General features: G+C 34.4%; 42 protein-coding genes (2 of these 42 cut by a window edge). 13 read left to right on the forward strand and 29 right to left on the reverse strand.

The window, feature by feature from the left end:
• From rpoB to BSF42_RS19805, 4 genes are all read left to right on the forward strand, one after another.
• On the forward strand, positions 1-3,645 hold the 3' portion of the coding sequence (gene rpoB / locus BSF42_RS19790; RefSeq protein WP_095954825.1) for a DNA-directed RNA polymerase subunit beta. Its footprint begins 168 nt before the window's first position; only the last 3,645 of its 3,813 coding nucleotides appear in the window; its start codon lies beyond the left edge, outside the window; its stop codon occupies positions 3,643-3,645.
• Between the two features lie 314 nt (positions 3,646-3,959).
• Complete coding sequence (rpoC, locus tag BSF42_RS19795; RefSeq protein WP_095954867.1) at positions 3,960-8,270, forward strand: DNA-directed RNA polymerase subunit beta'; 4,311 nt, start codon at positions 3,960-3,962, stop codon at positions 8,268-8,270.
• 10 nt (positions 8,271-8,280) lie between these two features.
• Positions 8,281-8,592 (forward strand): DUF3467 domain-containing protein, encoded by a 312-nt coding sequence (locus tag BSF42_RS19800; RefSeq protein ID WP_012024017.1) that lies wholly within the window; start codon positions 8,281-8,283, stop codon positions 8,590-8,592.
• 343 nt (positions 8,593-8,935) lie between these two features.
• Entirely contained in the window at positions 8,936-9,670 is a 735-nt protein-coding gene (locus tag BSF42_RS19805) for a hypothetical protein (RefSeq protein ID WP_095954826.1), read from the forward strand.
• Between the two features lie 84 nt (positions 9,671-9,754).
• On the opposite strand, the gene BSF42_RS19810 is transcribed toward BSF42_RS19805, so the two are convergent.
• Positions 9,755-11,347, reverse strand: coding sequence for a peptide chain release factor 3 (locus BSF42_RS19810; RefSeq protein ID WP_095954827.1), 1,593 nt, complete (start codon positions 11,345-11,347; stop codon positions 9,755-9,757).
• A 361-nt stretch (positions 11,348-11,708) separates the two neighbouring features.
• Here BSF42_RS19810 and BSF42_RS19815 point away from each other — a divergent pair, with 361 nt between their 5' ends.
• From BSF42_RS19815 to BSF42_RS19835, 5 genes are all read left to right on the forward strand, one after another.
• Positions 11,709-13,142, forward strand: coding sequence for a peptidylprolyl isomerase (locus tag BSF42_RS19815; protein WP_095954828.1), 1,434 nt, complete (start codon positions 11,709-11,711; stop codon positions 13,140-13,142).
• A gap of 78 nt (positions 13,143-13,220) precedes the next feature.
• Positions 13,221-14,174: a MoxR family ATPase gene (locus BSF42_RS19820; protein ID WP_095954829.1), complete on the forward strand. Its 954-nt coding sequence runs from the start codon at positions 13,221-13,223 to the stop codon at positions 14,172-14,174.
• Between the two features lie 401 nt (positions 14,175-14,575).
• Complete coding sequence (locus tag BSF42_RS19825) at positions 14,576-17,347, forward strand: bifunctional aconitate hydratase 2/2-methylisocitrate dehydratase (protein WP_095954830.1); 2,772 nt, start codon at positions 14,576-14,578, stop codon at positions 17,345-17,347.
• Between the two features lie 129 nt (positions 17,348-17,476).
• On the forward strand, positions 17,477-19,741 hold the full coding sequence (locus BSF42_RS19830; protein ID WP_095954831.1) for an aconitate hydratase: 2,265 nt from the start codon (positions 17,477-17,479) through the stop codon (positions 19,739-19,741).
• Between the two features lie 358 nt (positions 19,742-20,099).
• A complete protein-coding gene (locus BSF42_RS19835) occupies positions 20,100-21,263 on the forward strand; it encodes a peptidoglycan endopeptidase (RefSeq protein ID WP_095954832.1) in 1,164 nt (387 codons plus the stop codon).
• A 2-nt stretch (positions 21,264-21,265) separates the two neighbouring features.
• Here the strand turns inward: BSF42_RS19835 and BSF42_RS19840 are convergent, their stop codons facing one another.
• The 6 genes from BSF42_RS19840 to BSF42_RS22865 all read right to left on the reverse strand — a co-directional run bounded on the left by BSF42_RS19840 (position 21,266) and on the right by BSF42_RS22865 (position 25,067).
• Entirely contained in the window at positions 21,266-21,652 is a 387-nt protein-coding gene (locus tag BSF42_RS19840; RefSeq protein ID WP_095954833.1) for a response regulator, read from the reverse strand.
• The gene (locus tag BSF42_RS19845; RefSeq protein ID WP_095954834.1) at positions 21,642-23,066 is read right to left on the reverse strand and encodes a HAMP domain-containing sensor histidine kinase; all 1,425 of its coding nucleotides are present in this window, start codon (positions 23,064-23,066) and stop codon (positions 21,642-21,644) included. The genes BSF42_RS19840 and BSF42_RS19845 overlap by 11 nt, the downstream gene beginning before the upstream one ends.
• A 278-nt stretch (positions 23,067-23,344) precedes the next feature.
• A complete protein-coding gene (locus BSF42_RS19850; RefSeq protein ID WP_095954835.1) occupies positions 23,345-24,103 on the reverse strand; it encodes a methyltransferase domain-containing protein in 759 nt (252 codons plus the stop codon).
• Positions 24,104-24,137: 34 nt separating this feature from the next.
• Positions 24,138-24,482: a hypothetical protein gene (locus tag BSF42_RS19855; RefSeq protein ID WP_095954836.1), complete on the reverse strand. Its 345-nt coding sequence runs from the start codon at positions 24,480-24,482 to the stop codon at positions 24,138-24,140.
• Positions 24,483-24,535: 53 nt separating this feature from the next.
• Positions 24,536-24,874 carry a hypothetical protein gene (locus BSF42_RS19860; protein ID WP_095954837.1) on the reverse strand — a complete coding sequence of 113 codons (339 nt, stop codon included), beginning with the start codon at positions 24,872-24,874 and terminating at the stop codon, positions 24,536-24,538.
• A gap of 109 nt (positions 24,875-24,983) precedes the next feature.
• Positions 24,984-25,067, reverse strand: a complete 84-nt coding sequence (locus BSF42_RS22865) for a DUF5958 family protein (RefSeq protein WP_371616333.1) — start codon at positions 25,065-25,067, stop codon at positions 24,984-24,986.
• 236 nt (positions 25,068-25,303) lie between these two features.
• Here BSF42_RS22865 and BSF42_RS19865 point away from each other — a divergent pair, with 236 nt between their 5' ends.
• Entirely contained in the window at positions 25,304-26,725 is a 1,422-nt protein-coding gene (locus tag BSF42_RS19865; RefSeq protein ID WP_095954838.1) for an APC family permease, read from the forward strand.
• Between the two features lie 165 nt (positions 26,726-26,890).
• Here the strand turns inward: BSF42_RS19865 and BSF42_RS19870 are convergent, their stop codons facing one another.
• From BSF42_RS19870 to dinB, 8 genes are all read right to left on the reverse strand, one after another.
• Positions 26,891-27,634 (reverse strand): hypothetical protein, encoded by a 744-nt coding sequence (locus BSF42_RS19870; protein ID WP_095954839.1) that lies wholly within the window; start codon positions 27,632-27,634, stop codon positions 26,891-26,893.
• 344 nt (positions 27,635-27,978) lie between these two features.
• A complete protein-coding gene (locus BSF42_RS19875; RefSeq protein ID WP_095954840.1) occupies positions 27,979-28,272 on the reverse strand; it encodes an MFS transporter in 294 nt (97 codons plus the stop codon).
• A 152-nt stretch (positions 28,273-28,424) separates the two neighbouring features.
• Positions 28,425-28,886 carry a DUF1810 domain-containing protein gene (locus BSF42_RS19880; protein ID WP_095954841.1) on the reverse strand — a complete coding sequence of 154 codons (462 nt, stop codon included), beginning with the start codon at positions 28,884-28,886 and terminating at the stop codon, positions 28,425-28,427.
• A 156-nt stretch (positions 28,887-29,042) separates the two neighbouring features.
• On the reverse strand, positions 29,043-29,669 hold the full coding sequence (locus BSF42_RS19885; protein WP_095954868.1) for an alpha-ketoglutarate-dependent dioxygenase AlkB: 627 nt from the start codon (positions 29,667-29,669) through the stop codon (positions 29,043-29,045).
• Positions 29,670-29,677: 8 nt separating this feature from the next.
• Positions 29,678-30,454 carry an exodeoxyribonuclease III gene (gene xth / locus BSF42_RS19890; RefSeq protein WP_095954842.1) on the reverse strand — a complete coding sequence of 259 codons (777 nt, stop codon included), beginning with the start codon at positions 30,452-30,454 and terminating at the stop codon, positions 29,678-29,680.
• Positions 30,455-30,524: 70 nt separating this feature from the next.
• Positions 30,525-31,904 (reverse strand): exonuclease domain-containing protein, encoded by a 1,380-nt coding sequence (locus tag BSF42_RS19895; protein WP_095954869.1) that lies wholly within the window; start codon positions 31,902-31,904, stop codon positions 30,525-30,527.
• A gap of 50 nt (positions 31,905-31,954) precedes the next feature.
• Positions 31,955-35,014: a DNA polymerase III subunit alpha gene (locus tag BSF42_RS19900; protein WP_095954843.1), complete on the reverse strand. Its 3,060-nt coding sequence runs from the start codon at positions 35,012-35,014 to the stop codon at positions 31,955-31,957.
• A gap of 2 nt (positions 35,015-35,016) precedes the next feature.
• On the reverse strand, positions 35,017-36,198 hold the full coding sequence (gene dinB / locus BSF42_RS19905) for a DNA polymerase IV (RefSeq protein ID WP_095954844.1): 1,182 nt from the start codon (positions 36,196-36,198) through the stop codon (positions 35,017-35,019).
• A 90-nt stretch (positions 36,199-36,288) separates the two neighbouring features.
• Here dinB and BSF42_RS19910 point away from each other — a divergent pair, with 90 nt between their 5' ends.
• The gene (locus tag BSF42_RS19910; protein WP_095954845.1) at positions 36,289-37,062 is read left to right on the forward strand and encodes a LexA family transcriptional regulator; all 774 of its coding nucleotides are present in this window, start codon (positions 36,289-36,291) and stop codon (positions 37,060-37,062) included.
• 95 nt (positions 37,063-37,157) lie between these two features.
• On the opposite strand, the gene BSF42_RS19915 is transcribed toward BSF42_RS19910, so the two are convergent.
• The 12 genes from BSF42_RS19915 to BSF42_RS19970 form a co-directional block, all read right to left on the reverse strand.
• On the reverse strand, positions 37,158-37,457 hold the full coding sequence (locus BSF42_RS19915) for a type II toxin-antitoxin system RelE/ParE family toxin (RefSeq protein WP_095954846.1): 300 nt from the start codon (positions 37,455-37,457) through the stop codon (positions 37,158-37,160).
• Positions 37,439-37,675 carry a hypothetical protein gene (locus tag BSF42_RS19920; RefSeq protein ID WP_095954847.1) on the reverse strand — a complete coding sequence of 79 codons (237 nt, stop codon included), beginning with the start codon at positions 37,673-37,675 and terminating at the stop codon, positions 37,439-37,441. Before BSF42_RS19920 ends, BSF42_RS19915 begins: the two co-directional genes overlap by 19 nt.
• A 57-nt stretch (positions 37,676-37,732) precedes the next feature.
• Positions 37,733-39,451: an ATP-binding protein gene (locus tag BSF42_RS19925; RefSeq protein WP_095954870.1), complete on the reverse strand. Its 1,719-nt coding sequence runs from the start codon at positions 39,449-39,451 to the stop codon at positions 37,733-37,735.
• Between the two features lie 219 nt (positions 39,452-39,670).
• Complete coding sequence (locus BSF42_RS19930; RefSeq protein WP_095954848.1) at positions 39,671-40,792, reverse strand: histidine kinase; 1,122 nt, start codon at positions 40,790-40,792, stop codon at positions 39,671-39,673.
• Between the two features lie 83 nt (positions 40,793-40,875).
• Positions 40,876-41,952 carry a porin gene (locus BSF42_RS19935; protein WP_095954849.1) on the reverse strand — a complete coding sequence of 359 codons (1,077 nt, stop codon included), beginning with the start codon at positions 41,950-41,952 and terminating at the stop codon, positions 40,876-40,878.
• 517 nt (positions 41,953-42,469) lie between these two features.
• Positions 42,470-43,021 (reverse strand): K(+)-transporting ATPase subunit C, encoded by a 552-nt coding sequence (locus BSF42_RS19940; protein WP_095954850.1) that lies wholly within the window; start codon positions 43,019-43,021, stop codon positions 42,470-42,472.
• Between the two features lie 115 nt (positions 43,022-43,136).
• Entirely contained in the window at positions 43,137-45,194 is a 2,058-nt protein-coding gene (kdpB, locus tag BSF42_RS19945; RefSeq protein ID WP_095954851.1) for a potassium-transporting ATPase subunit KdpB, read from the reverse strand.
• A gap of 235 nt (positions 45,195-45,429) precedes the next feature.
• A complete protein-coding gene (kdpA, locus tag BSF42_RS19950; protein ID WP_095954852.1) occupies positions 45,430-47,151 on the reverse strand; it encodes a potassium-transporting ATPase subunit KdpA in 1,722 nt (573 codons plus the stop codon).
• Positions 47,152-47,223: 72 nt separating this feature from the next.
• Positions 47,224-47,301: a K(+)-transporting ATPase subunit F gene (kdpF, locus tag BSF42_RS19955; RefSeq protein ID WP_073099479.1), complete on the reverse strand. Its 78-nt coding sequence runs from the start codon at positions 47,299-47,301 to the stop codon at positions 47,224-47,226.
• Between the two features lie 170 nt (positions 47,302-47,471).
• Positions 47,472-47,753, reverse strand: a complete 282-nt coding sequence (locus BSF42_RS19960; protein ID WP_026730398.1) for a hypothetical protein — start codon at positions 47,751-47,753, stop codon at positions 47,472-47,474.
• A gap of 373 nt (positions 47,754-48,126) precedes the next feature.
• The gene (locus BSF42_RS19965) at positions 48,127-49,482 is read right to left on the reverse strand and encodes a sigma-54 dependent transcriptional regulator (protein ID WP_095954853.1); all 1,356 of its coding nucleotides are present in this window, start codon (positions 49,480-49,482) and stop codon (positions 48,127-48,129) included.
• A 51-nt stretch (positions 49,483-49,533) separates the two neighbouring features.
• Positions 49,534-51,975: a sensor histidine kinase gene (locus BSF42_RS19970; RefSeq protein WP_095954854.1), complete on the reverse strand. Its 2,442-nt coding sequence runs from the start codon at positions 51,973-51,975 to the stop codon at positions 49,534-49,536.
• Between the two features lie 208 nt (positions 51,976-52,183).
• Between BSF42_RS19970 and BSF42_RS19975 the strand changes: the two genes are divergently transcribed.
• Positions 52,184-54,157 carry a sigma 54-interacting response regulator gene (locus tag BSF42_RS19975; protein ID WP_095954855.1) on the forward strand — a complete coding sequence of 658 codons (1,974 nt, stop codon included), beginning with the start codon at positions 52,184-52,186 and terminating at the stop codon, positions 54,155-54,157.
• Positions 54,158-54,321: 164 nt separating this feature from the next.
• On the opposite strand, the gene BSF42_RS19980 is transcribed toward BSF42_RS19975, so the two are convergent.
• A complete protein-coding gene (locus BSF42_RS19980; protein ID WP_095954856.1) occupies positions 54,322-55,107 on the reverse strand; it encodes an alpha/beta fold hydrolase in 786 nt (261 codons plus the stop codon).
• A 307-nt stretch (positions 55,108-55,414) separates the two neighbouring features.
• Here BSF42_RS19980 and BSF42_RS19985 point away from each other — a divergent pair, with 307 nt between their 5' ends.
• Entirely contained in the window at positions 55,415-56,647 is a 1,233-nt protein-coding gene (locus tag BSF42_RS19985; RefSeq protein ID WP_172426727.1) for a polysaccharide deacetylase family protein, read from the forward strand.
• A 159-nt stretch (positions 56,648-56,806) separates the two neighbouring features.
• On the opposite strand, the gene BSF42_RS19990 is transcribed toward BSF42_RS19985, so the two are convergent.
• Positions 56,807-57,671: the final stretch of a M1 family aminopeptidase gene (locus BSF42_RS19990; protein ID WP_095954858.1), read on the reverse strand. Its footprint extends 2,675 nt past the window's final position; only the last 865 of its 3,540 coding nucleotides appear in the window; the start codon falls outside the window, past its right edge; its stop codon occupies positions 56,807-56,809.

Here is a 57,671-nt window from a genome sequence, read left to right on the forward strand (position 1 = left end):
TTTCCAATCACAGATACAAGAAACAACTTTGTGTTGGAGTTCCTAGATTATTTTGTTGATCCACCACGTTATACAATTCAAGAATGTATAGAGAGAGGTCTTACTTATAGTGTGCCTTTAAAAGCCAGGTTAAAACTATACTGTACAGATCCAGAACACGAAGATTTTGAAACAATTGTACAAGATGTTTATCTAGGTACAATTCCTTATATGACTCCAAGTGGTACTTTTGTTATCAATGGTGCTGAGCGTGTAGTAGTATCTCAATTACACCGTTCTCCTGGGGTTTTCTTTGGACAATCATTCCACGCAAATGGAACAAAACTTTATTCTGCGAGAGTAATTCCTTTTAAAGGTTCTTGGATAGAATTTTCTACAGATATCAATAGTGTAATGTACGCTTATATTGATAGAAAGAAAAAATTGCCTGTTACAACTTTATTCCGTGCTATTGGGTTTGAAAGAGATAAGGATATCCTTGAAATTTTCGACTTAGCTGAAGAAATTAAAGTTTCTAAAACAGGAATTAAAAAATATATTGGAAGAAGACTTGCTGCGCGTGTATTGAATACATGGCATGAGGATTTCGTTGATGAGGATACTGGAGAAGTAGTTTCTATCGAACGTAACGAAATCATCCTTGATCGTGATACTATTATCGACAAAGATAATGTTGAAGAGATCATCGATTCTAACGTTAAATCTATTTTGTTACATAAAGAGGATAATAATCAAGCAGATTATGCTATTATCCACAATACATTACAAAAAGATCCAACAAACTCTGAAAAAGAAGCTGTAGAGCACATTTACCGTCAGTTGCGTAACGCTGAACCGCCTGATGAGGAAACTGCTCGTGGTATTATAGATAAATTGTTCTTCTCTGATCAACGTTATAACTTAGGTGAGGTTGGTCGTTACAGAATGAACAAAAAACTTGGTTTGGATATCCCGATGGAAAAGCAAGTGCTTACCAAAGAAGATATTATTACCATTGTAAAATATTTGATCGAATTGATCAACTCTAAAGCAGAGATTGATGATATTGATCACTTATCAAACCGTCGTGTTAGAACAGTTGGAGAACAATTGTCTCAACAATTCGGTGTTGGTTTAGCACGTATGGCTAGAACTATTCGTGAGAGAATGAACGTTAGAGATAACGAGGTGTTTACACCAATTGATTTGATTAATGCTAAAACATTATCATCAGTTATCAACTCTTTCTTTGGTACTAACCAGTTATCTCAATTTATGGATCAAACGAATCCATTAGCTGAGATTACACACAAAAGAAGACTTTCTGCACTTGGACCAGGTGGACTTTCGAGAGAGAGAGCTGGTTTCGAGGTTCGTGACGTTCACTATACACACTATGGTCGTTTATGTCCGATTGAAACTCCAGAGGGACCAAACATTGGTTTGATTTCATCTCTTGGTGTTTATGCAAAAGTAAACGGAATGGGATTCATTGAAACTCCATACCGTAAAGTAACTAATGGTGTAGTTGATTTAGAAAGTACTCCAATTTACTTAAGTGCTGAAGAAGAAGAAGGAAAAATGATTGCTCAGGCAAACATTGAAATGGATGAAACTGGTAAAATTACAGCAAGCAATGTTATTGCTCGTGAGGAAGGTGACTTCCCGGTTGTTGAGCCATCAGTAGTTCATTATACAGACGTTGCACCAAACCAGATCGCTTCGATTTCTGCTTCATTAATTCCTTTCTTGGAACATGATGATGCGAACCGTGCGTTGATGGGATCAAACATGATGCGTCAGGCGGTTCCTTTGATCCGTCCGGAAGCACCAATTGTTGGTACAGGTTTAGAGCGTCAGGTAGCTTCAGATTCAAGAGTATTAATCAATGCTGAAGGGCATGGTACTGTTGAGTATGTTGATGCAAATATCATTACTATTAAATACGATCGTACAGAAGACGAAAGAATGGTTAGTTTTGATGCTGATGAGAAAACATACAATTTAATTAAATTTAGAAAAACCAATCAAGGTACAAGTATTAACCTGAAACCAATCGTAAGAAAAGGTGACAGAGTTATTCCTGGACAAGTATTATCAGAAGGATATGCTACTCAAAATGGTGAATTAGCTTTAGGTAGAAACTTAAAAGTTGCGTTCATGCCATGGAAAGGGTATAACTTTGAGGATGCGATTGTAATTTCTGAAAAAGTAGTTCGTGATGATATTTTTACTTCTATCCACGTTGATGATTATTCATTAGAGGTTAGAGATACTAAGTTAGGAAACGAAGAGTTAACAAACGATATTCCTAACGTTTCTGAAGAAGCTACTAAAGATTTAGATGAAAACGGTATGATCAGAATTGGAGCAGAGGTTAAACCTGGCGACATTCTAATCGGAAAAATTACACCAAAAGGAGAATCAGATCCTACTCCAGAAGAGAAATTGCTTCGTGCAATCTTCGGGGATAAAGCAGGAGATGTAAAAGATGCTTCATTAAAAGCTTCTCCATCTTTACACGGTGTAGTTCTTGACAAAAAATTATTTGCAAGAGCCGTAAAAGATAAACGTAAACGTACTCAAGATAAAGATGCTTTGGGCGCTTTAGAAATGGAGTTTGAAACTAAATTTGTTGAATTGAAAGACAGATTGGTTGAAAAATTATTCTTGATCGTTAACGGAAAAACATCTCAAGGTGTAATGAATGATTTGGGTGAAGAAGTTTTACCAAAAGGTAAAAAATATACTCAAAAAATGCTTTACGCAGTAGAAGATTTTGCTCACTTAAGCAAAGGTCAATGGGTTGCTGATGACGCTACAAATAAAATGGTTAATGATTTAATTCATAACTATAAAATTAAGCTGAACGACTTACAAGGATCTTTAAGAAGAGAAAAATTCACTATTACAGTTGGTGATGAATTGCCATCTGGAATCTTGAAATTAGCTAAGATTTATATTGCTAAAAAACGTAAACTGAAAGTAGGGGATAAAATGGCAGGACGTCACGGTAACAAAGGTATTGTTGCTAGAATCGTTCGTCATGAAGATATGCCTTTCCTTGAAGACGGAACACCGGTAGATATCGTATTGAATCCACTTGGGGTACCTTCACGTATGAACATTGGTCAGATTTATGAAACTGTTCTTGGATGGGCTGGTATGAACTTGGGTAGAAAATTTGCTACTCCAATTTTTGACGGTGCTTCTTTAGACCAAATCAATGCCTTGACTGATGAAGCAGGAGTGCCACGTTTCGGACATACACACCTTTATGATGGTGGTACTGGAGAGCGTTTCCATCAAGCAGCTACTGTGGGTGTAATTTACATGCTTAAATTAGGACACATGGTTGATGATAAGATGCACGCACGTTCTATCGGACCATACTCGTTGATTACGCAGCAACCACTTGGAGGTAAAGCTCAATTTGGAGGTCAGCGTTTTGGAGAGATGGAGGTTTGGGCACTTGAGGCTTATGGAGCATCAAGTACGCTACGTGAAATCTTAACAGTTAAGTCGGATGACGTTATTGGTAGAGCTAAAACTTACGAAGCTATCGTTAAGGGTGAATCTATGCCAGAACCAGGATTACCTGAATCATTCAATGTATTAATGCATGAATTAAAAGGTCTTGGACTTGACATTCGTTTAGAAGAATAAATAAAATTTTCAGTTACAGTCTCAGTATTCAGTTTAGCACTGAAAGCTGAGACTGAAGCTGTTTATTAAAATAAAAGTTTTTAGGATTTATACCCGTAACCCGTTCCGATTTTTTATATAAACCCTAAGCGTTTTATAATTAGCACTTCAAAATAAGAAGGTTTGAAGTTTAGAGAAGTAACCCGAGGTAGTATTTTGAATGCCGTAGGCCTTAAGCTATAAGCCGTAAGCACATGCATAAAGCTTACAGCCTAATGCATATAGCTTCAAAAAAAATCAATTTTTTAATTGCAAATAAATCAATAGTAAAAACTATGATGAATAATAGAAATAATAATAAAGATAAAAATCCAGTTAAAAGATTCAATAAAATCTCAATTGGATTGGCTTCACCAGAATCTATCTTGAAAGAATCAAGAGGAGAGGTTTTGAAACCAGAAACTATTAACTACAGAACGCACAAACCAGAACGTGACGGACTTTTCTGCGAAAGAATCTTCGGACCTGTTAAGGATTTTGAGTGTGCTTGTGGTAAATATAAAAGAATTCGTTACAAAGGTATCATTTGCGACCGTTGTGGTGTTGAAGTTACTGAGAAAAAAGTACGTCGTGATAGAGTAGGACACATCAACCTTGTTGTGCCAATTGCTCATATCTGGTATTTCCGTTCTCTTCCAAACAAAATTGGTTATATCCTTGGTCTTCCATCTAAGAAATTAGATATGATCATTTACTACGAAAGATATGTAGTAATTCAAGCTGGTATTGCTAAAAATGCAGATGGAGAATCATTACAAAGATTAGATTTCTTAACTGAAGAAGAATATTTGAATATTTTGGATACTCTTCCGCAAGAAAATCAATATTTAGATGATATGGATCCTAATAAATTTGTTGCCAAAATGGGAGCAGAGTGTATTATGGATTTATTAGCACGTATCGATTTAGATGAGTTGTCTTACCAATTGAGACACAGTGCTAATAATGAAACATCTAAACAACGTAAAACTGAAGCTTTAAAAAGATTACAAGTTGTTGAGTCTTTCCGTGAGTCTAACTTAAACCGCGAAAATCGTCCTGAGTGGATGATCATGAAAGTGGTTCCTGTTATTCCACCAGAATTACGTCCGCTTGTGCCACTTGATGGAGGTCGTTTTGCAACTTCAGATTTAAATGACTTATACCGTCGTGTAATTATTCGTAATAATCGTTTGAAAAGATTAATGGAGATTAAAGCTCCAGAAGTTATCTTAAGAAACGAAAAACGTATGTTACAGGAATCTGTAGATTCATTATTTGATAACACTCGTAAAGCTTCTGCTGTTAAAACAGAATCTAACAGACCATTAAAATCATTATCAGATTCCTTAAAAGGTAAGCAAGGGCGTTTCCGTCAAAACTTACTTGGAAAACGTGTGGATTATTCTGCTCGTTCGGTAATTGTTGTTGGTCCTGAATTAAAATTATTCGAATGTGGATTGCCAAAAGATATGGCATCTGAGTTATACAAACCTTTTGTTATCCGTAAATTGATTGAAAGAGGTATTGTTAAAACAGTAAAATCTGCTAAGAAAATTATAGACAAAAAAGAGCCTGTAGTTTGGGATATCCTTGAAAACGTAATTAAAGGACACCCAGTATTACTGAACCGTGCTCCTACGTTACACAGACTTGGTATTCAAGCTTTCCAACCAAAATTAATTGAAGGAAAAGCGATCCAATTGCACCCATTAGTATGTACGGCTTTCAACGCCGATTTTGATGGGGATCAAATGGCAGTTCACTTGCCATTAGGACCAGAGGCTATCTTAGAGGCACAATTGTTAATGTTGGCTTCTCACAATATCCTTAACCCTGCAAATGGTGCTCCAATTACTGTACCTTCTCAGGATATGGTCTTGGGTCTATATTATATGACCAAAGAACGTATCTCAACACCAGAACATGTAATTTTAGGTCAAGACTTAACTTTCTATTCTGCTGAAGAAGTAAACATTGCATTAAACGAAGGAAGATTAGAATTGAATGCTCGTGTGAAAATTAGAGCAAAAGATTTTAATGACGCTGGAGAATTAGTGTTCAAAATTATTCAAACAACTGCAGGACGTGTATTATTTAATGAAGTAGTACCAGAAGCAGCTGGATATATCAATGATGTATTGACTAAGAAAAACCTTAGAGATATTATCGGTCACATTTTAAGTGTAACTGATGTACCTACTACAGCGGCTTTCTTGGATAATATGAAAGATATGGGTTATAAGTTCGCATTTAGAGGAGGTTTATCATTCTCTTTAGGTGATATTAGAATTCCAGAACAAAAAACGAAGTTAATTGCAGATGCCAGAGAGCAAGTTGAAGGTATCTCGACTAACTATAACATGGGTCTTATTACAAATAACGAGCGTTACAACCAAGTTATTGACGTATGGACTTCAGCAAATGCTCAGTTAACAGAGTTAGCAATGAAAAATATTAGAGAAGACCAGCAAGGTTTCAACTCTGTATATATGATGCTTGACTCTGGGGCAAGGGGTTCTAAGGAACAGATTCGTCAGTTAACTGGTATGCGTGGTTTGATGGCTAAGCCTAAAAAATCTACTGCTGGTGGTGGTGAGATTATTGAAAACCCGATTCTTTCTAACTTTAAGGAAGGTCTTTCGATCCTTGAGTACTTTATTTCTACTCACGGTGCTCGTAAAGGTCTTGCGGATACGGCTCTTAAAACGGCCGATGCTGGTTACTTAACAAGAAGACTTCATGACGTTTCTCAAGATGTTATTGTTAACATCGAAGATTGTGGAACTTTAAGAGGTGTTGAAGTATCTGCTTTGAAGAAAAATGAGGAAATCGTTGAATCATTAGGAGAAAGAATTTTAGGACGTGTTGCATTGCAAGATGTTATAAATCCACTTACTAATGAAGTAATGGTTCAATCTGGTCAACAAATTACTGAAGCAATCATGAGAACTATCGAAGCTTCTCCAATTGAAAAAGTAGAAGTTAGATCTCCATTAACTTGTGAGGCTTTAAAAGGTATTTGTGCTAAATGTTACGGTAGAAACTTAGCTACTGGTAAGATGACACAAAGAGGTGAAGCTGTCGGAGTTATTGCAGCTCAGTCTATTGGGGAGCCAGGTACACAGTTGACACTTCGTACGTTCCACGTTGGAGGGGTTGCTGGAGGTATCTCTGAAGAATCTAGTATTATTACAAGATTTAACGGTAGACTTGAAATTGAAGATTTAAAAACAGTTAAAGGAGAAGACGGAGAAGGAAACTCTGTTGATATCGTAGTTTCACGTTCAACTGAATTAAAATTAGTTGATGAGAAAACTGGAATTGTTTTAAATACACATAACATTCCTTACGGATCTAGTATTTTTGTAAATGATGGTGATACTGTCGCAAAAGGAACTGTAATCTGTAAATGGGATCCATATAACGGTGTAATTGTTTCTGAATTTACTGGTAAGATTGCTTACGAAGATTTAGAGCAAGGACAATCGTTCATGGTTGAGATTGATGAGCAGACTGGTTTCCAAGAAAAAGTAATTTCTGAGGCTAGAAACAAAAAATTAATTCCAACTTTATTGGTTTACGGTAAAGAAGGTGAATTGATTCGTTCTTACAACTTACCAGTAGGTGCACACTTAATGGTTGAAAACGGTGAGAAAATTAAAGCAGGTAAAGTATTAGTAAAAATTCCACGTCGCTCTTCTAAAGCGGGTGATATCACGGGAGGTTTACCAAGAATTACTGAGTTGCTTGAGGCTCGTAACCCTTCTAACCCAGCAGTTGTATCTGAAATTGATGGTGTTGTATCTTTTGGAAAAATCAAAAGAGGTAACCGTGAGATCGTTATCGAATCTAAATTTGGTGAAATTAAAAAGTATTTAGTTAAACTTTCTAGCCAGATCTTAGTTCAAGAAAATGACTTCGTAAGAGCGGGAGTTCCATTGTCTGACGGTGCAATTACACCAGATGACATCTTAAGAATTCAAGGTCCGGCTGCTGTTCAACAGTACTTGGTAAATGAAATTCAAGAGGTATACCGTTTACAAGGGGTAAAAATTAATGACAAGCACTTTGAGGTAGTTATTCGTCAAATGATGCGTAAAGTAAGAGTTCAGGATCCAGGTGATACTTTATTCTTAGAGGATCAATTAATTCACACTAAAGATTTCATCGTTCAAAATGATAAATTATACGGTATGAAAGTAGTTGAAGATGCTGGAGATTCTTCAGTGTTGAAACCAGGTCAGATTATTACACCTCGTGAATTACGTGATGAAAATTCATTATTGAAACGAAATGATAGAAATCTTGTTGTAGCAAGAGACGTAATTACTGCAACTGCAACGCCAGTTCTTCAAGGTATTACAAGAGCTTCGCTACAAACTAAATCATTCATCTCTGCTGCTTCTTTCCAAGAAACGACAAAAGTACTTAACGAAGCTGCTGTAGCTGGTAAAGTAGATGATTTAGAAGGATTGAAAGAAAATGTAATTGTTGGACACAGAATTCCTGCGGGAACTGGTATGAGAGAATACGATAACACTATCGTAGGATCTAAAGACGATTACAACGAAATGATGGCTAATAAAGAAGAATATATTTATTAATTAGGAAACTATGAGTAATCCGAAACAACAACAAGAGCAAATTAATATTGAGTTAGACGAAACTATCGCAGAAGGAATTTATTCTAATCTAGCGATTATTAATCACTCATCATCAGAGTTTGTTTTAGATTTTGTGAGCATTATGCCAGGTATTCCTAAAGCCAAGGTAAAGTCAAGAATTGTTTTGACACCACAACATGCTAAAAGATTATTAAGAGCAATAGGTGAAAATATCCATCGATTTGAAGCAGCTCACGGCGAAATCAAAGAGACAGAGCAAGCACCAATACCGCTTAATTTTGGTCCTGCTGGACAAGCATAATTTTTAAAGCCCCATGAAAATGGGGCTTTTTTTATGGGATAACTTTAGTAATTGCAGTTTATCTGATTTAAACTCTTTTAATCGACTAAATTTCTTTAGACTGTTGTTTTAAAGTAATTTGGTAACTCCTATGAAAGATTAATTTTTGAATATAATGACTTAGTAAGGTTGATTAATTCAAATTAAAGAAGAACGCTAATTTTTGATTAGCGTTTTTTTTATGTCTGAAAAATAAATATACAATTTGAAGTTTTTTTTCTTTTCCTTCCCAACCTTTCCATTGAAAACATACTCTATATAGGTAACGATCTGTAATAGATTTTAACTTAAAAGAATATACAGTATGAAAAAGAAATTCACCTTAGAGATAGCAAATCCATGTTCTGAAAATTTTGACAATATGATTCCAAATTCAAATGGATCATTTTGTGATTCCTGCATGAAAAATGTAATTGATTTAAGTAGAAAAACAAATTCTGAGATTGCTAAGTTTATTACAGAAAGTAAAGATAAAAACATCTGTGCCCGACTAAAAGTATCACAATTGGAAGAAGAATTTCAACATAACGAAACCTCCAGAATAGCCAACCTTAAATATGCAGCGGTGGCAGCTTCTGTTTTGATAACCTCAAATATCGCGGCACAGCAAAAAGAACCAATTAAAACTGAAATCGCTTGCGCCAAACCGAATACTTATAAATTAGGCAAAGTTGTGCAAAGTCATGTAGTAGAAAAAGAAGTTTTAATAACAATTAAAGGAAAATTATTAGAGGCTAAAACAAATAAGCCATTTAATAAAGAGGAATATCCTAATTTAATTTTGTTTATTAATAGCTCGGAAAAAGCAGTAAAAATAAATCCAAAAACGGGAGAATTTTCTATATCCACGCAAATTTTGAAAGACAGCAAAACGCTCATGGTTACCGTTAGTGGAGATGATTACTATCTTTCCAAAGAAATTCCTTTTAATATAAATAGGGTTAAAGGGAATGTATTAGAACAAAACATAATTATTGCATCAGATGAACTTACTAAAATTTATATTGCTGGTGGATTAGGAATTAACTATACTCAGTAATCAACAAACTTGTGAGAGTATAAAGAAAAAAGCTGTCTAAAATATATTAGACAGCCTTTTTATGTTTTTCTTCTTAAAAAAGAATTAATCAAACTCTGATGTAAAGTATAATTTTACACTTGGATATTTACTTTGTGTCATGTGAATTGTAAAATCAGAATCGGCTAAAAATACCAATTGACCATACTTATCATGAGCTAAGAATTTTTGCTTAATACGTTTAAATTCTTTGAATTCCTCATTTTTAGCATCATCAGGTTTTACCCAGCAAGCTTTGTGAACTGGGAAATTCTCATAAGTACATTTTGCACCATATTCATGCTCCAAACGGTATTGAATTACCTCATATTGAAGCGCTCCAACAGTTCCAATTACTTTACGGTTATTCATTTCTAAAGTAAATAACTGCGCAACACCTTCGTCCATTAATTGGTCGACACCTTTATCCAATTGTTTTGCTTTCATCGGATCGGCATTATTGATGTATCTAAAGTGTTCTGGAGAGAAACTTGGAATTCCTTTAAAGCTCATAATTTCGCCCTCTGTCAAAGTATCTCCAATTTTAAAGTTCCCTGTATCGTGCAAACCTACAATGTCTCCTGGATATGAAATATCGACGATTTCTTTTTTCTCAGCGAAGAAGGCATTCGGACTAGAAAATTTTAGATTTTTTTTCTGACGAACGTGGTAATAAGGTTTGTTTCTTTCAAAAGTTCCAGAAACAATTTTGATAAATGCCAAACGGTCACGGTGTTTAGGATCCATATTAGCATGGATTTTAAATACAAAACCTGACATTTTTTCTTCAGTTGGATCAACCAAACGAGTTTCTGAATCTTTTGGTCTTGGTGATGGAGCTATTGCAACGAAACAATCTAGCAATTCACGAACTCCAAAATTATTCAAAGCAGATCCAAAAAATACAGGTTGTATTTTTCCATCTAAATAATCCTGACGCTCAAATTTTGGATAAACTTCATCAATTAATTCTAATTCTTCACGAAGTCTTTCGGCTGCTTTTTGACCAACAATTTTATCTAATTCTGGATTGTTTTGAACATCAGAAAAAGCAATTGTTTCTTCAATATTTTTACGGCTGTCACCACTGAAAAGATTAATGTTTTCTTCCCATAAATTGTAAATTCCCTGGAAATCATAACCCATTCCAATAGGGAAACTTAAAGGCGTAACTTTTAAACCTAATTTTTGCTCCACCTCATCCATCAAATCGAAAGCATCTTTACCTTCACGGTCTAATTTATTAATGAAAACAATCATCGGAATGTTACGCATTCTACAAACTGCCACTAATTTTTCAGTTTGTTCCTCAACCCCTTTTGCAACGTCAATAACAACGATTACACTGTCAACAGCGGTTAAGGTTCTAAATGTATCTTCAGCAAAATCCTTGTGTCCTGGAGTATCAAGGATATTGATTTTTTTATCTTTATAATTAAAAGCAAGTACAGAAGTCGAAACCGAAATACCTCTTTGGCGTTCGATTTCCATGAAATCACTCGTTGCTCCTTTTTTAATTTTATTGTTTTTTACAGCTCCCGCTTCCTGAATTGCCCCTCCAAATAACAATAACTTTTCTGTTAATGTTGTTTTACCAGCATCGGGATGCGATATAATTCCAAATGTTCTTCTGCGTTGTATTTCTTTTAAAAAGCTCATATTTCGTATAAATAGGTTACAAAAATACTATTAATTACGGCTTAATAAAAATATTCACTTCTTAAATTGGAACAGTTTTTCTCTTTTAAGTCATTAAACAATAAAGTAGGCTTCCGTAAAATAGCGTCATTTTAAGAGAGGTTGCACAAGTTGTTTGTGTAGATCTTATAAAACTATCCTATAATTTTTTGTTAATAGTATATCGGATAGTTGTATTATGTAATTGAATTGTTATTTTTGTTCGTTATAAGTTACGAAAGAACTATACTTTAATTATTTATGTTTTGATAAAGTATTAAAAACATCCATAATTTTGGAGGATTATCTCAAACAGGCTTACATTCAAATAAAATTTAAAATAATGTTATTAAAAAAGTTACAGCTAAAAACAATTGACTACAAGTTTGCACTAACAGTTTGTTTTTTTCTTTTTTTTGCTCCAATTATTACAGCACAAGAAATAATTCCTGATGTTGTAGCTGAAAAACCTGTTGAAACTCATTCAGGCGGGAAATTAAAAATTGACGGAATTATTGCAACAGTAGGAGATTATATTGTTTTAGATTCTGATATTGATAAAGGATTTTTAGAGATTACAGCTCAAGGCGGATCTACTAAAGATATTACAAGATGTCAGATGCTAGGTAAACTTCTAGAAGACAAATTGTATGCTCACCAAGCAATTCAGGATAGTATTATTGTGAGTGATGCCGAAGTTAGAGGGATGATGGAAGAGCGTCTGAATTATATGACGCAGCAAGTAGGAGGAGATATCAGTAAAGTTGTTGAATACTACAAGAAGAGTTCTGTTGAAGAATTTAAAACTTATTTTGCCGATATCTTAAAAGAGCAAAAACTTGCTTCAGAGATGAGAGACAAGATTATTAAAGATGTTGAAATTACTCCAGAAGAAGTTCGTAATTTCTTTAAGAAAATCCCAAAAGACGAATTACCGACTTTTGGTGCTGAAATGGAAGTAGCTCAAATTGTTGTTGAGCCAAAAGTCTCTAAAGAAGATAAGCAAAAAGTAATCGATAGATTAAATGGTATAAGACAAGATGTTCTTGATGGTTCAAGTTTTGCTACAAAGGCAGTTTTATATTCTCAAGATCCAGGATCTTCTCCAAATGGAGGTTATTATAAAATGAACAGAAAAACTTCTTTCGTAAAAGAGTTTAAAGACGTTGCTTTTAGTCTGCAGGCAGGTGAAATTTCTCAGCCATTTGAAACAACTTTTGGATTCCATATTATTATGGTTGAAAAAATTAAAGGACAAGAAGTAGAGTTACGTCATATTTTGATTGCTCCTACAGTTTCCGAAGCGGCTTTAAAAGAAGCAAAAGAAAGAATTACTAATATTAGAAATAAGATTGTTGGTAATGAAATATCATTTGCAGATGCAGCAAGAACAGAGTCTGATGAAAAGGAAACTAGAACAAATGGAGGAACTTTGGTAAACCCAACAACTCAGGATACTCGTTTCGAATTAACAAAGATGGATCCAACGTTATACAGTCAGGTTTCTAATTTAAAAGGAAATGAAGTAACACAGCCGCTTTTAAATACAGACGATAAAGGTAAAAAGACCTATAAACTTATTACTGTAACTAATAGAATTGAAGATCATACTGCTGACTACGCTAAAGATTATACAAAAATTAAAGAATTAGCGTTGAAAGAAAAGCAGATCAATGCAATTGCAAAATGGTTTGATAATAAGATTAAAGATACTTACATTAAAATTATTGGCGAATACAAAGAATGCGACTTCGCAAACAACTGGTTGAAAAAATAATTTTTATTAAATAAATAAAAAGAGTTAGTTTTATGATTTCATAGAATTAACTCTTTTTAATTTTAAATACACTCATAAATGTCTGACGTAACAGCAATTCACAATTTAGTTCAAAAAAGAAACGAATTAAAAAAAGAAATAGCGAAAATAATTGTAGGGCAGGACGCCGTTGTAGATCAAATTTTACTTTGTATATTTTCTGGAGGACATGCACTTTTAATAGGTGTTCCCGGTTTGGCAAAAACCTTAATGATTAATACATTGTCTCAAGCTTTAGGTTTGGATTTTAAAAGAATTCAGTTTACGCCAGATTTAATGCCTTCTGATATTTTAGGAAGTGAGATTTTGGATGAAAATAGAAACTTCAAATTTATTAAAGGACCAATTTTTTCTAATATCATTTTAGCCGACGAGATTAATAGGACGCCTCCAAAAACTCAGGCAGCTTTACTTGAGGCTATGCAGGAAAGATCGGTAACTATAGCAGGCCAGCATCATAAATTAGATTTGCCATATTTCGTTTTGGCAACTCAAAATCCAATTGAGCAAGAGGGAACATATCCATTGCCTGAGGCACAGTTAGACCGTTTTATGTTTGCGGTAAAATTAGAATATCCAACTTTTGAAGAGGAAGTTCAAGTGGTAAAACGAACCACTTCTGATGTTAAAACAGAAATTAACCCTTTATTTACAGCGCAGGAAATTATAGATTTTCAACATCTAATCCGCAGAATTCCTGTTGCAGATAATGTTATTGAATATGCTGTAACATTAGTAAGTAAAACACGTCCAGACAATCCATTGTCTACTGATTTTGTTAAAAATTATTTGGATTGGGGAGCAGGACCAAGAGCATCTCAAAACTTGATTTTAGCAGCAAAGGCACACGCAGCTTTTAACGGAAAATTTTCACCAGATATTGAAGATGTGCAAGCAGTTGCAAGTGGAATTTTACGCCACAGAATTATTAAAAATTATAAAGCAGATGCGGAAGGAATAACTGAAGAAGTTATTATTCAAAAGCTGATGTAATTTTTTAAACTTTGATTATAAAAAATCCTGATAATTTTTATTGTCAGGATTTTGTTATTTAGTGTTGTTTTGAAATTATTAGCGACTTCTAAATGACTTAAAAAACTCCAACTATAACGTTATAATTGATTATTTAGAAAGATTCTTAGCGAAAATAGAGGTAAAATCTCACTTACTGCGTAACATTAAATTTCGACTTTGTTAAAGAAAAGATTTTAAAATATCAATAATTCATTTTTTTTATGCAAAATTGAGTTTTTAGCAAAAACAGACGGTCAAAATCGTTTTTTAACAATAATAATTTTTGAAAATGCGAGTTCTATTATATTTTTTTTAATTCTCGGCTTTAATAACTAAATTTGCGAACAAAAAAATAAAAATACCTAGAAATACTTCTTACTATGAACATTTATCAGGATTATATCCAAGAAATTGAAGAAAGAAAAGGTCAAGGGCTTCACCCGAAACCAATTGATGGTGCTGAATTATTAAGCGAAATCATTGAACAAATTAAAGATTTAAATAACGAATACAGAGAAGATTCTCTTAAGTTTTTTATTTATAATGTTGTGCCCGGGACCACTAGTGCTGCTGGTCTTAAAGCTAAATTTTTAAAGGAAATCATTCTTGGTCAATCCTTAGTAAAAGAGATAACTCCTGCTTTTGCTTTTGAATTATTATCACACATGAAAGGCGGACCTTCTATTGAAGTTCTGTTGGATTTAGCATTGGGTAATGATGCTTCTATTGCAAAAGAAGCGGCAAATGTTCTTAAGACTCAAGTTTACCTTTACGAGGCAGACACAGACCGTCTTAAAGAAGCCTTTAAAAATGATAATGCAATCGCAAGAGAAATTCTTGAAAGTTATGCAAAGGCAGAGTTTTTTACTTCACTGCCAGAAGTTGTTGAAGAAATTAAAGTAGTTACATATATCGCTGGTGAAGGAGACATTTCTACAGATTTGTTATCTCCAGGTAACCAGGCTCACTCACGTTCTGACCGTGAACTTCATGGTAAATGCATGATCACGCCTCAGGCACAAGACGAAATTAAAATGCTGCAAGCACAGTATCCAGACGCAAGCGTAATGCTTATTGCTGAAAAAGGTACAATGGGTGTAGGTTCGTCAAGAATGTCTGGTGTAAACAACGTGGCGCTTTGGACTGGTAAACAAGCAAGTCCGTATGTTCCATTTATTAATATTGCTCCAATTGTTGCAGGAACAAACGGTATCTCTCCAATTTTCCTAACAACTGTTGATGTTACAGGTGGTATTGGTTTAGATCTTAAAAACTGGGTTAAAAAGCTTGATGCAAATGGAGATGTTATTCGTAACGAGAATAATGAACCTGTTTTGGAAGAAGCATACTCTGTTGCTACAGGAACTGTACTTACAATAAACACAAAAACTAAAAAGCTTTATAACGGCGATAAAGAATTAATTGATATTTCTAAGGCATTCACACCTCAGAAAATGGAATTTATAAAATCCGGCGGATCTTACGCAATTGTATTTGGTAAAAAACTTCAAACATTAGCAGCAAAAGTTCTTGATGTTGAAGCTCCTCTTGTATTTGCTCCATCAAAAGAAATTTCTATTGAAGGTCAAGGTCTTACTGCAGTAGAAAAAATCTTCAACAAAAACGCTGTTGGTATTACTCCAGGGAAAGTGTTACATGCAGGTTCTGATGTTCGTGTAGAAGTTAATATTGTGGGTTCACAAGATACGACTGGTCTTATGACTGCTCAGGAATTGGAGTCTATGGCTGCGACAGTTATTTCGCCAATTGTTGATGGTGCTTACCAATCTGGTTGTCACACGGCTTCTGTATGGGATAAAAAAGCTCAGGCAAATATTCCAAAATTGATGAAATTTATGAACGATTTTGGTTTAATCACAGCACGTGACCCTAAAGCCGTTTATCATTCAATGACAGACGTAATTCACAAAGTACTTAATGATATTACAATTGACGAGTGGGCTATCATTATTGGTGGTGACTCTCATACAAGAATGTCAAAAGGTGTTGCTTTTGGTGCCGATTCAGGAACAGTTGCTCTTGCACTTGCTACTGGTGAAGCTTCAATGCCGATTCCAGAATCTGTAAAGGTGACATTTGTTGGAGAAATGAAAGGTTATATGGACTTCCGTGATGTAGTTCATTCAACTCAATCTCAAATGCTTAAGAAATTTGGTGGTGAAAACGTATTCCAAGGAAGAATTATTGAAGTTCACCTAGGAACTCTTACTGCTGACCAAGCATTTACATTTACAGACTGGACTGCAGAAATGAAAGCAAAAGCTTCTATCTGTATTTCTGAAGATGATACTTTGATTGATTCATTGGAGATTGCAAAAGGAAGAATCCAGATTATGATCGACAAAGGAATGGATAATCATAAACAAGTTCTTCAAGGATTGATCAATAAAGCTGATAAAAGAATTGCAGAAATTAAGTCTGCTGAAAAACCAGCATTAACTCCAGATGCAAATGCTAAGTATTATGCTGAAGTAGTTATTGATTTGGATCAAATTGTGGAGCCAATGATTGCAGATCCAGATGTTAACAATGTTGATGTTTCTAAAAGATATACACACGATACTATCAGACCTCTTTCTTTCTATGGAGGAGTGAAAAAAGTAGATCTTGGATTTATCGGTTCTTGTATGGTTCATAAAGGAGATATGAAGATCCTTGCTCAAATGCTTAAAAATATAGAAGATTTACATGGTAAAGTTGAGTTTAAAGCGCCGCTTGTAGTAGCGTCGCCAACTTATAACATCGTAGATGAACTTAAGGCTGAAGGAGATTGGGAAGTTTTACAGAAATACTCAGGTTTCGAATTCGATGATAATGCCCCTAAAGGTGCTGCGCGTACAGAATACGAAAACATGTTGTATTTAGAACGTCCAGGATGTAACCTATGTATGGGTAACCAGGAAAAAGCAGCAAAAGGAGATACTGTAATGGCAACTTCTACACGTTTGTTCCAAGGAAGAGTAGTAGAAGATACTGAGGGTAAAAAAGGAGAATCATTGCTTTCTTCAACACCAGTTGTTGTTTTGTCTACAATTCTTGGAAGAACTCCTACAATGGATGAATATACAGCTGCAGTAGAAGGTATTAGTTTGACTAAGTTTGCGCCTTCTAGTAAACAATTAGTGATGTAATATATTCGATTAGTTATAATCATTATATATAGAAAGCCCGAGTGATAAACTCGGGCTTTTTCTTTTCTAACTCCTCTATTTTTCGTAACTTGTGATGATCAAATAAAAAAAACAAAACAATTATAACTTATGGCTTTTGATATTGAAATGATAAAAAAAGTGTATGAGAACATGCCCGCTCGTGTTGATAAAGCACGCGAGATTGTTGGTCGTCCACTTACCTTAACAGAGAAAATTTTATACAATCACCTTTGGGATGGAAATCCTTCTAAGGCATTTGGAAGAGGAGTTGATTATGTTGATTTTGCACCAGATCGTGTAGCATGTCAGGATGCAACTGCTCAAATGGCATTATTACAATTTATGCACGCTGGTAAGAAAACGGTTGCAGTTCCAACCACGGTACACTGCGATCACTTGATTCAGGCAAAAATAGATGCTGCAACCGATTTGGCCAGAGCAAAAACACAAAGTAATGAAGTTTTCGACTTCTTGTCGTCAGTTTCTAATAAATATGGAATTGGTTTCTGGAAACCAGGAGCTGGAATTATTCACCAGGTAGTGCTTGAAAATTACGCTTTTCCTGGCGGAATGATGATTGGTACCGATTCGCATACTGTAAATGCAGGTGGTTTAGGAATGGTAGCAATTGGTGTTGGTGGTGCCGATGCCGTAGACGTTATGTCCGGAATGGCTTGGGAGCTTAAATTTCCTAAATTAATTGGAGTAAAATTAACTGGTAAATTATCAGGATGGACTGCTCCTAAAGATGTTATTCTTAAAGTTGCCGGTATTCTTACTGTAAAAGGTGGAACTGGTGCTATCGTTGAATATTTTGGAGAAGGTGCAACAGCTATGTCTTGTACAGGTAAAGGTACTATTTGTAACATGGGTGCCGAAATTGGAGCTACAACTTCAACTTTTGGTTATGATGATTCTATGAGTCGCTACTTACGTTCTACAAATAGAGCAGATGTTGCAGATGCAGCAGATAAAGTAGCTTCTTACTTAACTGGAGATCCAGAAGTTTATGCTGACCCAGAAAAATATTTTGATCAAGTTATCGAAATTAACTTATCGCAATTAGAGCCGCACTTAAACGGTCCTTTTACGCCAGATTTAGCTACTCCAATTTCGAAAATGAAAGAAGAAGCAATAAAAAATAACTGGCCATTACAAATTCAGGTTGGTTTAATTGGTTCTTGTACCAACTCTTCTTATGAGGATATTGCTCGTGCAGCTTCGTTAGCAGAGCAAGTTGCTGCTAAGAATTTAAAAACAAAAGCAAAGTTTACAATTACTCCAGGTTCTGAGGTTGTTCGTTCGACAATTGAAAGAGATGGATTTATTGATACGTTTAATAAAATCAACGCGACTGTGTTTGCTAACGCCTGCGGACCATGTATTGGTATGTGGGACAGAGAAGGAGCAGAGAAAGAAGAAAGAAACACTATTGTTCACTCTTTCAACCGTAACTTCTCAAAACGTGCAGATGGTAATCCAAACACTTTAGCTTTCGTTGGTTCTCCAGAATTGGTAACGGCACTGGCAATTGCAGGTGATTTAGGATTCAATCCATTAACAGATAAGTTAATTAATGAAGATGGGGAAGAAGTAATGCTTGATGCTCCAACAGGGGACGAGCTTCCTTCTAAAGGTTTCTACGCTGAAGATCCAGGATTCCAAGCTCCAGCAGAAGACGGTTCAGGAGTTCAGGTTGTGGTTAGTCCAACTTCAGAGCGTTTGCAATTATTGGCTCCATTTGATGCTTGGGATGGTAAAAATATTACTGGTGCTAAATTGTTAATCAAAGCATTTGGAAAATGTACTACAGATCACATCTCTATGGCAGGACCATGGCTTCGTTTCCGTGGTCATCTGGATAATATTTCTAATAATATGCTGATTGGTGCTGTAAATGCATTCAACCAAAAAACGAATTCAGTTAAAAATCAACTAACAGGAGAGTACGATGCTGTTCCTGCTGTTGCTCGTGCATACAAAGCAGCTGGAGTGCCATCTATCGTAATTGGAGATCACAACTACGGTGAAGGTTCTTCTCGCGAGCATGCTGCGATGGAACCTCGTTTCTTAGGTGTTAAAGCGGTATTGGTGAAATCTTTTGCACGTATTCACGAAACTAACCTTAAAAAACAAGGGCTTTTAGGATTGACGTTTGCAAATGAAGCTGATTACGATAAAATTGAAGAAGATGATACTATTAATTTCTTAGATTTAACCGAATTCGCTCCAGGTAAACCATTGACATTGGAATTTGTTCATGCAGATGGTACAAAAGATATAATCTTAGCAAATCACACCTACAACGCAGGTCAAATTGGCTGGTTTGTTGCTGGTTCTGCTTTAAACTTAATTGCAGCTGGAAAAGCTTAATTTTAAGTAATATTTTATAAAGAAAATGCTCTGTGAAAACAGGGCATTTTTTATTTAACGTGAATACTTGGAAAAAAGCTTCAAAATTTTTACTTTTTTGGAATTGTATTTTTTAGATAAAAATCATATTTGTAAGAAAAGTAAGTTTAAATTTTAATTAACTGAAAATCAATAATAAAGCTTTTCTCGATATTAATTCAATTTTAAGTTTGGCATTTTAGCATAAATTAATTGTTAAAAATTATGGTTTTTATGCTTTTAAGAGTTAAATTCGCCTTTGAGGTAATATATTTGTAATTTTTGAGTTTAATTCTATAACTAAACTTAAAAAAAAAGAGTACTAACTTAAATAGTGATTATGGTTTTTAGATTAATAATAGGGTTGTTTTTTTTCAGTGTTGGAGCATTTGCACAAGATAATTTTGTTAAGCACAAAATTTCACAAGGAGAAAATCTTTCCGTTATTGCTAAAAAATATGGAGTGAAAGTAAAAGACATTTCTGATGCAAATCCGAACACTTCTAAAATCTTAAAACTAAATTCGGTTCTTTTAATTCCGAATAAAAATAAAAATATTGCTAAAGTTAAAACTAAAACAGAGTCTAAATCTGAAGTAGTTCTAAATACTAGTCCAAATTCACACGAAGTGGCTGCAAAAGAAACACTTTGGGGAATTTCAAAAAAATACAATGTCTCTGTTGATGACTTAAAGAAAGCAAATCCGCTTTTAGAGTCAGAAGGACTTAAAATAGGACAGCAGATTGTCATTCCTTCAAATTCTTCTACTGTTGCTTCTTTAAATGAAAAAACTATTGAAAGTACTCCAGAAATTGTTTCTACTAATGTTGAATTGTACAGAGAAGTAAAATCTAAAGAAACGAAATACGGTATTTCTAAAGAATATGGAATAACTGTTGCAGAATTAGAGCGTCAGAATCCATCAATTAAGGGAAAAGTGCCGGTAGGTTATCTACTAAAAATTAGTGTTCCAAAGGAAAAAGCCGATTCAATTCAAGCTGCGAAAGCTTTGCAGGAATCTAATATAGCTTCAATTTCTTCTTCAACTCAAATAGCAGAAACTGCTCCAGAAATCAAAAGAGATTCTACTTTTGTTAGATTATCATCAGGAAGTCATTCTGAATTAATAGACCAGATTATCGCAAATGCAACTGAAAATATTGGAGTGCGCTATCGATCGGGCGGTACAACAAAAGCCGGTTTCGATTGTTCAGGTTTAATGATTTGTACCTTTAATAATTTCGATATTAAATTACCAAGAAGTTCTATAGAGCAATCACGCTATGGTACAAAAATCACAAGTGACGAAGCTCAAAAAGGAGATTTGATTTTCTTTAGAACAAATGGAAGACGTCATATCAATCATGTTGGAATGATAGTTGAAGTAGCCGACGGAGAAATTAAATTTGTACATTCATCAACTCACGGAGGTGTAATGATTTCTTCTACAAAAGAACCATATTACACAAGAGCATTTTCTCAAGTAAATCGAGTTTTAGAATAGTACTAACGAAAAGCGCTTTTTAATAAATCCAATCGGAACGGTTTGTTCCAAAAATCAGAAACATATTTGTTTTCTTTTGCCTTTTTAATTTCCTCTGTATCCAAAGTAGAAGAAATTACAAAGATTTCAATCTTTTCTTTAACGTCTTCTTCAAGTCGTGCAAATTCATCTAAAAACTCAAATCCGTTCATTATAGGCATTTGAATGTCTAAAAGTATAATAAGTGATTCATTATTATCTGAATTTTTTAAAAGCCACTCTATTCCTTCCTTTCCATTATTTGCTATAAACAGCGGATTGACATCTAATCCTTTTTTGAGCAATTTTTTAGTTACAAATTGGTCAATTAAATTGTCATCTATAATTATGAATTGAGGTTTAAAATCCATGAGAATTTGGTATGGTTACTATAAATTTACTTCCGATATTGTTTTCTGAAATAACAGAAATGTCTCCTTTAATGTTTTCAACAGCTTCTTTTACAATATAAAGTCCTAATCCTGATCCTTTATTTTTGTTTGTTCCAAAGTACATTTCAAAAATATTTTCTTTGTGGTCGTCATGAATCCCGATTCCATTATCTGCCACTTCAATTTTATTTACACCGTCACTAAAATAAGTTTTAATGGTAATAAACATTTCTTGTTTACTGCAATCAGCATATTTGATGGCATTGGATAAAAGATTGTTAATAATGATTTTTAGACGAAGACCATCACTTTCGATTTGATCTACAAGAAGTTCCTGTGTGAATTTTATTCTGCTGGCGTTTTCAATATGCATCAATTGTAAAATAGCTTCGTTGAATAACTCCTTTAAACTTACAGGTTCCATGATTACTTCTTTTCTTTTGTTTTTAGAATAATCAATAATGTCACTTATAAATTGGTCTTGTCTGGCCAAGCTTTGCTGCATCATTTCCAGATAATTCCGCACTTGATTTACATCATCTTCTAAAGCTGTAATTTCAATAAGACCTTTTAGTGAGGTTATTGGAGATCTTAAATCGTGTGAAGCGCTGTAAACAAATCGATCTAATTCACGATTTACAATAATTAAATTTTCATTTTTTACTTCAATTTCTTTTTTTGAAATAAGAAGTCTTTTGACCATTATTGAATAGTAAAGACAAACGCTGCAGATTATTACTAAGATGAAAAAAACATTAGTAATAATTAATAAGTCTTTTATTTTTCGGGTTCCTTCTCCCAAAACATTCGAAAAATTCCGTTGATTAATAGTCAATTGATCGCTTATGGTGCTAATTTCTTCTAAGTATTGCTGTTCTTGTTCTAGCGTTAAAAGATTTCTTTCGATTTTAGCATTAATCTGCTGGCCTATAATAAATAATCTAAAAACAAGTTTGTCGGCTTTTCCCCATTCGTCAATTGCTTTTGATAAAAAAGAGACATGTTTGAAATTGTCAAATAACCAAATGAGATCATCCAAATCATCTTCATGATTTCGTCCAATTAAAAAACCATTTCGCGCGATTTTGTTGTCTCCGGCTTTTAAAAGTGTAATTCGTGCAATACCATCACCCTGCGGAACTTTTAATTCTTCTAAATATAATTTCCATTGATTTGGATTTTTAGTGTAAAGGTAAGTTAGCAGATGTCTTGATGCATCTTTCTGTCCTTTGGAGTAATGAGATTCTCCATTAACGTAAGCTCTGTTTGCAGATAAAATTTTAATGGTAAAAAAATTAATGCAGATAAGAAGTGCACAAGAGATAAAAACTATTAAAATAAGAATGAAAACATTGGGGAAGCGAAAGTTCTTTAACGCTCGTAGCTTTGACATAGTTTTATATTAGCAGGTTAATTATAAAGCGTCTTTTGGTTTTTTGCTTCTAACTTAAAATAACCTTATGGGGAAAGGTTATCTATTGTTTTGAATTAAACAATTGTTAATTTTATTTGCTATTTGAAAATAAATTTGGAATGGTTATTTCAAATGTAGTAAAATTTATCTTATAATATTTGCAAAAAAGAGGAGTGAATGAAAAAATAATTACTAATTTTTTCTGTTTTTATAGAGGAAATTGGATTTTTGTTTAATTGAAAGATCCGCAGATATTACTAAAATTTGGCATATAAGATCAATCTTCTAAAGGCATAAATAGAGGGAACAACGGGAAAATAAGCATTAATTCTTTTTTTTAATTCATTTGATAATTCTTCAAATTCATTTTCTTTTAAACGTTCTTGATAAACGGTTAATGCGGAACCCGAAATAAAATCAAAAAAGTCATTTTTACTATTTGAAATTAAAGGATAAACTTTTTCATAAATATTTAGATTTTTACCGCCGTTTTCAAAAAGGATTTTTGCGTATTCGTCCAAAGTTAGTACTGGAGAAGGGCGTGTCCAATTCTTTAAGTAAGACGAAAAAGGTTCTTCCTGAACTAAATTTAAAAGTATTTTATTGAGAATATTTTCATTTTGCTGCGGCATTTGAACAGCCAACTGACCACCTGGATTTATACAAGAAATTATTTTTGGAAAAAGTTCATTGTGATCATCAATCCATTGTAATGCGGCATTAGAAAAAATTAAATCCCATTTCTTATCAGTATTAAGCTGGTCTAAAATTGTTCTTTCTTCGAACTTAAGATTTTCTCCCAACGGAGCTTTGGGCAGCATTTCTGCAGAGTTATCGATGCCGAGAACAGTTGGATTGTTAAGCTTTTCGGACAGTTTCTTTGTGAGTTCACCTGTACCGCACCCTAAATCAAGGACTTTTAGATTTGGCTGGTCAACAATATGACTTGTAAGATCTTCAAAAGGTTTAGAACGTTCTTCTTTAAACTCGTTGTATTTTTTGGGATCCCAAGTCATATATGTAGTTTTATTTTAAAGTTAGTAAAAAATGCTAACGTTTTAAAATTAAAGGAACAGATTGTCCCATTTGTTTATAAGTTCCAGTAATAACTTGGTTCTTATCCAGAACGCCTTCATATTCGATCGTTAAGCTTTCTACCGCAATTTTTAGAGTTGAATTTTCAAAAGTTGTTGAGGTAGCGGGAATGCCAAATGCTTGTTGATCTGGGCTGTCCATGGTAGCGCTGAAGCCATTATCGGTTTTTACAACATGTAACACAACATTAAGCTCCATATTTGGAACTTTAAGAACTCCTTTCCAATCACCAACAATGTCTTGAGCGAATGTGCTTAGAGAAGCAAAAAAGAATAAAAGTAAAAAAGTGTTTTTTTTCATTTTTCGAAATTTAAAAAGTAAAGATTAATTTGTGTGAAAATACTTAGGTGAATTTAAGAATTTAAATTTATCAATCCTTTAAAAAATTGAATGCCACCGAATAATATTGCTCCCCAAAAAATAAAGCCAATATTGGAAAGGGTTAAAATAGTGCCGCCTGCAAACCATAAAGCTCCGTAGATCATATCTTTTCTAGCTTTGCTATTATTTGCTTCTTGTATTTGATCTTCGACATTCTCCACAACAGAAGCTGCATTTTCTGGAGTAAGTCCTTGTAAGATTAAAGCATTCTTGGCTTCATAAGCAGATTTTTCCTGATTCACCATTAGGTCTGCCGCATAATTGTAAAACTGACTTGAAATTTCAAGCGAATTTGGATTGGTTGTTTCCATAAATTAGTTTTTAGATTTGGTTTATTTTGATTAGTGAATCAAATATAAGTACTTGAAACTGTTTATGTTTACGGGAAGACGTAAAGGGAGGTTTTTTATTTTAAAAAATCTAATGAAGGTTGTGCCAAAAATGACCGCACCCATTTTTGCACTCTGTATTTCTTCTTTTGGATTCATGAATAAAATATAATATCTATTATAATTATTGTAGCAGTAATTTTATTTTAGAAGAGAAAGATCTTATGAAACCGATTCGCGTGAGGGATAGAGGCGGTATCCTTTTGTGAAGAGAAACGGAACAAAAGATATAGCCGAAAGCCCGACCCGGAGGGACACGCCCAAAATATTTTTAAATAATCTAAAATCAGTGCTCTAAAATTTAAAATTTCAGAAAAAAGTATATCTTTAACCAACCATAAACCAATAGAAATGCAAGAAAACGACCAAGAACATTTTAAAAGAGAACTCGGATTATTAGACGGAACTATGCTTGTAGTTGGTTCTATGATAGGATCTGGGATATTTATTGTTAGTGCCGATATCGCCAGACAAGTAGGATCTGCGGGATGGCTGACATTAATTTGGCTTATCTCTGGATTAATTACCATTATTGCCGCCGTAAGTTATGGCGAATTAAGCGCAATGTTTCCTAAAGCAGGTGGACAATATGTTTATTTGAAAGAAGCTTATAACAAATTAATCGCCTTTTTGTACGGCTGGAGTTTTTTTGCTGTAATTCAGACAGGAACAATTGCTGCGGTTGGAGTGGCTTTTTCTAAATTCGCAGCTTATTTATATGAGCCTTTCAGTGATGAAAATATTCTTTACGAATTAGGGGCTTTTAAACTTAATGCTGCACAGCTTGTTTCTATTTTTACAATTGTATTATTGACTTATATAAATAGTCGCGGCGTAAAAAACGGTAAAATTCTGCAAACCGTTCTTACCATTATCAAAATTTTATCATTGCTGGGATTAATCGTTTTTGGATTTACTCTTGGAGCAAAAGCTTCAGTTTGGGATGCAAACTGGGCAGACGGATGGAATACTCGCGTATTTGATAAAGAAAGCGGTTCATGGCTTCCAATTGGCGGAACGGCTTTGATTACGGGAATTTCAGCGGCGATGGTTGGATCTTTGTTTTCAAGTGATGCTTGGAATGGTGTTACTTTTATTGCTGGGGAAATTAAAAATCCAAAACGAAATGTTGGTTTCAGCTTGTTTCTAGGAACATTTATTGTAACTATTATTTATGTTTTAACGAATATTATGTACTTAGCGGTAATTCCGTTAGACGAAATTGCAACAGCAAAATCTGATCGTGTAGCGGTTGTAGCATCGCAATATATTTTCGGAAATATTGGAACATTGATTATTGCAATTATGATTATGATTTCGACTTTTGCCTGCAACAACGGATTAATTATGGCGGGGGCAAGGGTTTATTATACAATGGCAAACGATGGTTTGTTCTTTAAAAAAGCGGCTGTTTTAAATAGTTCAAGCGTTCCTGCATGGGCGCTTTGGGCACAATGTGTGTGGGCTTCTGCTTTATGTCTGACTGGAAAGTATGGCGATTTATTGGACTTTGTAATTATTATAGTTTTGATTTTCTACATTCTTACAATCTATGGAATTTTTATTTTACGTAAAAAAATGCCTGATGTAGAAAGACCTTATAAAGCTTTTGGGTATCCATTTTTACCAATGCTGTATATTATTATTGCAGCAGCAATTTGCGTTTCTTTATTGCTTACAAAATTCTCAACCTGCGGATGGGGAGTTTTAATTATGCTGACAGGAATTCCAGTTTATTATTTAACAAAACCAAAAGAAGATAAAATAAGTTAGTTTCAAGATCAGAATCTTTCTTTATAGAAACTAAAGCGCCTTGTAATTTACAAGGCGCTTTTTTGTGCAACAAATTTAAAACCAAAATTGAACAATAAATGTTTTAAGTAAACTGCTCCAATTTGCAGCATCTCGACTAAGTGATAAATAAGTCAGCTTTTTTGATTATTTGACAGAGTAAGGAAGCGAAAGATTACCGCTCGCAACGGTATAAACTTTATAAACGCCTAACATTGGTTTTGTTCCTTCGCTTTCATGTGACCCGCCAGCTCCAGTGCTGACTTCCATATAACAGCTTACGGCATCAAACTTGAAGCTGGTTTTGTTGTTGATTCTAAAATCGGGAACAATTACTTTTATAGAATTTCCTTTAGCAGCAATATTAAAACCTGGGCTGTCCATATACATTGCCATTCCGGGATTTGTTGGCGGTAAAACAACATTTGGATCTCCTTTTTTAAACTCCCTAACCGAAAGTCCGCCGGCGACGCGTTTATCTTCAACCAATAAAACCCAATGGGCATGCCAGATCAAACCATCGTTAAGATAATTTCCGTCTAGATTTTCGTCCCAAAGCGGTGTATCTTCAAAATCAGGGTGTGAGGTTAGTGCCAGAGCGACAATTCCTTCGGCTTGACCGAAACCAATATCAGATGATTTTAATGTGGTTGGAAAAACATACGCGAGAACGGGAGCTCCATTTAATTGACCAACTGGTTTAGGCATTGTTTTTCCAGCTGTTCCTTCTACTTTAATATCCCAAACCGTAATTCCTAAATCGGCCTTGTGGGTTATCGAGGCCGATTTTATTTTGAAGTCACTATTATCGTAATTGCCGCATTTGTCGCAAGCTTTTGAAACGGCATAATTAAAAAAGATAAAGCATAAAATAAAAATTGATTTTTTCATAATTCATGTGGTTTAATGTTAATCGGTTATTAGAAACCAATACACATGCCACTTAAAAAATGTACTAAAAACAAGGCATTAAGAGTGTTTTAAGTTTTATTTCGACTGTTATATATCGTGAATGGAGCTGTATTTAGTGAAATTTCGTTATCGACTTTTTTGGAGAATAGAGAATAGAGAATAGAGAATAGAGAATAGAGAATAGAGAATAGAGAATAGACTTTTCGGTTAGGTTTATAGTCCGTTTAAATCATTATTAATTCTTTCTTCTGTAGGTCTTAAGAAGATAAGATAGATGATGACTAATATTCCAAATAAGATAAAATCTGGTTTTAAAAGTAATATTAAAAACGCTGCACCTTTAAAACAGCCCATCTCATTATAGATGCAGCTTGATAAAATGGCAGTTTTTCTTCGACTTTTAATTTTGGATCGATTTGTTTTAATTGGGATCTAAATAAAAAACTACTAAAAACAAAAGCTAAAACGGGTATAAAAACATAAACTAATGAGGCAGAATCTATATTGGGCATACTTAATTTTTCAAGAGAAAGCTCTCCTAAAAAATAATAGGCAAGAATAGTTCCGGCACAAATAGCAAGATGAATAATTTGTAAAGTTTTGATTTTTTCGTTCATAATATTGATTTTTAGGGTAATGCAAGATAGAACTTTAATAGATATACAAATATAAAGCTTTTGCGTGTTCAAGTTTTTGCCGTTTGACTAAAAAAAAAGACACTACAATTAAGTAGTGTCTTTAAAATGTAAAAAATCGTCGAGCTCTAAAATTATGCAATAACAGGCTCTGGAGATGATTTTATAGTTGAATTAATAATAGACAAAGTTATAGGGTCACATTCTCCTGAGAAAAAACAATCCAGAATTTCTTGAAATATTGGATTTGCATTTTCTACCAAAGAAAATAGTGTCATGCACGAACGTAATTTTCGAGCGTCTAGATCGCCAAAAATTCCATCTGCTGATTTTCTTTTGAAGGTTAGCAAAAGTTCTGAAATTTCGATTAAATGTTTTCCAAGAATTGGATGTTCCAAATAATCAGAAGCTTCTTTTAAATCATTAATGGCGTAAAGAATTGCAGTATCGCTTTTTCCTAATCCTTTTATTTGTGGAAAAATGAACCACATCCAGTGAGTTTCTTTTTTCCCCTTACTGATTTCAGAAAGAGCGGTAAGATAGAGTTTATTTTGCGCATCTAAGAAACGCGTTAAATCATTGTTTGAATATGCCATTACGGTATTGTATTTAAAAAAAGGTTGCAAAAATAGTAAAAAAGATAGGGTCTGCCTAATAAAACATTCATACAATCAGTATTTTAACTTTTTTCGACAGAATTTTCCTCGTGGTTTTAAAGCTAAAAAACAGGCTAGTTTTTAGTTATTAATAGATTACAGATTTCGTAAGGTTTGCCTAAAAGTTAAATTGATTCTTGGTAAAACATCGCGCGCTGTTTTTGGAACTTGGTGCTGCCAAAAACTATTTGTTGTTCCAGACATCAATAAAAAAGAACCATGATGCAGCGGAATTTCGACCTGCGGAATTTCCTTGCTGTATTTATGACGAAGCCTGAACATTCTAGTTTCTCCAAAAGTTACCGAAGCAATAACTGGGTTAGGTCCTGTATTATGTTCTTTGTCGCTGTGCCAGCCCACGCCGTCATTTCCGTTTCGATATAAATTTAAAAGAAGACTGTTAAAATCGAGTTGTGTTTCTTTTTCTACGCGTCCTCTAATAGTCAGCAATTCATACGTCCAGTCAGGACCGTTTGGATCTGCACCGGGATTATCTTTGTCTTCGTACCAAGAAATCATTCGAGGAACCGTGTACGTTTTGTCATAAATTTCCATTTCATGTTCTCTCCATTTGGTTTTACGAAGAATCCTTTCATAAAAGCGATCCGATTCTTCTTTGTTAAAAAAGTTATCAATCAAAATCAATTCAGAATCAGGGATGTCAAATACTTTTTTTCCTGCCAAACCTGCTGTAAATAATTCGGTGTCGTTAAATAGTGTCATTTTTCCATTCATATTTTGTCAATTTCAATCCATACAGGCGCATGATCGCTTGTTTTTTCCCAGCCTCGCACATGACGGTCAACACCGCCGGAGCGGAGTTCTTTTGCTATTTGAGGACTTAGTAAAAAATGATCAATTCTCAATCCTGCATCTCTTTCGTAAGCATTTCTAAAATAATCCCAAAAAGTGTAAATTTTTTCATCAGGATATAATTTTCTAATTGCGTCTGTCCATCCCTGCGAAACAATAGCTGCAAACGCTTTTCGAACTTCGGGCAGGAAAAGCGCATCTTTTACCCATTTTTCAGGTTTATAAACATCCAATTCTGTTGGCATTACATTAAAATCTCCCACAAGAATCACAGGTGTTTTTAAACTTAACAATGTTGCAGCACGTTCGGCTAAACGATCAAACCATTTTAGTTTATATTCTAATTTTGGTCCCGGCGCAGGGTTTCCATTTGGAAGATACAAACAGGCAATCACGATTCCGTTAATCAAAGCTTCTATATAACGACTCTGGACATCTTCTTTATCACCAGGAAGAATTCGCGTAACTTCTTCAATTTCCATATTACGGGCAAGAATAGCAACACCATTCCATTGTTTTTGCCCGTGCCAAATAGCATTATAACCAGCATCATTAATTGCTTTAATTGGAAATTTATCCTGTGGTGCTTTTAATTCCTGAAGGCAGACAATATCTGGAGCAGCTTCTTCAAGCCATTGCAGTAATACATTAAGACGTCCGTTGACTCCGTTTACGTTATATGTTGCTATTTTCATGGTACATTTAATTAGTTGGATATTAAATTTACTGATTATTAAGCATTTAATTGGATATGTTTTTATATTCTTATTTCAGTAACTGTTTGTTAAAGAAGACTTTACCTGGGTATTTTTCTGCGTAAGCAAAAATCAATTGCACCATATATTGATTGCTTTTGTACTGCGTGACATAGTTTTTTACTTCTGATGCGTCATGAATTGAAACATCTGTCGGGATATGTCCCATTCCATAAAAATGACCGTTTTCAATCCAAATACAGCTGCGTTCGTCTTTGGTTCTTCCTTTGTCTATAATTGCAAAAGTGGGTCGGTTACTTAATAAAAAATCAATAGCATTGTCGACTTGTTCGTTATGAAGCGAAACTTCCGGAAGATCCTTTATATCTTTATTCTGAAAAAGTTCTCCCTCTTCTGGTCTGGAATATTTACAGAATCTTTGATCAATTTCAAATTGTTCAGCCAGACTTCTCAGTAAATCTATAGCATTATACAAACTATTAAATTCATGAATGCAAGTCTGAAATTTGGTTAGTTTTCCAACGGCCAAATATTTATATCCGTTTCTTGCTTCATATTGATAAATGCCGAATTTTGCTTCAAAACGTTTTAATGCTCTATTATAAGTTGGCCAAAGCTGTTTTATTTCGGTACATTCTAGTAAAAGTGCCATTAATTCGGTAGCACAAACTTCAAAGGAAATACCATAAATATCCCTTAAAAAATGCTGTCTTTGCGGATTAATTTTATGACCGCTAAAATGAGAAGCAACACGTTTTTTTAAGTTAATCGCTTTTCCAACATAAACCACTTTTTTCTGCTGATTATAAAAATAATAGACTCCTGGTTTTTCGGGTAAATTATTAAAATCTTCAGGAGGCAGGTTAGGAGGTAAACGCTGATCTTGTGAAGTCATTTTGACCATTTTCGCTATTTCGCCTTCATTGTCCCATTCGAGTAATCGGGAAAATAATATTGCGGTAGCATCTGCGTCTCCGCCAGCTCGATGTTGATTTTCTAAAGGAATGTCTAACGAATAGCAAAGTTTCCCCAAGCTGTAAGATGTCAATCCTGGTTTAATTTTTCGTGCTGCGCGAACGGTGCACAGTTTTCTTGCTGTCCACTTAAATCCTGCTTGTTCCAGCTGATGGCGCACAAAAGAATAATCAAAGTTTACATTATGAGCCACAAAAATACGATCAGTAAGCATTTCCAAAACTTTCTCTGAAATGTCATCAAAAACAGGTGCATTGGCGACCATTTCGTTATTAATACCCGTTAAGCCAAAAATAGACAAGGGTATATCTTTTTCTGGATTTACAAGCGTTTCATAACGGTCTATTACATTTTTACCATCATGAATTACAATGGCAATTTCTGTAATGCGGCTGCCACTGGCATTCCCGCCTGTGGTTTCGATATCTACTATTGCATATTCCGTATTTTTCATCTCTTTATTATAACGCAAAACCTCTTTTTGTTCTTGTAAAATCATCGTGGTTATTTTTGAAATTTCATTCGGTGTCTTGGTAAATTGATTTCATGTCCCTGCGGATACGGTTCCCGATGCGTCGAACTCACATCTTCCTTAATTTGATGCTGGGTTTTAAATTGATCTTTAGCATCCATATAACGCGGATCTGGAATAAAAGGCATTTTTGCCATTTTGATAATGGTAATTGTCGGGAAATGATAATCGACTTCTACATTTCCTAAAAGCAAATAACAGCCTCCGCCCTGAAAAGGATATTCTGCCAGACAATCAGGAAAATGTGCCGTATCAAAATAAGTACCTTGGTGATCGATCCATGTGCCGAAATACATGTTCCCTTTTTTGGTCGGAACTTGTTTTCTGGAAATTAAATACGCCAGCATTTTAACCTGTTTTTTATGATACGCGACTAAATCCTTTGCCATAATATCGCCGCGGTATTTAATCTGAAGCAAATCAAAAACAGTACACGAAACAGGAAAACTCAACAATTCAATTTCGTCAAAAGCATCTTCAAAAACAGAACGGTCTAAAGTTGGGAGTTTATATTCTTTAACGGGTTCCTGCAAAAGCATTAAACTTCTATTTTCGGGTTTGAAATTGTTTAAAAGTAAACTCGCAATAACCAAAAGCTGATTTTTAGTTTTTCCTGTAAAACGAAAAGCATCAATAAAAATTAAAATTTTAATGCTCTCAATCCCGATCGGAATTCGGTTGATAAAATCTTCCAAAGAAAGAAAAGGACCGTTTTTCTCCCGATCTGATTCAATCAAATTCGCCGTTTTCGATTCTAAACCCTGCAAATGCATAAAACCTAAATAAATATCATTTCCATAAACCGTGGTTTGATATTCGCTTTTATTCACACACGGATTTAGGATTGTCCCGCCAGACATACGCGCTTCGTGTACATAAACTTCGGTTCGGTAAAATCCGCCCTGATTGTTGATGACCGCCACCATAAATTCAACAGGATAATTAATTTTGAGATACAAACTTTGGTAACTTTCTACCGCATAAGAAGCCGAGTGTGCCTTGCAGAATGAAAATCCAGCAAACGATTCAATCTGACGGTAAATTTCCTGACTTAGCGCTTCTGGATGTCCTTTTCTGGCACAAGACGCAAAGAAATTATCTTTTACTTTTTGTAAAGCTTCTAGAGAACGTCCTTTTCCAGACATGGCTCTACGCAAAATATCGCCATCAGCAGCCGGAACGCCTCCGTAATGCTGGGCAATTTTAATGACATCTTCCTGATAGACCATAATTCCATAAGTTTCGCCAAGATGCTCTTTAAAAACCTCATGAAAATACTCGAATTGATCCGGATAATTATGGCGGAAAATGTATTCTTTCATCATTCCGGATTGAGCAACTCCAGGACGAATGATGGAAGACGCGGCCACTAACACTTTATAATTATCACAATTCAATCGGCGTAATAAACCGCGCATGGCTGGACTTTCGATATAAAAACAGCCAATTGTTTTGCCTTGTGCCAAATGAATATTACATACAGCTTCATTTTTAGAAATAGAAGTATCACGAATATTTAATTTAATTCCACGGTTTTTTTCGATCAGTTTTACACTGTCATCAATATGTCCAATCCCACGCTGACTCAGAATATCAAATTTATCGAAACCAATTTCTTCGGCAATATGCATGTCAAAAAGTACGATTGGAAATCCTTTTGGAGGCATTTCCAAAGGCGTGTAATTCGTAATGGGATCTTCAGAAATGATAATCCCACAAGCATGCATACTGCGTTGGTTGGGGTATTTACCCATCATCATGCTATATTTCTGTACCAAGTTCACGATAGAATTGGTTTCGTGTAGTGCCATCGGATTTTTAGCCAGCATATCCAATTCTTCTTTTGGAAGGCCAAACACTTTTCCGACTTCTCTGTAAATAGATCGATGTTTGAATTCGACATTAGTGCCACAAAAAGCAACATGATCACGACCGTATTTATCGAAGATATATTCTAAAATGGTGTTGCGTTCTTTCCAGCTCCAATCGATATCAAAATCGGGAGGACTTTTTCGATTTAAATTTAAAAAACGTTCAAAATACAAATCGAGTTCGATTGGACAGATGTCGGTAATTCCGAGGCAATAGGCAATAATGCTGTTGGCACCGCTTCCGCGCCCGATGTGCATAAATCCCTGACTGTTGCTGTATCGGATAATATCCCAAGTGATTAAAAAATAGCCGCTAAATTTTAATTCGTCAATAACTTTTAATTCTTTTTCTACACGTTTTCGAGCAATTTTGTTTTCTTTTCCATAACGCCATTCAAAACCTTTTTCGGCCAATTCTGTTAGTTTTTTGAGATCACTCTCCCGACTTCCGGTAAAGAATTTTTTATTTCTTTTAATTGAAAAATCATATTGAAAATCACAGGAATCGATTATTTTCTGTGTGTTGGCAATAATTTCAGGATATTTTTCATAGAAAGGCAAAAGCGATTCTAAAGGCGACATTTTTTCAGAAGTTCTGCAATAATCAGCTTCTGTCAATTTTGATAAAATAATATTGGTATCAATCGCGCGAAGAATTTTATGCAGGTTGAATTCTTTTTTATTTCTAAAAGTTACCGGTTGAAGCACCACCATTTTAGAAATTTGATTTTTATGTTCTGATGTAAAAAGCTTTGAAACTTCATCTGTCCGAATACCGATAAATTCATTTTCACGAAGTGTTTTCGGAGCATTTTCTAAAGTATAAATCACAAAAACCGATTCGAATTCGGGAGCAATCAAAGGCAAAGCTTCGCCGCTAAAATTATGTTCTGTTAAAAACCGATTCATTTCAGCTAAACCTTCCGCATTTTTAGCCAAACCAATATATCGAAATTGATGATTGCATCTAAATTCCATTCCAATAAGAGGTTTGATTTCGACTTTTTTGCATTCTCTTATAAAATCATAAATTCCGGTAACGGTATTAATATCCGTCAATGCCATTGCTTTTATGTCATTCAAAACAGCATAGTCAACCAGTTCCTTAAGTGGAATTGTGCCGTAGCGTAGTGAATGGTATGAATGACAATTGAGGTACATGATTATTTTTTGCGTTTTAAAATTTCATCTTTATTATTTGGTTTAAAATGAGCTCCGGCGCAGCGCATTACGGCATCAAAACCATATCGGCTTTTCATTTTATCCATTGCGGCATAAAGTGAAAGCATTTCCTGAGTATCTTCAAAAAGATCAATTTGATACGTACCGCGCACGAGTCCGCTAAAGCGAATGCCAATCAAACGAAGACGCATACGGCGCTGATACAATTTCTCAAAAAGCTCCATTATATTTTTGGTTAAAATATGATCTGCAGAAGTGTATGCTACTCTGCATTGTTTGGTTTCAGTATCAAAATTGGCGTAACGTATTTTAACTGTAACTGTTGAGGTTAACCATTGTTCTGAGCGAAGCTGAAAAGCCAGTTTCTCGACCATTCCCAATAGCACTCTTTTGAGTTTTTCAATATCAATCGTATCCTGAGAAAAAGTATGCTCAGTAGAAATTGATTTTCTTTCGGTATACGGCTCAACAGGAGTATGATCGATTCCGTTGGCTTTTTTCCAAATGTCAATACCATTTTTACCAATCATCTGCTGTAAAACTTCGGCAGGCATTTCGGCTAAAGTCTGAATTTTACGAATACCAATTCGCGATAAAAGCTGAAAAGTTACAGCACCAACCATTGGTATTTTTTGGATAGATAACGGATTTAAAAATGCTTGTACACCTTGTTCTGGAATTTCTAGATTTCCAACTGGTTTGCCTTCGCCGGTAGCAATTTTAGAAACCGTTTTATTAATAGATAATGAAAAACTAATAGGAAGTCCAGTTTCCTGAATCACTTTTTGAGCCAATTCATTTGTCCATTTATAACTGCCGTGAAATTTATCCATCCCAGTAATATCCATATAAAATTCATCAATACTGGCTTTTTCTAAAACAGGTGCTTTTTCCTGAAGAATTTCAGTAACATCATGTGATAACTGAGAATATAATTCCATGTCACCTTTCATAACTTTTGCGTCTGGGCACAGTTTTAATGCCATACGAATAGGCATAGCAGAACGGACTCCAAATTTACGGGCTTCATAAGAACAAGATGCGACAACACCACGATCTCCCCCGCCTATAATAAGCGGAATATCATTGAGTTCAGAGTTGGTGCGTCTTTCGCAGGATACAAAAAAGGTATCCAGATCCATATGTACAATTGCCCTTGCCATTTTTCCTTTTTGTTTTTGTATAAAGCAAAATTAGTACAGACGATAACAATTTTTTGTATATTTGCTGTTCCAAATTATAACAAATTAATTATGTCCTTATTTTCAGACAACATCAGAGCATTAAGGGTTAAGCATAAAATATCGCAGGAGAAATTAGCTGGAAACCTAAAGATTACCCGAGGTAGATACGTTAAATACGAAGATGGAACCTCCGAAGCGCCGTATGACATTTTAAAGCAAATCGCCTTATATTTTCATATGAGTATCGATTTACTATTATCTGTCGATATACGTAAAATCAATATAGAAAACCTGATCAAATTAGAAGGCAACCGACTTATTTTACCCATACAAGTAGATAGTTTTGGGGAGAATTATATCGAAATTGTCTCTCAAAAAGCAAAAGCAGGATACCTCAACGGTTATGCCGATCCAGAATATATCGAAAGTTTACAGCAGGTTTCGCTTCCGTTTTTAGGACCAGGTAAACACCGTGGCTTTCCCGTAGAAGGAGATTCGATGCCGCCGCATGAAGATGGTTCTATCATTATTGGCCGTTATGTCGAAAGGCTGGGCGAGGTAATGGATGGAAAAACCTATATTCTGATTACCAAAAATGAAGGTATGGTTTACAAACGTCTCAATAAAAATAAAAAAAACACCTTAGTTTTAGAATCAGACAATAGTTTTTATCCGAATTATGAAGTGAAAGCTTCTGATATTCTTGAGATTTGGGAATACGAATGCAACATCGGCCGATCTGACAAAAAGCAACAGCTTTCTGAAACTGAAAGTATGAAAGAATTGCTTTTGGAAGTAAAAAGAGAAGTTATGGAGATTAAGAATAATACTTCGAATACGTAAAAGTTCTCATTTATCAGTCTAAGTGAAGTCGAAGACGTTGTAACGATGAGGTCTTCGACTTCATAAGACAAATAAATGAAATAATAATTGTAATATTATTTTACTTTTCTCTTTTTATCACTTTGACGATTGTCCCAAAAAGATATAATTTCTATTTGATTATAATTTATTTCATAAAAAATCAAATAGATTTTCATTGGAATAACTCGGGTAATTTTATTTGAAGTGAGCCTTCCTATAAATTCATTGTTTGAAAGGGTTTCCAGTAAATCTTCAACTTCTTCAAGAATTTTTAAACTATAATCTGAATTTTCATTCCGAAGAACATAAAATTCAAGAACATTAGAGAACTCAAGTTTAGCAAGTTCCGACCAGATTATTTCTTTTTTAGCCATTCTCTCATCTCTGAAATTACGTCTTCATTTTTATGAAACTTGCCATTTTTTATCTGATTTCTGCTCGTTTCAATAGAAGATTCCTGTTCAAGATTTAATTCATATAGAGATTGTTCAGAAGAATCAAAAATAGTTTGAAGAGCTTTTAAAAAATTCATGTCTTTAGAATCTCTAATTCTAGAGATTAAATTTTCCTTTATTTGCGCTGTCATGTCCATATCAAATTCTTTTAATACTCAAAATTAAAGATTTATTTTTAAAAAGATGTAAATAATTTAGACTTTCAACGAAAACCAAAACATACTCCCCAATCCTAAATTACTCTCAACCCCAACATTTCCATTCTGCGCTTCAATAAATTCTTTGCTAATTGCCAAACCCAATCCGGTTCCAGATTTTTGACTTCCCGGAACCTGGAAATATTTATCAAAAACTTTGTCTTTATATCTGGCGTCAATTCCTTTTCCAGTATCGATCACCTGAAATACAATTTGATTGTTTTCATTTTTTAGTTTGATGATAATCGTACTTTTTTCAGAAGAATACCGAATCGCATTCGATAAATAATTAATCAAAACCCAGCCTGTTTTTTCACTGTCAGCTTTTACATCTTGAAGGTTTTCATCGGTATCAATTAGTAATTTAATCTGCTTTTGATCGGCCTGAACTTTTACAGCTTCAACAGCATAATTTACAATTTCTCGCGGATTGCTTTTTTCGATATTCAGCTGAATATTTCCAGTTTCTAATTGAGATAGATTCAATAATTCGCCTGTGATTTTTAATAACCTTTGACTATCATCTTTGATGCTTTCGACCAATTGTTTCTGATCGTCGTTCATGTCGCCCGTTTTGGCGTTTTCAAGTAATTGAAGACTTAATTTTATAGACGCAATTGGCGTTTTTAATTCGTGCGAAACCGTAGCAATGAAATTAGTTTTGGCAAAATCCAGTTCTTTAAAAAGCGTAATATTTCGCAGAATAATTACATCGCCAATATTGATTTCTTTTTCTTCTCCCGTTGGAATTATCGTAATATTCAGAATCTCTTTTTCGAAATAACTTTCTTTTCCGTGTGCGTAAATTTTAAGCGGTTGTTTTTTAGGAGTTTCTGTATCTTCTTTTAAAATTAAAGAACGAATTAAATCATTCGATAAAGCCAAATTTGAAGCCGATTTGCCAACAACATCTTCCAATTTCAGGCCAATAATTTTTAAGGCTTCGTTATTAGCAAACAAAATGATATTTTCATTATCCAAACCAATGATAGGATCGTGCATATTATTGATTAAAGTTTCCAAACGTTTCTTTTCGAAGAATAATTTATACAAATTACTATCATTATATTCTTGAAGTTTCTGCGCCATCGTATTAAACGATTTTGCCAAATCGCCATATTCATTATGATTGGTAAAATGTACCCGTTCTGAATAGTTTTTATTGGCGATTTCCTTAATACTCATCGTCAATTCTTTTATCGGATTGGCAATATTATTCGGCAGATTAACCAGTAAATTAAAAGCAATCAAAAAGCATAAACTTCCCACAATGGCAATCCATAAATTAGCATTTTCGGCAGTAAGTTTTGCAATGTCACTTTTCTGTTTTATGGCATCCAGATTCAGCTTCATAATCGCAAAAATATCTTGTCTAATTTGCGCTTTTATGGTTTCATCGGTACTGTTTTTTTCTAAAAGCGAAAAATCATTTTCAAGTTTTGCGGTTGCTTCCTTTTCGCCGGGTTCGGTAACATTTAGAGTTTGCTTTTCCAGATATTCTTTAAAAGTTTGAATCTTATTATCAGGATTGGCTTTAATTTCATCCAAAGACAAAATCATATTTCGGGAATATTCCAGCGTATTATAATTCGCTTTCAGAATATTTTCGGTATCCGCTTTTATTAAAAAAACAGAATACCCACTCACTAACGAAAGTATAATGATCATCAAAAATAATAATCCAACACCCAGATTCAATTTGGTTTTAATTCTCATTTTATAAAACATTTAATTTTTTTTGAACCATATAAGTGATATAAGAAAATATTAGAATTGCTTTTTTTAACAGAAAGACGCTAAGGTTTCGCAAAGCAAGCAAAGATTAGATTAATGACTATGTCCCAATGCAAAAAAACTTTGTGTCTTAGTGACTTCGTGGCAAACCAAACATCCTAATTAAAATGAACTTATATAACTTATATGGTTTGAAAATTTTCACGAAAGTATAACAAGATCAACATTTGATAACGACAGTTTGTTTAGCAGACGTCTAAAAATTGTTGTAGACAAAATTACTTTAAATAAATTCAAATGAGGTTTTCCAATGCAGACAGTTGTAATTTGTTTTTCTTCAACAGAAATTAAGATCGCATCGGCAATATTTTTGTTTTCCAATTTAATCACTTCTGCGCCTAATTGTACAGCAAGTTTAAAATTATTAATCAAATGACGTTGCTTGTCTAACGCAATTTTAGTACTGCTTTCTTTAGGCGTTTCTACATACAAAACATACCAGCTTCCGTTATAGTAACTCGCCAATCGCGCCGCTTTTCTAATTACAATTTTAGCTGTTTTATCGTTACTGCTAATACATGCCAAAAGTTTTTCATGTCGTAAAGCGTGAAGTTGCGGAACTTCATTTTCAACCTTTCGAACCACCTGACTGGCGACTTCTTTCAAAGCCAATTCACGCAATTGCAGAATTTGTTCCGATTTAAAAAAGTTAGTCAAAGCCGTCTGAATTTTATCAGCCGTATAAATTTTGCCTTCTTTCAAACGCGCAATTAAATCTTCCGAAGTCAAATCGATATTGACGACTTCATCTGCCAATCGCAAAACATTATCTGGAATTCGTTCCTGAACATCAATGTTTGTAATACGTTTTACAGCCGAATTTAAACTCTCAATATGCTGAATATTTACCGCCGAAATCACATTAATTCCCGCATCTAAAATTTCTAAAACATCCTGCCAGCGTTTTTCATTTTTGCTTCCTTCAACGTTCGTGTGTGCCAGTTCATCAACAATAACGACTTCTGGTCGAAGATTTATAATCGCCTGAACGTCGAGTTCTTCAAGCTCTTTTCCTTTATAGAAAATTGTCCGTCGCGGAATCACAGGCAAACCCGCCAATAATTCATGCGTTTCTTTTCGCATATGCGTTTCGATATAGCCAATTTTAACATCGATTCCGTTTTTCAATAACGAATGCGCTTCCTGAAGCATACGAAAAGTTTTGCCCACACCGGCGCTCATTCCAATATAAATTTTAAACTTCCCTTTTCGCGATTTCTGAATTAAATCGAGAAAGTGCTGTGCGTTATTTTTCTGTTCCATATTTTTTGCTTTAAGCTACAAGCCGTAAGCTTTAGGCAGTATGACTTTTAAAAAGCCTATTGCCTAAAGCTTATAGCTTAAAGCTAAAAAGAAATCGCCAGCGAAGTTGTTAAAAACGTATTTGTATCCGTTGGAAGATTATCTTTTGTGAAGATTTTATCTTTACTTGAAAGATTTCGGGCTTCAATTCTAAACATTACATTATCAGTAACTAAGTAATCAAAGTTAGCTGAAAATCCGTAAGTTTTAAAACCGTTTGGCGTTTCAGTCGCGATAATAACACCTTTTTCGTCACTGTAATATTCACCGCGTGCTGCAAGCTGAATTTTATCCGTCGGTTTGTATTGCAAGATTAAAACAGGCGAAAACCAAGTATCATATTTATTACTGTTTTTAGCCGATTGTTGTGATCCAACATCAAAACCAGCTGTAATATTTGTTTTTTCCGTTACTTTAAATTGTCCGTGAAAGTTATTGAAATAACGCCATTTTTTGTCGATATCCGGCTGTTCATTTCCAACATAAGTGCTCCAGTTCAAAACCACTTTGTCCGATGGTTTGTATGTAATCTGAGTCCCAAAAGCTGGTGTTTGATTGCCTTCCACTTTCTCAATTCGCTGCCAGCCGTTTAAATACATTCCCGCCAAATACCATTTTCCAGATTCAGAGGTGTAACCAATTTTCACACCCGTTTCATAATAAGGAGAATTCTCGGCTAAAATACTTCTCGTTAAAGTCTGGCAGTCTTTTCCAATCGCACTTTCAAAACCTATATGCGAAGGCATAATTCCCGCATCAATCCACAAATTATGATTGGAAGAAATCTTCACACCAACATTCGCTTCATAAACATTTTTCAATAAACCTTGCTCGGCAGACATATTATATTCAGCATAAGTTCCCGCCATTAAAGCAAAATTTCCACGAATATTATCTTTCGAATAATTCACTTTTGCCATACCCAAATTCAGGTTTACCTCGTTGCTTTTATTGTAGCTGTAAAAAAAGTTTGGCCGTGTATGATCTTCCGGTTTCCCGAAATCATAACTATAATAAGCGTCTACATATCCTGAAAACGTAAACGGACTTTTTGTTTCTTCTTGTGCGTGTAAGTTGCTAAAACCAAAAGCGATTAAAGCAGTAAGTATTATTTTTTTCATTTTGTCATTGCGAGGAACGAAGCAATCTCATCCTCTGAATTAAATTATTTATTAGTAGATTTTTTAGGAGCTAATCCCGCACCCGAGCCTGAAAGTGCGAATTGGCGAAGCAATCCGTTTCAATCTATTGTTCCTCCCGAAGCCTCGGGACCGGCACAAAAGGATTTTCACTACTATCGGGGCTAGGGCATTTGGGGTAAAAAGGCGTTTTTGTATAATAATATTTTCATATCCTAACAGGTTTCCAAAACCTGTTAGGTATTATTGTAAGTTTAGTTTTTCGATTCCAATTCTCGCCATTTTTTGTCATCCTGAGGAACGAAGGATCACACTAGGAGCTCGACAAAGATTGGCGATCATGCAGATGGAGTTTCTCGTGTGATCCTTCGTTCCTCAGGATGACAAACTCTGTGGTTAATTCATGATTATAGTTGATGTCGATTTTCATACCTACAAAGTTTTGAAAACCTTGCAGGAGAAAAACTTAGAATCTCAGTATCTCAGAACCTTAGCATCTTTAGCGTAGCGCATCTAAAGCCACATTCAATTCTAAAACATTAACCGTTTCAGGACTAACAACAGCCGTATTAATTTTAGATTCCACCAAAGCTTTTACTTTAGCTTCAGCTAAATTTCTTTCTTTAGCAATTCGTTTTACCTGAATCAAAGCGCCTTGAGGAGAAATATTAGGATCTAAACCACTTCCCGAAGCCGTAACCATATCTGACGGAATCTCCCATTTTTTCAAATACGGATGAACCAGCAAAAGCGTATCAATTCTTTTTTGAACTAGAACCAAATAATCTGCATTACTTGGTCCTTTGTTGCTTCCGGCACTTCCTGCAGCATTATAATCCACAGCCGAAGGTCTTCCCCAGAAATAATTCGACTTATCGAATTTCTGACCAATTTTTTGGTAACCAACCACTTTTCCGTTAACCGAAATAGTTTCTCCTTTTCCCTGATTTGGAGCAATTTGTGCGATTCCGTAAATCGCTAAAGGATAAATAACCGCAAACAGAATTAAAGTAAGTACGGTAAGTTTTAAAAGTGAAAATATTGTTTTCATTGTTTTTTGAGATTCTAAGGGACTAAGTTGCTAAGGTTCTAAGTTTTTTTTAGAAAACTAGCAATCCAAAGTCTATGTTTTTAATTTGAGTTTTGTAAACCTGTCAGGTTTAATTTTACATACAAAGAGCTACAACCAAATCAATTAACTTTATTCCGATAAAAGGAACAATCAATCCGCCTAAACCATACATCAAAAGATTTCTTTTAAGGATTGCACTTGCTCCAATTGGTTTGTAATCAACGCCTCTCAACGCAAGCGGAATCAAGATCGGAATGATAATCGCATTGAAAATTACAGCCGATAAAATAGCACTTTCCGGACTATGCAAATGCATAATATTTAAACCTTGCAAAGCGGGAATCGCAGTAATAAAAAGTGCAGGAACGATAGCAAAATATTTGGCAACGTCATTCGCAATTGAGAACGTCGTTAAAGTTCCGCGAGTCATTAAAAGCTGTTTTCCAATTTCGATAATCTCAATAAGTTTTGTTGGGTCATTGTCAAGATCGACCATGTTTCCGGCTTCTTTTGCCGCTTGAGTGCCGCTGTTCATGGCAACACCCACATTGGCTTGCGCAAGGGCAGGAGCGTCGTTGGTTCCGTCGCCCATCATGGCAACAAGTTTACCCAAGTTTTGTTCGTTTTTGATGTAGTTCATTTTATCCTCAGGCTTTGCTTCGGCAATAAAATCATCAACACCTGCAGCCTCAGCGATAAACTTCGCCGTAAGCGGATTATCTCCGGTAACCATCACCGTTTTTACACCCATTTTTCTCAATCGGTCAAAACGTTCTTTCATTCCCGTTTTAATAATATCCTGCAATTCGATCACACCTTGAACCTGATTGTTTTTTATCACAACCAAGGGTGTTCCTCCGTTTGTCGAAATGTCAATTACTTTTTGAGCCGTATCTTCCGGAAATGAATTCCCAGCTTGAAGTGCAATGTTTTTTGCAGCATCTTGCGCACCTTTTCTAATATTGGTTCCGTCTTTTAAAACGACTCCAGAAGTTCTGGTTTCTGCGGTAAATTTGATTGTATGTGAAATATTTTCTGTAAAATGTGAAATGTCTTCTTGCATTTTACCATTTAAATTGATCGTATTACTCAATTCAATAATACTTTTTCCTTCTGGAGTATCATCTGCAAGCGAACTTAATACGGCAGATTTTATAAAATCATCCAAGGAAATTCCTTTTGTCGGATAAAAATTGGTTGCTTTTCTGTTTCCAATGGTGATAGTTCCAGTTTTATCCAAAAGCAATACATCAATATCTCCGGCAGTTTCAACCGCTTTTCCAGATTTTGTAATTACGTTTGCACGCAAAGCCCTGTCCATTCCCGCAATACCAATTGCTGATAATAAACCTCCAATTGTCGTTGGAATCAAACAAACAAAAAGTGCAATAAAAGCCGCAATCGTAATGGGTGCGTTGGCATAGTCGGCAAACGGTTTTAGCGTAACGCACACAATCACGAAGATTAAAGTAAATGCGGCTAATAAAATGGTCAAAGCGATTTCGTTTGGTGTTTTCTGACGGCTTGCACCTTCAACCAAAGCAATCATTTTATCTAGAAAACTTTCGCCAGGTTCTGAGGTTACAATTACTTTAATTTTATCAGACAGTACTTTTGTTCCTCCGGTTACAGACGATTTATCACCGCCGGCTTCGCGAATCACAGGAGCACTTTCTCCGGTAATGGCGCTTTCGTCGATAGTGGCTAAACCTTCGATAATTTCACCGTCAGTTGCAATTAAATCACCGGCTTCGCAAACGAAAATATCTCCTTTTTTCAATTCAGATGAACTGATGTTTTTGATTTCTCCGTTAGGTAAAATTTGTCTCGCTGGAGTTTCTTCACGCGTTTTTCTTAAACTGTCAGCTTGCGCTTTTCCTCTGGCTTCAGCAATTGCTTCGGCAAAATTCGCAAATAAAAGTGTTGCCAGTAAAATTAAAAACACAATTAAATTATACGTGAAACTGCCTTGATCTGTTGCTCCCATTAATATGGAAACACAAACGGCAAACATGATCGCAGTTCCTATTTCTACGGTAAACATTACCGGATTTTTGATCATCAATTTTGGATTCAATTTGACAAAAGATTGCACTAGGGCTTCTTTTACCTGTTTGCTTTCAAATAATGATGCGGATTTATTAGTTGTCATTTTTAGATTATTTTGTTTAACTGATTTAAACACTTAGAGATAAAATTGTAAATACGAATGCTATGAAACATAGCCCACTGTTTCAACCGTGGGAGCGCAATATATTAACACAATCCTTATCGTCTCCGTGTCTCCCACGGTTGAAACCGCGGGCTATATTGAAATACATTACGTTTTAGATAATTAGATTCTATATTTCTATGTGTTTAAATTTTCAGCATTGAAAAATGAGTTATTATTTGATTGTAAAATATTCAGCTAATGGACCTAGCGCCAAAGCAGGAAAGAATGATAAAGCAGCAATAATGGCAATCACAGCGAAAACCATTATTCCAAAAATTGTAGTATCCGTTTTTAAAGTTCCCGCACTTTCAGGAATGTATTTTTTGTTTGCCAATAAACCTGCAATTGCCAATGGGCCGATAATCGGAATGAAACGGCTTAACAATAAAACAATTCCTGTAGAGATATTCCAGAACGGATTGTTATCTCCTAAACCTTCAAATCCAGAACCATTGTTGGCAGCGCTCGAAGTATATTCGTATAACATTTCAGAGAATCCGTGATTTCCAGGATTGTTTAGCCAGCCTGTTGCATTTCCGCTAAACCAATAACCCATTGCAGTATCATGTGCAGCAAAATAAGATGCTAAAGCTGTTCCTGCTAATATCAATAAAGGATGAAGAATAGCGATGAAAGCAGCGATTTTAACTTCCCGTGCTTCGATTTTCTTTCCTAAAAATTCAGGAGTTCGACCAACCATTAATCCGGAAATAAATACAGCCAGAATAATGAAAATATAAAAGTTGAGGTAACCCACGCCACAGCCTCCGTAGAAGGCATTGACCATCATGGCCAATAATTGCATCGCTCCAGAAACCGGCATCGCACTATCGTGCATACTATTTACAGAACCTGTAGAAATTACGGTTGTAGCAATACTCCAGAATCCTGAAATTGCGGGTCCAAACCGAACTTCTTTTCCTTCCATAGCTCCAGCTGCCTGAGCGATTCCCATTTTTTCAATGGCAGGATTTCCGTTAAGTTCGCTTGAGATTGTTGGAATTACTAATAGTAAGAATCCAACCGTCATTACACCAAAAATGATATGAGAGAATTTTCTTTTGTTCAGGAAAAATCCAAGTGCAAAAATCATCGCAAACGGAATAATCATTTGCGCCCAAAGTTCAACGGCATTTGTTGCATAAGTTGGGTTTTCTAACGGATGTGCCGAATTAGCTCCAAAAAAACCACCTCCATTTGTACCAATATGTTTAATCGCAATAAAAGCTGCTGCTGGTCCGCGCGAAACTTCTACATGATCACCTTGAAGAGTTGTAATAGTATCTTTTCCTTCAAAAGTCATTGGAGTACCGCTGAAAACTAAAACAACAGCAACAATTGCAGAAAGAGGCAATAAAATACGGGTACAGCTTTTGATGAAATAGTTGTAGAAATTCCCTAATTTATCGGTACTTCTTTCTCTCATTGCAGTAAAAACCATTGCCGCAGCTGCGATTCCGACACCAGCAGAAACAAATTGCAGGAACATTAAAACCATTTGAGATAAATAAGAAACACCGCTTTCGCCAGAATAATGCTGTAAATCGCAATTGACTAAAAATGAAATGGAGGTATTAAATGCCAGATCAGGCGTCATCGATGGATTATTATCTGGGTTTAATGGTAAAGAACCTTGAAACAATAAGACAAAAAAACAAAGAAAGAACCAAACCATGTTAATGCTCAAAAGAGCTTTTAAGTGTTGTTTCCAGTTCATTTCTTCATTGGAATTAATTCCGCTGATTTTGAAAATAAATTTTTCAATTGGATTGAAAATTGGGTCAAGAAGTGTTTTATCTCCCAAGAAAACTTTAGCAATATATTTTCCTAAAGGAATTGCCAAAACAATGGTGAGGATAAAAATACCAATGACGCCTAATAATTCTGTATTCATATATTTAATTTTAGATTGTTGATTTTAGATTTTAGATTTTTTGAGACAATCTTAAATTCTAAAAATTCATTTTTAAAATTTTTCGGGTTTGATTAATACGTAAATCAAATAGACGAAAACGGCGATTGAAATAATAAATAGTGCAGTCATGATTTAGATTTTTTCAAAAAATTCAACTGATTTAAAACAAATCGCAAACAGCAAAACAGCCAATGCGAGTAAAAGAAAAGTGATCATATAATTTATTTTAGATTTTAGATTTTAGAGTTCAGATTTTAGATTTTCCGATTAAACAATTAAACAGTTAACCGATTAAACTTTTACACGCCAGACGCATTAACCTGCTTGATATATTCTGCTTTAAGCGTTTGTGGAAAAAGATGTGAAATATTGCAGTGACGCACTTCCATAAAAGAAGAAACTGAGAAAACATACACATTAGAAATGGCATTTTTAGTTTCGATGCTTCCCGTTATAAACAAACGTTCGGCAAGAGCTAAGCATTTTTTTGCACGAACGATGTTGCCGGAAATAATAGATTTTTTGGTTATCTCGGCAAAACGTTCCGCTTGTTTGTAGATTGAGGTGACTTGATTTTTCATTTGGATGAAATTTTAATGTTCTTCCTCCTTATGCCAAAAGATGTTCCGAAAAAGTCAAGTTACAGTTAAAGTGCTGTCAATAAAAGGAATGTGGTTTTGTGCCAAAAAATGCGCATAAAAAAAGCTTATCATTTTGATAAGCTTTTCTCGTTTTGATATGTTATTGTCAAGCGCCGGAGGAGCGAAATATTTATAGAAATAAAGAATCATAGTCATCAGAGCCCCAAGCGGGGTGAAAAATTTTTTTGGATTGTGTAGGTGTCGCTCCGCTGGAGCTTTACATCATTGGCAATAAATAATTCTATAAATATTTCGCTTCTCTGAAGCTTTAAAAATTGAATTTGACATTGTTATTTTACTTGAGATTTGGAATTTAAATTTTGGAATTTTCAATCCCATATTCTTCCAATTTTCTATATAAAGTCGCAATTCCAATTTCCAACAATCTGGCCGTTTCCGCTTTATTGCCTTTAGTATAATTCAAAACCTTTTGTATATGAAGTTTCTCAATACTTTGCATAGAGAAAGCCGACATTGATTTGGTAGGTTTTTCTGGCTGATGCTGCATTTCATAAGGCAGAACATCTGAAGTTAAAGTATCGCCAGTACTCAAAATAACCGATCTTTCGATGATGTTTTTAAGTTCGCGAATATTTCCCGGCCAAGAATAATTTTCTAATTTCTCCAAAAAATCATCGGCTATATTTAAAGTTTTTTTATTTGTTTTTTCAGAAAACTGCTTGACGAAATAATTCGCCAATAGTGCAATGTCTTTGATTCTTTCTTTTAGAGAAGGTAATTTGATTTCAAAGATATTCAAACGGAAATACAAATCAGAACGGAAACGGTGTTCTTCACTTTCTGTTTTTAAATCTCGGTTTGTAGCGGCAATTAATCTGAAATTTGATTTTTTTGGAGTGGTATCGCCAACCGGAATATATTCGGAAGTTTCTAAAACACGCAGTAATTTGGCCTGAAGATCAATTGGCATTTCACCAATTTCATCCAAAAATAGAGTACCGCCGTTGGCTTCTTCGATAAAACCTTTTTTATCTTTTAAAGCTCCGGTAAAAGCACCTTGTTTATGACCAAATAGTTCGCTTTCTAAAATTTCTTTACTGAAAGTACTGCAGTTTAGCGCCACAAATGATTTGCCAACGCGAAGGCTGTTTTCATGAATTGCCTGTGCAAAAACTTCTTTTCCAGTTCCAGTTTCGCCGGTTAGTAAAACTGTCGAATCTGTTTTAGCGACTTTTTGTGCGAGATCAATAACCTGTTCAATTCCTTTTGATTTCCCTATAATGGTGTTGAAAGAATATTTCTTGCCAATACGTTTTTCGAGCTGTTGCACTTTTTTCTGCAACTGTACTTTTTCTACCGCTTTATAAAGAAGCGGAATAATTTTATCGTTATCATCGCCTTTTACAATATAATCAAAAGCACCATTTTTCATGGCCTGAACGCCGTCTGGAATATTTCCGAAAGCGGTTAGCAGAATAACTTCTACTAAAGGAAAATTTTCTTTTATATTTTGCAGAAAATCAACGCCGTTTCCATCAGGGAGTTTTACATCACACAAAACCACATCAATATCAGTTTGTTCGAGTTTTTTAAAACCTGATTTTAAATCTTTGGCTTCAAAAACTTCAAATCCTTCCGATTTTATAATACGCGCCAGCAGACTTCTAAGTTTTTCTTCGTCGTCTATAATTAAAATTTTGTATGTCATTTAAGGAAAAAGCTAGAACCGAAATTTATTTTCGTGATACAAATTTAGGTTTTAAATCATTTGCCTTTTTTGATTCAGAGGAAATTCTTGCGAAAATTCGATTTTCAAAACGGTTCCGTTATTATTTTCGATGCTTAATTTTCCGTCAAGATCATCGGTTAAACCTTTTATTAGCATCATTCCGAATGAGTTTGCTTTTTTATCGCTTTCGTCTAAATCAAAACCAATTCCGTTATCAGAAATTGTCAGGAGGTAGTGATTTTCGGCTTTGGTTTCCAGCGTTACGTAAATCATTCCGGTTCGATCTTCGGGAAAAGCATATTTAATTGAATTTGTAATTGCTTCATTTAAAATCAATCCAAGCGGAACTGCGTGTGCCACATCCAATTCAAGCGGATCTACTTTTACATCAAAACGAATTCTTTGCCCAAGCGAAAAAGATTCTCGTAAATATTCGACCAATTCCTTAATGTAATTGGGCATATTAATTGTTGAAATATTTTCTGAGCTATATAATTTTTGATGAATTAAAGACATGGAATGAATCCTGTGCTGACTGTTTTTTATCGCCGATAAAGCCATATCATTATCCAAATAAGCCGATTGCGAATTCAAAAGACTAATGACTGTCTGCAGATTATTTTTCACCCGATGGTGAATTTCTTTCAAAAGCCATTCTTTCTCATCCAGTAAATGTTTCAAATTAATGTTTTTCTGGTTGATCTCTTTTTCCTTGATTTCAAGTTTGGTGTGATTTCGTTGTTTTAAGCGATATCTGTTAAATAATAACGCAATGATAATCAGTAATAAAACCAAACTCCAAATCGATACGCTATTTAAAAGCTTAGATTTTTGAAGTTCGCTTTTTTGCAATTTATCCTGATTGTTTAAAAGCTTAATTTTTTGTTCTTTATTGGCCGTTTCATATTGAATTTTAAGTTCATCGATTTGTTTGTTTTTGTCAACTCCATGAACAGAATCGGTTATTTTTTTATAATCCTGAAAATGCACTAAAGCATCTTTATAATTTCCTTTAATAGAATCTGTTTTATACAATAAAAGCTGAAGCGCTTCTGAATTATAAGTTGTGTCTTTAGTTCTCATAAGAGTAAAAACCTTATCAGCATAAAATTTGGCCTCTTCTGGTTTTTTGATCCTGATATAAAATAACGCTATAATCGTATACTCATGAATAACTTCTCTAAATGTTTCGGGGCTATTTAAGTGACCAGCGTAATAAGCCGTTTCTTTAAAATACTTTTCGGCCCGAGCAAAATCTTTTAATACTTCATAACAATTAGCCTTAATATATGCAACAGACATTTTATCGAAAATGCTTTTAGGAGGATATTTTTCTGTCATTGAATTAATGTAGCCAATAGCTTCTTTCGTTTTTCCTTTTAAGGATAAAGCAGCTACAGCGCTGTAAAAACTTTTATACCAAGTTCCAGTGTCAATTGTCTGTCGGCCTATATCTATGCTTTTCTTGTATAATTCTAATGCTTCTTCATGATGACCATAATGGTTATAAACATCACCCAAACGCATATAAAAAACATCTCCAAAAGTATAGTCCTTTTCAACATCCATTCTTTTTACACTTTTCAAGGCATAATATAAAGCCGTTTGTATATTGTGCTGAAATAATTCAATATAAACAATTGTTGTTTCTGCAAACTGCTGATGTGTGAAATTGATTTTTCGTAAATCGGCTAAATTTTGGTATAACCTTTTTTTGGCCTCATTTATTTTTCTTCCCCAAAAATAAATAGTAGTAATCTTCATGTAATTTTCGATTCTTTTCTCTTCCATTCCTAAAGACGCATAAAGCGAAACGGCTTCCTGCAGGATCTTTTCTTTTTCGGGATCAAGATTAAATAAAAGAGTTCCGTAAGCATCTATCGCTTCGGCAAGACCTCGTTTGTCATTTTGTTTTCGGCATTCATTTATAACTTTTGCAAAACAATTTTTACCTTCAATCGGATTATTGGCCTGATAGTAATATTTACCTAACAATAGTAAACTTTGCTGCTGCCATTTTTTTATTTTAAGCTGCTTACTGGCGGCAACAGCTTGCTTTATATATAAGTCTGCATTTTTTAAATCCTGTGGTTTCATACTAGGTTTAAATAAATAAAAACTTCCTAACTGAAGCAATAGTTTGATTCTGTCTTCTCCTTTTGATTTAGCTAAAAGTTTTTGTACAGAATTGATATCGCCTTTCTGGATTAAATCATTTCCAATTAGTTTAGCATCATCATAAAAACCCTCATCGTAACTTAACGAAACAGGGAGTTTGTAAGCTTTGCATGCGACAACTACGGCACTGTCGACATCAATTGCACCTTGATTGGCATTGTACAAATACATCGATGAGGCTTGTATCAATAATCTTTTTTTAGGAAGATCATATTTGGCAACTGCTGGAGCTAGTTGTGCCAAAGATGAAGTGGTAACGAATAAAAGCAAATAGTAAATAACGAATCGCTTCATAATTTGTTAAATATTAGGTTTTTGGATGGTTTTTGGTAAAACAAATATAGAAATAAAGAAGTTCGCTTTTTTTGAAAAATATCAAGAAAATTCACATTAAATATGGTTTTTTTGGTACAATTTTTTCAAAACACTGAAATTACTGAGGTTATTTAACTATTTTTATAGCAGTGAATTACGGGATTATAATATAAATAATACTACATTTATGGGAACCTTGTCTGATAAAAGCCCTCAATCTGACGAAAATGACTTTCAAAAACAAATTTTAATTGTAGAAGATCAATTTATTGAAGCGCATGATTTGCAATTAATTCTCGAAAAAGCAAATTATAAAGTGATCGGGATTGTGCGTTCGGTAGATCAAGCTTTGGATGTAATTCAGACCCAGAAACCAGATTTGGTATTTGTTGATATTATGCTCAAAGGAGATAAAAACGGAATCGAACTGGCGCACGTTTTAAAAGAAAAAAATATCGGCTTTATTTTTATTTCTGCCAATTCAAGCAAGAGAATTTTGGATCAGGCGAAAACAACACATCCATACGGATTTATTGTAAAACCGTTTAGAGAACAGGATATTTTGACCACTCTCGAAATTGCTTTTTACAGACAAGAATACAGTCTTGAATCGCAGTTAATGCAGCAGTTAGAATTGAAAAACGAGATTACAGAAATAATCAATTCCAATCTCAAACTCGAAGAAGCTTTACTGGCTTTTGCCAAAATCATTCAGACTTTTGTTTGTTTTGATTATTTAGAGGCTGGGTTTGTAAGTGCAGATGAATATTCTAATCTCGGAATCATCAGAAAAAATATCGATCAATATCAAATTATTAACGTACAAAAGCTTTCGCAGATTGCTGATATCTCTATAAAAGAATTAAACGAAACTTATATAAAATCGCAGATTGATCTAAAACCTGTTGTTTACAGTGAAGAATCGCTGATTAATAATTTTCAGTCGGCACCAATAAAAGGAATTATTTCACATAATTTCGGAATCAAATCGTATTTGGTTTTTCCGCTTTCGATTGCAATTTCGGAGCGTTTTTGCTTGACTTTTTACAGCCGTAATTTCAATATTTATTCAAATGAAAATCTGAAATTATTATCTAATCTTGAAAATACATTTTCAAAATTTATTTCTCGTTTTTATTCGCCTGCCACACTAATTACAGAGATAAAAGAAGTTCCTGTTAAAAGGGAAAAAGTTGAAAATATAAAAACTGGTTTTGAGGGAATAATTGGAAATAGTTCTCAAATGGTAACGGTTTTTAATTACATCAAAAAAGTAGCACCGTCTGATACTTCGGTTTTAATTTTAGGCGAAAGCGGAACGGGAAAAGAAAAAATTGCCAAAAGCATTCATGATTTATCACCTCGAAAAGACAAACCGCTTATCATTATAAACTGTGGCGCTATTCCTGAAAACCTAGCAGAATCATTATTGTTCGGACATGAAAAAGGGGCTTTTACGGGCGCTTCGGAAAAGCGGATTGGTAAATTTGAACTGGCAAACGGCGGAACTATTTTCCTTGATGAAATAGGAGAGATGCCTTTAGAACTTCAGGTAAAATTACTGCGTGTATTGCAAGAACGTGAAATAGAACGCGTTGGAGGCCTTATGCCCATAAAAATTGATGTTAGAATTATTGCCGCAACCAATAAAAACCTCGAAGAAGAAGTGGCAGCCGGACGTTTTAGAATGGATTTGTATTATCGTCTGCATGTTTTTCCAATTTTAGTTCCTTCGCTTAAAAAGAGAAAAGAAGATATTCCAGAATTGGCAGATCATTTTATAAAAGTATACAGCGATCGCATGAATCGAAAAATACCAATACTTTCTGATAATGCCTTACAGCAAATTACAAGTTACGACTGGCCGGGAAACATCAGGGAATTGGAGCATCTTATACAGCGTACGTTATTGTTGACGGAAGGAAATACGATTAAAACAGTTGAATTTTCACCTTCATCAAAAATGCATCCGCAACAAAATATGGATTCATTTTCAATTAAAACTATTTTAGAGAATGAACGGGATTACATTTTATATATCCTTAAGAAATGTAACGGAAAAATATCAGGCGCAGGCGGAGCAGCCGAAATTCTGGATATTCATCCTTCCACTTTAAATTCAAAAATTAAAAAGTTAGAAATTAAGCGGGAAATAAGTTAATCTACTGTAAAAAATATAACACATAGAAACATAGTTTTTTCTCTAACTAAAAAGAAAATGAAAAGAAACTAGTTTCTAACACGTAGTTAGCTTTGTATGTTAACGCAAGTGAAACGCCTTTTAGCGGTAATACACACTAGGTTTCTATGTGTTTAATTACAATTTCAAATTACTTTTTCAATCCATTTTGCAATACTTTCCGCCACTTCCTGCCATTCGTAATGAAGAATTACAAAATGATTTTTGTTTTTAAATTCTTTATAACAAGTTATGGAATGTAAATTTCTATGTTTTCTAAAATTCCAATTAACCAATTTTGGCGGAATAATTTCATCTTTAGAAGAAGAAATAAAGAAAAGCGGAATATGTTTTTTTCTAAAATTGATTTTTGCTTGTTTTGAAAACAAATTACGCAAAGCTTTTTTAGATTCGGGAATAACGAATTTATCATATTCTGTTTTTTGTTCTTGATTTGATATGTCGTTAAAAAACAAATTCTTCCAATTTTCAAACGATAAAAGTAAAGTTTTTTTAGAAGAAAAAATCGCGCAAGAAAAGCATAAAATGATTTTATAAAATGAAAATTTTAAAACCGTAAAGCCTTTTGGCGGAAAAGAATTAATGCAGATTCCCGCTTCGGCTAAATCTTTCTGAACCAGTAATTGTACCAAAAGTCCGCCGTAGGAATGTCCCACTAAAATAGGTTTCTCAGGAAGTTTTTCTATGATTTCGGTATAATAACACAAAAGATCAAATAAACTGATAGACCCAATTTTCACACGCAGATTTTGCTCTCTTAAATTTGCAGCGCTATCATTTTTATGAAGCCACGGAGGCGCCACAACTTTATATCCTTTATTTTCAAAAAAAGTGAGCCATTTCCCCCAATACAAATGGCTCACAAAAGCTCCCGAAATAAATACTATCGTTTTGGTACTTGAAAGATACATAACAGGATTTTTAGATAAATGGTGAAATGCAAACGATATGCCTCTTTGCAAAGTGTTGATTTTTATGAGTTTAAAGTAGTGTTGTTCCTTTTCGAATTATTATATTTCGTTAAATACTTTTTGTGGTATTGAAATATCAATTTTTATTGGGGTAAAAACGGATTTTTATTTTTTATTATTAAAAAAATCAAATCTGCGTCAATCAGCGTTTTCGCAAAGCGAATCTGTTTTATCCGCGCTCAATTGATCAAATGAATTTATGTTTAAAGAAAATGTACCTTTAGAAAATCTAACCCTGACCTTTAAAATGAAAATACCACATAACGAGATAAAACCACTTTTATTCACTTTAGTTCTGCTGATTATTTCGGTTTCTTTTTCTTTTGCAAATGATTTTAATGCTAAAAAAGATTCCACAAAGGCTAAAACTATTTCGTTTAGAATCAAATTAAAATCGGATAGTAAAGTCAAAATAAAACCGGCGCCTTTAAAATTCAATAAACATTTCGCCTATAGTTTTACGCTTGACGATGGATACAGATCAGCTTATTTAACAGCATTTCCATTATTGAATGGCGGAAAAATAAGCAGTCCAAACCAAAGCGAATGGAAAATCGATCAAGGCGGCGACGGAACAATTTCAAAAGGACTTTTCTATTCAGACGGATTCGGAAATAAAATTCCGTTTAAATTGGCTCTGGCAGTCAACGGCGGTTCAATTGGTGATTTACCAACAAACCGCGGACATCTTTCCTGGCCAGAAATAACGGAAATGTACAATGCTGGCTGGGATATTTTGAATCACAGTTTTCATCATGCAACAAAACACGGCACGAATTATTCGACAGAAGTAACCGAAAATACCACTTCGATAAAACAAAATCTTGATTTTACAATGTCTCATTTTGTAGTTCCAGGCGGAGAAGGCGATCCAGATTACCATTTAGAATATGAGAAAGAAGCACTTGCTAATGGATTTTTTTCTGTTGCATCTTATAAAGGAGTTGGTCCAGTTTTTAACGTTGATTCTAAAATGAATTTAGATAAAATGATTTCTGCGAGAACTTTTGTGCAGAGTTCAAAAGACACAACCAGTTTTGAAACAATGGATCGTTATTTAAAAACCATAGATTCGATTGTTAAACAATCCAATACAGTTTGGTTTAACGAATTTACACACGGAACAGGAAATGGAAATCTGTGGAATTTAAGCATGCGTTTTCCTGATTTTAAATATTATATGACAACGCTTTCTAATCAATACGGCGTAAAAGGAAACGATTCCATCTGGATGGCGCCGTGGCAGGAAGTCTACGAATATATTTGGTTAAGAGACAGAATTAAAGTCGAGTACAAGCAGACTAATAAAGAAATTGAAGTGACAATCGCGTTACCTGAAATTCCAGAAACATTCAGAAATCGCGATATTTCATTAGTAATTGATACCTCTTCAAAATTTGAAATCGAATCCAACAAAGATTTAAAAATAAAAGACGACGGAAAAACAACTCATAAACAGATTTTAATTCAATGGAAATAATCCAATTAATCTGTGGCTAAAAAAAATAAACACATAGAAACATAGTTTTTGCAACTGGTAAAAGGCGTTTTATAGCTATGTGTTAGAAACTAGTTTCTTTTAATCTTCTTTTTAAGATAGAGAGAAAACTATGTTTCTATGTGTTTAAATAATTACAAACTAACCAATTTCCTTTTCGTTGTCTTTTATAAAAGTATCTATATTCATTAAATATGGATCAATAACAATGCGTTGAGGTTTTGTTTTAAGTTTAATTTTACCTTCGATTTTATTGTTTTTTATAAGGAAAGTATAATGGAATAACTTTCGGTTTTCATCGTAAATTCCAATATTGATTGTTGAGTCGTTTGTAATTTGTGTTCGTACTCCAGTTGCATTTTCCTGATATTTTTCAGAAACAGCTTTAAAAGAAACTTCATAAAAACCATTTTTTTTAATGCTTGTAACCGATTCTATTTTTGAAGAATAGGTAATAATCTGCTTAAACATTTCATCTAATTTAGAATGCAGTTTTTTATCCGTTACGGCATAAATCTCTTTCAATAAATCCTCAGCATCGGGAAACGGATTTGGATATTTATACTGATGTAGAAAATTTTTCAAAGCCAGATTTACTTTTTCTTCCCCAATTAACATTCGCAATTGATGCATTATAATCATTCCTTTGTCATAAGGTAAATGCGGCGTGTCGTAATTGGTTTTGTATAAAGGCGTTTCAGGATCATAACTTCTGGCGCTTAAATATAAATCGAGATGAATTTTTAGAGTTTCCAGCGCTTTTTCCAAACCATGTTCTTTTTCATATAACATCAGCTCTGTATACTGCGCCAAAGTTTCGGTCAAAATCCAGCTTCCTTCCTTTTGTTCCGGACTTATCTGCGCATTTCCCCACCACTCGTGAGACATTTCATGAGCCGTTAATTGGTTAATTACATCTTCTTTGTCTTTATTGGTAAGATCGCTGTAAAAACCAAAATTCTCTTTCATAAAAACTGTCGACGGATAGGAAGTCGCAGCAAATCCA

The organism is Flavobacterium sp. ACN6 (assembly GCF_002304005.1).
Taxonomy (GTDB): domain Bacteria; phylum Bacteroidota; class Bacteroidia; order Flavobacteriales; family Flavobacteriaceae; genus Flavobacterium.

Bases quoted from the DNA above. Each gene is read 5' to 3' on its own strand.
- BSF42_RS19865 (WP_095954838.1), top strand. From the start codon at position 25,304: ATGCAAGAAAACGACCAAGAACATTTTAAAAGAGAACTCGGATTATTA.
- BSF42_RS19845 (WP_095954834.1), bottom strand. From the start codon at position 23,066: ATGTCAAAGCTACGAGCGTTAAAGAACTTTCGCTTCCCCAATGTTTTC.
- BSF42_RS19825 (WP_095954830.1), top strand. From the start codon at position 14,576: ATGAACATTTATCAGGATTATATCCAAGAAATTGAAGAAAGAAAAGGT.
- BSF42_RS19885 (WP_095954868.1), bottom strand. From the start codon at position 29,669: ATGACACTATTTAACGACACCGAATTATTTACAGCAGGTTTGGCAGGA.
- BSF42_RS19870 (WP_095954839.1), bottom strand. From the start codon at position 27,634: ATGAAAAAATCAATTTTTATTTTATGCTTTATCTTTTTTAATTATGCC.
- BSF42_RS19965 (WP_095954853.1), bottom strand. From the start codon at position 49,482: ATGACATACAAAATTTTAATTATAGACGACGAAGAAAAACTTAGAAGT.
- BSF42_RS19875 (WP_095954840.1), bottom strand. From the start codon at position 28,272: ATGAACGAAAAAATCAAAACTTTACAAATTATTCATCTTGCTATTTGT.
- BSF42_RS19860 (WP_095954837.1), bottom strand. From the start codon at position 24,874: ATGGAAACAACCAATCCAAATTCGCTTGAAATTTCAAGTCAGTTTTAC.
- BSF42_RS19900 (WP_095954843.1), bottom strand. From the start codon at position 35,014: ATGTACCTCAATTGTCATTCATACCATTCACTACGCTACGGCACAATT.
- BSF42_RS19915 (WP_095954846.1), bottom strand. From the start codon at position 37,457: ATGGCTAAAAAAGAAATAATCTGGTCGGAACTTGCTAAACTTGAGTTC.
- BSF42_RS19980 (WP_095954856.1), bottom strand. From the start codon at position 55,107: ATGTATCTTTCAAGTACCAAAACGATAGTATTTATTTCGGGAGCTTTT.
- BSF42_RS19970 (WP_095954854.1), bottom strand. From the start codon at position 51,975: ATGAAGCGATTCGTTATTTACTATTTGCTTTTATTCGTTACCACTTCA.
- BSF42_RS19850 (WP_095954835.1), bottom strand. From the start codon at position 24,103: ATGACTTGGGATCCCAAAAAATACAACGAGTTTAAAGAAGAACGTTCT.
- BSF42_RS19935 (WP_095954849.1), bottom strand. From the start codon at position 41,952: ATGAAAAAAATAATACTTACTGCTTTAATCGCTTTTGGTTTTAGCAAC.
- BSF42_RS19805 (WP_095954826.1), top strand. From the start codon at position 8,936: ATGAAAAAGAAATTCACCTTAGAGATAGCAAATCCATGTTCTGAAAAT.
- xth (WP_095954842.1), bottom strand. From the start codon at position 30,454: ATGAAAATAGCAACATATAACGTAAACGGAGTCAACGGACGTCTTAAT.
- BSF42_RS19925 (WP_095954870.1), bottom strand. From the start codon at position 39,451: ATGAGAATTAAAACCAAATTGAATCTGGGTGTTGGATTATTATTTTTG.
- kdpF (WP_073099479.1), bottom strand. From the start codon at position 47,301: ATGACTGCACTATTTATTATTTCAATCGCCGTTTTCGTCTATTTGATT.
- BSF42_RS19895 (WP_095954869.1), bottom strand. From the start codon at position 31,904: ATGAAAAATACGGAATATGCAATAGTAGATATCGAAACCACAGGCGGG.
- BSF42_RS19840 (WP_095954833.1), bottom strand. From the start codon at position 21,652: ATGGATTTTAAACCTCAATTCATAATTATAGATGACAATTTAATTGAC.
- BSF42_RS19975 (WP_095954855.1), top strand. From the start codon at position 52,184: ATGGGAACCTTGTCTGATAAAAGCCCTCAATCTGACGAAAATGACTTT.
- BSF42_RS19960 (WP_026730398.1), bottom strand. From the start codon at position 47,753: ATGAAAAATCAAGTCACCTCAATCTACAAACAAGCGGAACGTTTTGCC.
- dinB (WP_095954844.1), bottom strand. From the start codon at position 36,198: ATGGCAAGGGCAATTGTACATATGGATCTGGATACCTTTTTTGTATCC.
- BSF42_RS19830 (WP_095954831.1), top strand. From the start codon at position 17,477: ATGGCTTTTGATATTGAAATGATAAAAAAAGTGTATGAGAACATGCCC.
- BSF42_RS19985 (WP_172426727.1), top strand. From the start codon at position 55,415: ATGAAAATACCACATAACGAGATAAAACCACTTTTATTCACTTTAGTT.
- BSF42_RS19910 (WP_095954845.1), top strand. From the start codon at position 36,289: ATGTCCTTATTTTCAGACAACATCAGAGCATTAAGGGTTAAGCATAAA.
- BSF42_RS19800 (WP_012024017.1), top strand. From the start codon at position 8,281: ATGAGTAATCCGAAACAACAACAAGAGCAAATTAATATTGAGTTAGAC.
- BSF42_RS19940 (WP_095954850.1), bottom strand. From the start codon at position 43,021: ATGAAAACAATATTTTCACTTTTAAAACTTACCGTACTTACTTTAATT.
- BSF42_RS19835 (WP_095954832.1), top strand. From the start codon at position 20,100: ATGGTTTTTAGATTAATAATAGGGTTGTTTTTTTTCAGTGTTGGAGCA.
- BSF42_RS19855 (WP_095954836.1), bottom strand. From the start codon at position 24,482: ATGAAAAAAAACACTTTTTTACTTTTATTCTTTTTTGCTTCTCTAAGC.
- BSF42_RS19815 (WP_095954828.1), top strand. From the start codon at position 11,709: ATGTTATTAAAAAAGTTACAGCTAAAAACAATTGACTACAAGTTTGCA.
- BSF42_RS19930 (WP_095954848.1), bottom strand. From the start codon at position 40,792: ATGGAACAGAAAAATAACGCACAGCACTTTCTCGATTTAATTCAGAAA.
- kdpB (WP_095954851.1), bottom strand. From the start codon at position 45,194: ATGACAACTAATAAATCCGCATCATTATTTGAAAGCAAACAGGTAAAA.
- BSF42_RS19920 (WP_095954847.1), bottom strand. From the start codon at position 37,675: ATGGACATGACAGCGCAAATAAAGGAAAATTTAATCTCTAGAATTAGA.
- kdpA (WP_095954852.1), bottom strand. From the start codon at position 47,151: ATGAATACAGAATTATTAGGCGTCATTGGTATTTTTATCCTCACCATT.
- BSF42_RS19880 (WP_095954841.1), bottom strand. From the start codon at position 28,886: ATGGCATATTCAAACAATGATTTAACGCGTTTCTTAGATGCGCAAAAT.
- BSF42_RS19820 (WP_095954829.1), top strand. From the start codon at position 13,221: ATGTCTGACGTAACAGCAATTCACAATTTAGTTCAAAAAAGAAACGAA.
- BSF42_RS19810 (WP_095954827.1), bottom strand. From the start codon at position 11,347: ATGAGCTTTTTAAAAGAAATACAACGCAGAAGAACATTTGGAATTATA.
- rpoC (WP_095954867.1), top strand. From the start codon at position 3,960: ATGATGAATAATAGAAATAATAATAAAGATAAAAATCCAGTTAAAAGA.